General features: G+C 64.9%; 47 protein-coding genes (1 of these 47 running past the window's edge). 18 read left to right on the top strand and 29 right to left on the bottom strand.

Annotated elements, in window-relative coordinates; translation table 11 throughout:
• The 6 genes from FHS75_RS15470 to FHS75_RS15445 all read left to right on the top strand — a co-directional run.
• Positions 1 to 811, top strand: the 3' portion of a protein-coding gene (locus FHS75_RS15470; RefSeq protein ID WP_179408580.1) for a M24 family metallopeptidase. 494 nt of this gene lie to the left of the window's left edge; only the last 811 of its 1,305 coding nucleotides appear in the window; its start codon lies beyond the left edge, outside the window; it ends in the stop codon at positions 809 to 811.
• A gap of 12 nt (positions 812 to 823) precedes the next feature.
• Entirely contained in the window at positions 824 to 1,828 is a 1,005-nt protein-coding gene (locus FHS75_RS15465; protein WP_179408579.1) for a thiamine pyrophosphate-dependent dehydrogenase E1 component subunit alpha, read from the top strand.
• A gap of 14 nt (positions 1,829 to 1,842) precedes the next feature.
• Positions 1,843 to 2,829: an alpha-ketoacid dehydrogenase subunit beta gene (locus FHS75_RS15460; RefSeq protein WP_179408578.1), complete on the top strand. Its 987-nt coding sequence runs from the start codon at positions 1,843 to 1,845 to the stop codon at positions 2,827 to 2,829.
• A 12-nt stretch (positions 2,830 to 2,841) separates the two neighbouring features.
• Positions 2,842 to 3,081 (top strand): biotin/lipoyl-containing protein, encoded by a 240-nt coding sequence (locus FHS75_RS15455; RefSeq protein WP_179408577.1) that lies wholly within the window; start codon positions 2,842 to 2,844, stop codon positions 3,079 to 3,081.
• A 59-nt stretch (positions 3,082 to 3,140) separates the two neighbouring features.
• Positions 3,141 to 5,501 carry a membrane-bound PQQ-dependent dehydrogenase, glucose/quinate/shikimate family gene (locus FHS75_RS15450; RefSeq protein WP_179408576.1) on the top strand — a complete coding sequence of 787 codons (2,361 nt, stop codon included), beginning with the start codon at positions 3,141 to 3,143 and terminating at the stop codon, positions 5,499 to 5,501.
• Positions 5,502 to 5,615: 114 nt separating this feature from the next.
• Positions 5,616 to 8,246 carry a Mur ligase family protein gene (locus tag FHS75_RS15445; RefSeq protein ID WP_179408575.1) on the top strand — a complete coding sequence of 877 codons (2,631 nt, stop codon included), beginning with the start codon at positions 5,616 to 5,618 and terminating at the stop codon, positions 8,244 to 8,246.
• A gap of 12 nt (positions 8,247 to 8,258) precedes the next feature.
• On the opposite strand, the gene FHS75_RS15440 is transcribed toward FHS75_RS15445, so the two are convergent.
• From FHS75_RS15440 to FHS75_RS15390, 11 genes are all read right to left on the bottom strand, one after another.
• Entirely contained in the window at positions 8,259 to 9,020 is a 762-nt protein-coding gene (locus FHS75_RS15440; RefSeq protein ID WP_218845297.1) for an SDR family NAD(P)-dependent oxidoreductase, read from the bottom strand.
• A 6-nt stretch (positions 9,021 to 9,026) separates the two neighbouring features.
• A complete protein-coding gene (locus tag FHS75_RS15435) occupies positions 9,027 to 11,090 on the bottom strand; it encodes a PQQ-dependent dehydrogenase, methanol/ethanol family (RefSeq protein WP_179408574.1) in 2,064 nt (687 codons plus the stop codon).
• A gap of 4 nt (positions 11,091 to 11,094) precedes the next feature.
• A complete protein-coding gene (locus FHS75_RS15430; RefSeq protein WP_179408573.1) occupies positions 11,095 to 12,591 on the bottom strand; it encodes an aldehyde dehydrogenase family protein in 1,497 nt (498 codons plus the stop codon).
• A 306-nt stretch (positions 12,592 to 12,897) separates the two neighbouring features.
• Positions 12,898 to 13,434, bottom strand: a complete 537-nt coding sequence (locus tag FHS75_RS15425; RefSeq protein ID WP_179408572.1) for a nuclear transport factor 2 family protein — start codon at positions 13,432 to 13,434, stop codon at positions 12,898 to 12,900.
• 157 nt (positions 13,435 to 13,591) lie between these two features.
• Positions 13,592 to 14,617: a DUF7064 domain-containing protein gene (locus FHS75_RS15420; RefSeq protein WP_179408571.1), complete on the bottom strand. Its 1,026-nt coding sequence runs from the start codon at positions 14,615 to 14,617 to the stop codon at positions 13,592 to 13,594.
• Between the two features lie 45 nt (positions 14,618 to 14,662).
• Positions 14,663 to 15,043: a nuclear transport factor 2 family protein gene (locus tag FHS75_RS15415; protein WP_179408570.1), complete on the bottom strand. Its 381-nt coding sequence runs from the start codon at positions 15,041 to 15,043 to the stop codon at positions 14,663 to 14,665.
• On the bottom strand, positions 15,040 to 16,092 hold the full coding sequence (locus FHS75_RS15410; protein ID WP_179408569.1) for a zinc-binding dehydrogenase: 1,053 nt from the start codon (positions 16,090 to 16,092) through the stop codon (positions 15,040 to 15,042). Before FHS75_RS15410 ends, FHS75_RS15415 begins: the two co-directional genes overlap by 4 nt.
• Before the next feature lie 45 nt (positions 16,093 to 16,137).
• Positions 16,138 to 16,902: an SDR family NAD(P)-dependent oxidoreductase gene (locus FHS75_RS15405; protein WP_179408568.1), complete on the bottom strand. Its 765-nt coding sequence runs from the start codon at positions 16,900 to 16,902 to the stop codon at positions 16,138 to 16,140.
• Positions 16,903 to 17,025: 123 nt separating this feature from the next.
• Positions 17,026 to 18,516, bottom strand: a complete 1,491-nt coding sequence (locus FHS75_RS15400) for a class I adenylate-forming enzyme family protein (protein ID WP_179408567.1) — start codon at positions 18,514 to 18,516, stop codon at positions 17,026 to 17,028.
• Positions 18,513 to 18,893, bottom strand: coding sequence for a MaoC family dehydratase (locus tag FHS75_RS15395; RefSeq protein ID WP_179408566.1), 381 nt, complete (start codon positions 18,891 to 18,893; stop codon positions 18,513 to 18,515). Before FHS75_RS15395 ends, FHS75_RS15400 begins: the two co-directional genes overlap by 4 nt.
• Complete coding sequence (locus FHS75_RS15390; RefSeq protein ID WP_179408565.1) at positions 18,883 to 19,305, bottom strand: hypothetical protein; 423 nt, start codon at positions 19,303 to 19,305, stop codon at positions 18,883 to 18,885. Before FHS75_RS15390 ends, FHS75_RS15395 begins: the two co-directional genes overlap by 11 nt.
• Before the next feature lie 92 nt (positions 19,306 to 19,397).
• On the opposite strand from FHS75_RS15390, the gene FHS75_RS15385 reads away from it, so the two are divergent.
• Entirely contained in the window at positions 19,398 to 20,102 is a 705-nt protein-coding gene (locus FHS75_RS15385) for a TetR/AcrR family transcriptional regulator (RefSeq protein ID WP_179408564.1), read from the top strand.
• Positions 20,103 to 20,115: 13 nt separating this feature from the next.
• On the opposite strand, the gene FHS75_RS15380 is transcribed toward FHS75_RS15385, so the two are convergent.
• Positions 20,116 to 22,335 (bottom strand): TonB-dependent receptor, encoded by a 2,220-nt coding sequence (locus tag FHS75_RS15380; RefSeq protein ID WP_179408563.1) that lies wholly within the window; start codon positions 22,333 to 22,335, stop codon positions 20,116 to 20,118.
• Between the two features lie 358 nt (positions 22,336 to 22,693).
• A complete protein-coding gene (locus FHS75_RS15375) occupies positions 22,694 to 23,257 on the bottom strand; it encodes a nuclear transport factor 2 family protein (protein ID WP_179408562.1) in 564 nt (187 codons plus the stop codon).
• A gap of 159 nt (positions 23,258 to 23,416) precedes the next feature.
• On the opposite strand from FHS75_RS15375, the gene FHS75_RS15370 reads away from it, so the two are divergent.
• From FHS75_RS15370 to FHS75_RS15360, 3 genes are all read left to right on the top strand, one after another.
• Entirely contained in the window at positions 23,417 to 24,682 is a 1,266-nt protein-coding gene (locus tag FHS75_RS15370; protein WP_179408561.1) for a cytochrome P450, read from the top strand.
• Positions 24,679 to 25,368 carry a TetR/AcrR family transcriptional regulator gene (locus FHS75_RS15365; protein ID WP_179408560.1) on the top strand — a complete coding sequence of 230 codons (690 nt, stop codon included), beginning with the start codon at positions 24,679 to 24,681 and terminating at the stop codon, positions 25,366 to 25,368. The genes FHS75_RS15370 and FHS75_RS15365 overlap by 4 nt, the downstream gene beginning before the upstream one ends.
• Positions 25,369 to 25,465: 97 nt before the next feature.
• Positions 25,466 to 26,293 (top strand): SDR family NAD(P)-dependent oxidoreductase, encoded by an 828-nt coding sequence (locus FHS75_RS15360; RefSeq protein ID WP_179408559.1) that lies wholly within the window; start codon positions 25,466 to 25,468, stop codon positions 26,291 to 26,293.
• 79 nt (positions 26,294 to 26,372) lie between these two features.
• Here FHS75_RS15360 and FHS75_RS15355 read toward each other — a convergent pair whose 3' ends face one another.
• Genes FHS75_RS15355 through FHS75_RS15330 form a run of 6 tightly spaced genes read right to left on the bottom strand, consistent with a single transcriptional unit; the run spans position 26,373 to position 32,581 of the window.
• Positions 26,373 to 27,041, bottom strand: a complete 669-nt coding sequence (locus tag FHS75_RS15355) for a glutathione S-transferase family protein (protein ID WP_179408558.1) — start codon at positions 27,039 to 27,041, stop codon at positions 26,373 to 26,375.
• Positions 27,042 to 27,081: 40 nt separating this feature from the next.
• Complete coding sequence (locus tag FHS75_RS15350; RefSeq protein ID WP_179408557.1) at positions 27,082 to 27,615, bottom strand: VOC family protein; 534 nt, start codon at positions 27,613 to 27,615, stop codon at positions 27,082 to 27,084.
• 3 nt (positions 27,616 to 27,618) lie between these two features.
• Positions 27,619 to 28,251, bottom strand: a complete 633-nt coding sequence (locus FHS75_RS15345; RefSeq protein ID WP_179408556.1) for a glutathione S-transferase family protein — start codon at positions 28,249 to 28,251, stop codon at positions 27,619 to 27,621.
• Positions 28,248 to 29,030, bottom strand: coding sequence for a ThuA domain-containing protein (locus FHS75_RS15340; RefSeq protein ID WP_179408555.1), 783 nt, complete (start codon positions 29,028 to 29,030; stop codon positions 28,248 to 28,250). The genes FHS75_RS15345 and FHS75_RS15340 overlap by 4 nt, the downstream gene beginning before the upstream one ends.
• A gap of 7 nt (positions 29,031 to 29,037) precedes the next feature.
• Positions 29,038 to 30,405 carry an aromatic ring-hydroxylating oxygenase subunit alpha gene (locus FHS75_RS15335; protein ID WP_179408554.1) on the bottom strand — a complete coding sequence of 456 codons (1,368 nt, stop codon included), beginning with the start codon at positions 30,403 to 30,405 and terminating at the stop codon, positions 29,038 to 29,040.
• 25 nt (positions 30,406 to 30,430) lie between these two features.
• Positions 30,431 to 32,581: a TonB-dependent receptor gene (locus tag FHS75_RS15330; protein WP_179408553.1), complete on the bottom strand. Its 2,151-nt coding sequence runs from the start codon at positions 32,579 to 32,581 to the stop codon at positions 30,431 to 30,433.
• Between the two features lie 175 nt (positions 32,582 to 32,756).
• On the opposite strand from FHS75_RS15330, the gene FHS75_RS15325 reads away from it, so the two are divergent.
• Positions 32,757 to 33,437: a TetR/AcrR family transcriptional regulator gene (locus FHS75_RS15325; protein WP_179408552.1), complete on the top strand. Its 681-nt coding sequence runs from the start codon at positions 32,757 to 32,759 to the stop codon at positions 33,435 to 33,437.
• Positions 33,438 to 33,449: 12 nt separating this feature from the next.
• Here FHS75_RS15325 and FHS75_RS15320 read toward each other — a convergent pair whose 3' ends face one another.
• The 5 genes from FHS75_RS15320 to FHS75_RS15300 all read right to left on the bottom strand — a co-directional run bounded on the left by FHS75_RS15320 (position 33,450) and on the right by FHS75_RS15300 (position 38,305).
• A complete protein-coding gene (locus tag FHS75_RS15320) occupies positions 33,450 to 34,070 on the bottom strand; it encodes an isochorismatase family protein (protein ID WP_179408551.1) in 621 nt (206 codons plus the stop codon).
• Positions 34,071 to 34,089: 19 nt separating this feature from the next.
• Positions 34,090 to 36,609 (bottom strand): TonB-dependent receptor, encoded by a 2,520-nt coding sequence (locus tag FHS75_RS15315; RefSeq protein ID WP_179408550.1) that lies wholly within the window; start codon positions 36,607 to 36,609, stop codon positions 34,090 to 34,092.
• 99 nt (positions 36,610 to 36,708) lie between these two features.
• Positions 36,709 to 37,119, bottom strand: a complete 411-nt coding sequence (locus tag FHS75_RS15310; RefSeq protein ID WP_179408549.1) for a nuclear transport factor 2 family protein — start codon at positions 37,117 to 37,119, stop codon at positions 36,709 to 36,711.
• Entirely contained in the window at positions 37,119 to 37,550 is a 432-nt protein-coding gene (locus FHS75_RS15305) for a nuclear transport factor 2 family protein (RefSeq protein WP_179408548.1), read from the bottom strand. Before FHS75_RS15305 ends, FHS75_RS15310 begins: the two co-directional genes overlap by 1 nt.
• Entirely contained in the window at positions 37,547 to 38,305 is a 759-nt protein-coding gene (locus FHS75_RS15300) for an aspartate/glutamate racemase family protein (RefSeq protein ID WP_229735685.1), read from the bottom strand. The genes FHS75_RS15305 and FHS75_RS15300 overlap by 4 nt, the downstream gene beginning before the upstream one ends.
• A gap of 99 nt (positions 38,306 to 38,404) precedes the next feature.
• On the opposite strand from FHS75_RS15300, the gene FHS75_RS15295 reads away from it, so the two are divergent.
• Genes FHS75_RS15295 through FHS75_RS15275 form a run of 5 tightly spaced genes read left to right on the top strand, consistent with a single transcriptional unit; the run spans position 38,405 to position 45,161 of the window.
• Positions 38,405 to 39,073 carry a GntR family transcriptional regulator gene (locus FHS75_RS15295; RefSeq protein WP_179408547.1) on the top strand — a complete coding sequence of 223 codons (669 nt, stop codon included), beginning with the start codon at positions 38,405 to 38,407 and terminating at the stop codon, positions 39,071 to 39,073.
• A gap of 8 nt (positions 39,074 to 39,081) precedes the next feature.
• The gene (locus FHS75_RS15290) at positions 39,082 to 40,020 is read left to right on the top strand and encodes a hydroxymethylglutaryl-CoA lyase (protein ID WP_179408546.1); all 939 of its coding nucleotides are present in this window, start codon (positions 39,082 to 39,084) and stop codon (positions 40,018 to 40,020) included.
• Positions 40,020 to 42,068 carry a hydantoinase/oxoprolinase family protein gene (locus FHS75_RS15285; RefSeq protein WP_179408545.1) on the top strand — a complete coding sequence of 683 codons (2,049 nt, stop codon included), beginning with the start codon at positions 40,020 to 40,022 and terminating at the stop codon, positions 42,066 to 42,068. Before FHS75_RS15290 ends, FHS75_RS15285 begins: the two co-directional genes overlap by 1 nt.
• Before the next feature lie 13 nt (positions 42,069 to 42,081).
• The gene (locus FHS75_RS15280; RefSeq protein ID WP_179408544.1) at positions 42,082 to 43,980 is read left to right on the top strand and encodes a hydantoinase B/oxoprolinase family protein; all 1,899 of its coding nucleotides are present in this window, start codon (positions 42,082 to 42,084) and stop codon (positions 43,978 to 43,980) included.
• Positions 43,977 to 45,161 carry a CaiB/BaiF CoA transferase family protein gene (locus FHS75_RS15275; protein ID WP_179408543.1) on the top strand — a complete coding sequence of 395 codons (1,185 nt, stop codon included), beginning with the start codon at positions 43,977 to 43,979 and terminating at the stop codon, positions 45,159 to 45,161. The genes FHS75_RS15280 and FHS75_RS15275 overlap by 4 nt, the downstream gene beginning before the upstream one ends.
• Positions 45,162 to 45,203: 42 nt before the next feature.
• Here FHS75_RS15275 and FHS75_RS15270 read toward each other — a convergent pair whose 3' ends face one another.
• From FHS75_RS15270 to FHS75_RS15250, 5 genes are all read right to left on the bottom strand, one after another.
• Positions 45,204 to 47,084, bottom strand: a complete 1,881-nt coding sequence (locus FHS75_RS15270) for a ShlB/FhaC/HecB family hemolysin secretion/activation protein (RefSeq protein ID WP_179408542.1) — start codon at positions 47,082 to 47,084, stop codon at positions 45,204 to 45,206.
• Positions 47,085 to 47,086: 2 nt separating this feature from the next.
• The gene (locus FHS75_RS15265; protein WP_179408541.1) at positions 47,087 to 50,251 is read right to left on the bottom strand and encodes a two-partner secretion domain-containing protein; all 3,165 of its coding nucleotides are present in this window, start codon (positions 50,249 to 50,251) and stop codon (positions 47,087 to 47,089) included.
• A complete protein-coding gene (locus tag FHS75_RS15260) occupies positions 50,251 to 52,602 on the bottom strand; it encodes a CHAT domain-containing protein (protein WP_179408540.1) in 2,352 nt (783 codons plus the stop codon). The genes FHS75_RS15265 and FHS75_RS15260 overlap by 1 nt, the downstream gene beginning before the upstream one ends.
• Before the next feature lie 197 nt (positions 52,603 to 52,799).
• On the bottom strand, positions 52,800 to 53,285 hold the full coding sequence (locus tag FHS75_RS15255) for a nuclear transport factor 2 family protein (protein ID WP_179408539.1): 486 nt from the start codon (positions 53,283 to 53,285) through the stop codon (positions 52,800 to 52,802).
• Between the two features lie 61 nt (positions 53,286 to 53,346).
• Positions 53,347 to 54,630, bottom strand: coding sequence for a cytochrome P450 (locus tag FHS75_RS15250; protein WP_179408538.1), 1,284 nt, complete (start codon positions 54,628 to 54,630; stop codon positions 53,347 to 53,349).
• Positions 54,631 to 54,938: 308 nt separating this feature from the next.
• On the opposite strand from FHS75_RS15250, the gene FHS75_RS15245 reads away from it, so the two are divergent.
• Together FHS75_RS15245 and FHS75_RS15240 are read left to right on the top strand one after the other, a co-directional pair.
• The gene (locus FHS75_RS15245; RefSeq protein WP_179408537.1) at positions 54,939 to 56,726 is read left to right on the top strand and encodes a DUF885 domain-containing protein; all 1,788 of its coding nucleotides are present in this window, start codon (positions 54,939 to 54,941) and stop codon (positions 56,724 to 56,726) included.
• Between the two features lie 115 nt (positions 56,727 to 56,841).
• Entirely contained in the window at positions 56,842 to 57,579 is a 738-nt protein-coding gene (locus tag FHS75_RS15240; protein WP_179408536.1) for an FAD-dependent oxidoreductase, read from the top strand.
• The last annotated feature ends 92 nt before the right edge of the window (positions 57,580 to 57,671 follow it).

Here is a 57,671-nt window from a genome sequence, read left to right as displayed (position 1 = left end):
GCCGCGCGTGGCGCATAGCTACCGCGACGCGCTGGACTTCATGGTCCGCGTGCGCGTGGTCAAGACGCCCGACGAGCTGACCCGCTACCGCAAGCTGGGCAAGCTGGCCGACCGCGTCATCGCCCATGCAGGCTCCGTCCTGCACGAAGGCGCAGACTGGAACGACGTGCAGGCGCGCATCTGCGACTTCATGGTGCGCAACGACGTTATTCCCGTCGACGACGGCGCAATGCTGTTCGGTGGCGCGTACGAGGACGACGACTTCATTCCCGACCTCTTCCGCACGCAGGGCAACCGCAACCTTCGCCGCGGCGATATCGTGATCCTGGAGACGCAAGGCATCTACGACGGCTTCTGGATCGACATCAATCGCACGGCCGTGATCGGCAAGCCGAGCGACGAGTACCAGCGCCAGCACGACATCCTGCGCGATGCGTTCCTGATGATGGTGGACAAGCTGCGCCCCGGTGTTTCTACCGCGAGCCTTCCGGAGATCGGCTACGAGCACCTCAAGTCCAAGGGTGTGCCGACGCCCGAGAAACTGCTCGTCGTGGCACACGGGATCGGCATCATGCCGCTCGAAATCCCGCTTCCCTACCCTTCGGCAGGCCTGCACGGGGTGAAGGACGGATTCGTGTTGGAAGAAGGCATGCTGGTGTCGCTCGACAGCCTGTATTTCGGCGCGAAGCTCGGCCCGTGCCACATGGAAAACGTCTACGCGATCACCGGCGATGCGCCTGAATCGATGTACGCGGCGCCGCTCGAACTGATCGTCGCCGGCGAAACCGCCGAAGCCGAACCGGCGGAATAAGAAGGAAAATACATGTCTAAAATCGGCGACAACGATCCGAAGCTCGAGAAGTATCGCCGGATGCAGCGCATCCGGCAGTTCGAGGCGAAGGCAGAGGCGATTCACGCACAGGGCGAAATTCCCGGCGCGCTCCATACCTACGCCGGCATGGAAGCTTCGGGCGTCGGTGCCTGCATGGCGCTGCGCGACGACGACTACATGGTCGGCAACCACCGCAGCCATGGTCATCCCATTGCGAAAGGCGCCGAACTGCGCCCGCTGATGGCCGAACTGCTCGGCAAGAAGACCGGCGTCTGCCAGGGCAAGGGCGGCTCGATGCACCTGTCCGACTTCTCGATGGGCAGCCTGGGCGAGACGAGCATCGTCGGATCGGGCGGTCCGGTCGTCGCCGGTGCGGCGCTCGGCGCGAAGCTGCAGGGTTCGGACCGTGTCGCGTTGTGCTTTTTCGGTGACGGCGCGTCGAGCGAAGGCGCGATCCACGAGGGCATGAACCTCGCGGCTGTCTGGAAGCTGCCCGCGATCTTCGTGTGCGAAAACAACCGCTTCGGCATGTCGACGCCGACCAGCGATGCCGTAGCGGGCGAAAACGTCGCCGACCGTGCGCACGGCTACGGCATTCCGGGCGTCATCGTCGACGGACAGGACGTCGACGCGGTCGAGGAAGCCGTGCGCGAGGCGGTCGACCGTGCGCGGGCGGGCAAGGGTCCGACGCTGATCGAGACCAAGACCTATCGCTACGGCGACCACGCGGTGAACATGGGGCGCGAGCTTACGCCGCGCGGCCCCGAGCACGAGGACTGGCTGAAGCGAGACCCGATCGTGCTCTATCGCGAGCGCCTTGTGGAATCGGGTATCGACGAGGCCACTCTCGACGCCATCGAGAAGGAGGCCGGCGAAGCGGTAGAGGACGCGCTGAAGTTCGCGCGCGAGAGCGAATATCCCGAGTTCGCGGAAGCGTTCGACCACGTCTATTCGGAACGCCTGCCCATTCCCGAAGACGTCCAGGCCCACGCCTGAAGGAGAACAAGACCATGGCAAGAGCCACATTCCTGGACGCGATCCGCCAGGCACAGCAGGAAGAGATGGAGCGCGACGAGCGCGTCTTCCTCATGGGCGAGGACGTGCGCTGCAACGTCTTCGGCACGACCACGAATTTCGTCGACATGTTCGGCGACGAGCGCGTGCGCGATACACCGATTTCCGAGAACGGATTTGTCGGCGCGGCCGGCGGCGCGGCGATGGTCGGCATGCGCCCGATCGCCGACGTGACGATCTCCTCGTTTCTCTATCCCGCGATGGACCAGATCTGCTCGATCATCGCGAAATCGCGCTATATCTACGGCGGGCAGGCAAAGCTGCCGCTGGTGATCCGCTCGTGCCTTTTCTACGGCAACTCGAACGCGGCGCAGCACTCCGACCGGCCCTACTCGATGTTCATGAACATGCCGGGGCTGAAGATCATCGCGCCGTCGAACGCCTACGACATGAAGGGCCTGCTCAAGGCCGCGATCCGTGACGACGATCCGGTGCTGTCCTTCGAGGACTCGACCTGCTGGATGGCCAAGTCGGACATCCCCGAGGGCGAGGATCTGGTGATCCCGCTTGGCAAGGGCGACATCAAGCGCGAGGGCAGGGACGTCACGATCATCGCCATCGCCGGCGCGGTGAACACCGCGCTCAAGGCGGCGAAGGAGCTGGAGAGCGAGGGCATTTCGGCAGAGATCGTCGACCCCCGCACGCTGGTCCCGCTCGACAAGGAACTGATCCTGCAGTCAGTCCGCAAGACCGGTCGCGCGATCTGCGTCGACGTGGCGCACCAGACCTGCAGCGCGGCCAGCGAGATTTCGGCGATCATCGTGGAGAACGAGTTCGAATCGCTCAAAGGACCGGTCCTGCGAGTGACGACGCCCGACACCCACCTGCCGTTCAGCCCGCACATCGAAAAGCCGCTCTACCCCACGGTCGAGCGCATTGTCGCGGCGGCGAAGAAGGTCGTCGGCCAGCGGCAGCCCGCATAAGGAGTTCAGGAAATGGCAGACCACACAGTGGTCCTCCCGCAGTTCGGGATGGGCATGAAGGACGGCGAGATCGTCAAGTGGCTGAAAGCCGTGGGTGACAGCGTCACCGAAGGCGAACCGCTGGTCGAGGTCGAAGCGGCGAAGACCGAGGTCGAGGTACCCTCGCCGGTGACCGGTACCTTGAAGCAGATCGTCGCGGAAGAGGGATCGACCGTCGACGTGCGCGAAGCAATCGCAATCATCGAAGTCTGACAGGGCAAAGGACCTGACGGAGCGTCGGCGGGGCGACGCTCCATCGAGAGGAACGCAGGATGATGGGTGGGATCGGGCTCGGCGGGGTTTTCCGCTGGATCGTAGGACTTTTGCTGCTCGCGACGGGTGTCGTGCTGCTGATCGGGGGGGCGAGGCTGCTCTCTCTCGGCGGCTCGGCCTACTATGTGCTGGCGGGTGTTGCCTGCACCGCGTCGGCGGTGCTGCTGCTGAAGCGCAGCAGGCTTTCGTTCTGGATATTCGCGGCCTTTCTCGCCGCCACGGCGGTCTGGTCGGTGTGGGAAGTCGGCTTCGACTTCTGGCAGCTTCTCCCACGCCTGTGCGGCCCCGCCGTCGTCGGCGTCGTGCTTGCCCTCGTCCCTCTCGGCAAGCGGAAGGCCACGCATCCTGCCGACCGTCACGATCCCGGACGCACCGCGCGCTTTGCCGATCTCGGCGTATCGCTGGCAAGCTTCGTGCTTCTGATCGCGGCCGCGCTGGCGGGCGGAGACGAAGGGGAGGCCGCTGTCCGGGGTAGCGGGGCGACGGTCGCGAGCGCGCCGGGCGATACCGGCTGGACCGCCTACGGGGCGGATGCGGGCGGCCTGCGCCATTCGGGCGCGGCCCAGATCACTCCCGCCAACGTCACTTCGCTCGAACAGGCCTGGGCGTTCGAGACCGGCGTGAGCAATGCCAAGCGGCCCGACATCAAGGGGACCGTCTCCTTCATGGCGACCCCGATCATGGTCGAGGACCGCCTGGTCTTCTGCGAGCCGACCGGCGCCGTCGTCGCGCTCGATCCCGACACCGGCAAGCGGATCTGGCGGCGCGATCCGGGTATCGACCCGGGCGACGCACAGATGCTCAACTGCCGCGGCGTTTCCTATCACAAGGCCGCAGACGCCGCGGAAGGGACCTGCTCCTCGCGCATAATCAACGCTGCCATCGACGGCAGGCTGATGGCCACCGACGTGCGGACCGGCGCCCCCTGCCCCGGCTTCGGCGCCGAGGGCGAGATTTCGCTGCGCGAAGGGCTCGGCGACTTTACGCCATACCACAGCTACACGTCCTCGCCCCCGGCGATCGTCGGCGACACGGCCATCCTCGGCGGGTACGTGCTCGACAACGTTTCGAGCAAGGACGTCTCCGGCGTCGTTCGTGCCTACGACGTGAAAACCGGCGAACTCCTCTGGGCATGGGACAGCGGCCGCGCGCCCGACGACCAGGGCATCGAGGACGGAAAGGGCTGGACGCCAAGCTCGCCCAACGCATGGAGCGTTTTCAGCGCCGATCCGGAACTGGGCCTCGTCTTCCTGCCCATGGGCAATGCGACTCCCGACGCGGTCGGCACCCACCGCACGCCCGACCTGGAGCGCTATGCCAGCTCGATCGTCGCGCTCGATGTCGAAACCGGCCTTCCCCGCTGGCACTTCCAGACGGTCCACCACGACCTCTGGGATTTCGACGTTCCGGCACAACCCGTCCTGTTCGACATGCCGACAGGTTCGGGAACGACCCCGGCCGTCGCCGTACCTACCAAGCAGGGCCAGATCTTCGTCCTCGACCGCCGTACCGGCGAACCGCTGACGGGGATCGAGGAACGTCCGGTCCCCCAGGGCGACCTGCCGGGCGAGACCTACTCTCCGACACAGCCCTATGTCACCGGCTTCCCCTCTTTCGAACCGGCCGACCTTACCGAGAAAGGCATGTGGGGCACGACCCCGCTCGACCAGATGTGGTGCCGCATCCGCTTTCGTTCGATGGATTACGAAGGGCCGTACACGCCGCCCTCGCTGCGCGGTTCGATCCAGTGGCCGGGTATCTTCGGCATTCTCAACTGGGGAAGCGTCAGCATCGATCCGGCGCGCGGGATGATGATCGTGAACACTTCCGCCGTGCCGCAGCAAGTTCGCCTGTTCCCGCGCTCGGGCGAGGACGGGACGCGTGAGACCGGCACGCATGCCGCCGGCTACCTTCCGCAGGAAGGAACGGATTACGGGGTCAGCCTGCTACCGCTGATTTCGCCGCTCGGCCTCCCCTGCCATGCGCCGCCCTGGGGTCACATCTCGGCCATCGACCTGAAGACCCGTGAACTCGCCTGGCAGCGTCCACTCGGCACGACCGAGGATGTGGCTCCGCTCGGCATCTCGGTGCCCGGCGTGTTCAACCTCGGCGGCTCGGCCACGACTGCCAGCGGACTGGTCTTCATCGGCGCTGCCATCGACGACTACCTGCGCGCGTTCGACATCGAGAGCGGCCGCGAAGTCTGGCGCGGAAGGCTGCCAGCGGGAGGCCAGGCAACTCCGATGACCTACGTTTCCGAAAAGACAGGGAAGCAGTACGTTGTGATCGCCGCCGGGGGGCATGGCTTCCTCGGCTCGAAAGTCGGAGATTCGGTCGTCGCTTTCGCGCTGCCCGACTGAACCCGGCCACGTTCGACCCCGGCGGGAGCGGACCGGTCTTGCATCCGCGCAGGCGCTGGACCACGCTGCGGTCCTCCCAACGGCATGCAAACCATCGATACCGGTCCCGCCCGAATGCCTCTTGTAACCCTTCTGGACGGGCACTTCTTTAGCGGCCCGAACATCCATGCCGATCGTTCGTCGGTCCTGCTGCGGACGGAGTTGGGCGAGCATGCGGACAGCGCCTTCGCGCCGCCGTCGGTGGACCGCGATGCGCTCGATGCCATGGGGCGCGACCCTCGCCTTGCCGGCCTCGCCCGGCTGGTCGGTTCAGAGCTATCGGGCCGGAAGATCCCTGCACGAGCCGCCGATCTGATGCTCGCGCTCGCTGCGCGGTTGCAGGAGCGGTTCGTCCTTACCGCACAGCCGGGCAGGATAGCGAGCCGCAGCGGCTCCATCGTCTTGTCCGTTGTGCCGGCCGACAGCGAAGCAGTCGGCGCGAGAGCATGGCGTTTCGCCTGTTCCGCTGTCCTGTCCCTCACCGACCCGCAGCAATATTCCCGCGAGGCGGATGAACTGGCGAAACTGGCCGAGGATTTCGGCCGCGTGGCGAAGACATCTTCGCCCGACATCCTGACGCTGGCGCTGGCCCGTTCCGCCCGCAAGCTCGGACTGCCCGTCTACCCCGCCCCGCTCGGGGAGATGCGGATCGGACAGGGCGCGCGCGGGCGCTATGTGCGGCAGACGCTGATCGAGCCGGTCGGGCACTTTGCGGTGACCCACGCGGGGAACAAGTGGGCGACACTGCGGCTGATGAACCAAGCGGGCCTGCCGACATTGCCGTCCTTGCTGGCCGCAAGCGAAGAGCAGGCCGTGCAGATCGCGGCGAAACTGGCCGGTCCGGTCGCGGTCAAACCCGCATCGAGCGACAAGGGTGTCGGCGTCAGCGTCGATCTGCAGGGCGAGGACGCCGTTCGGGTGGCCTACCGCACCGCCGCACGGAACGGACCGCTGGTCCTGATCGAGAAATTCGCGAAAGCCCACGATCACCGGCTGCTGGTGGTGGACGGGAAATTGATCGCCGCCGCCCGGCGTATTCCCGCTCAGGTGACCGGAGACGGCAAGCGCACGGTCGCGCAACTTGTCGACGAGCTGAATTCCGATCCCCGGCGCGGGACGGGTTACAGCGACGTGCTCGAACGTATCGTCCCCGACCGGCGGATGGAGGCTCTGCTGGCACGCCAGTCGCTGGCGCTCGACGGCATCCCGGCCGAAGGTCGCACGGTCAGGCTCTCGAATGCCGGGAACATCTCCCAGGGCGGCACTGCGGTGCCGGTCGAGATGCACCCCGACAACGTGGCGGCGGCGGAGCGGGCTGCCCGCGTGCTGCGCCTCGATGTCGCAGGGGTGGATTTTCTGTCGCCCGATTCATCGCGGTCATGGCGCGAGGGCGAGGGCTGGATTCTCGAGGTCAACGCACCGCCCGGCCTGCGCCCGCACTGGGTCGCGGACCCCGAGCAGGACGTCGTCTCGCCAATCGTGCGGTCGAGTTTCCCCGATTCAGAAGCGGGCCGCATCCCGGTGGTCGGCGTTACCGGCAGCCTCGGCAAGACGACGACGTGCCAGGTCCTCGCACATATCGGACGCAAGGCGGGCAAGACCGTCGGACTCACGACCACGCAGGGTACCTGGTCGGGCACGTTCAGGATCAGAAACGAGGACAGTTCCGGCGGCGCGGCGGCGCTGCAACTGCTGGCCGATCCGACAGTCGAGATGGGCGTATTCGAGCTGGCGAGAGGCTCGCTGCTCAAATGGGGAATGGCGCTCGAAGAACTCGACGTGGCAATTGTCCTTAATGTCCACGACAACCACATCGGCCTCGACGGGATCGAAACGCAGACCCAGCTGGCGGCGATCAAGTCACTGCCGGCAAGACATGCAAGGAAGGCGGTCGTGCTCAATGCCGGCGATCCGCTTGTGCTCGCCATGCAGAAGCCTGCTTCCGCACCCGTTACCCTCTTCAGCTTCAGCGCAGACAATGACGCCGTCGCCCGCCACCGCGAAAACGGAGGGCTTGTCGCGACGCGGGTGGACACGGCGGAAGGCCCCGCGATCCGCTTGCAGCAAGCAACGCGCATCCTTTTCGAGATGCCGCTTTCGCAGGTGCCCGCAAGCCGATGCGGACGTTCGCGGTCGGTCACGGAAAATGTGCTGGCTGCGGTGTGCGCGGCCTATCATCTCGGCTTTTCGCAAGCCCGGATACGCGACGGGCTTTCGGATTTCACATCGGACATCGATCAGAACCCGGCCCGGCACAACTGGATCGAAGGGCTGCCGTTCGAACTGGTCATGAACGAGGTGGACGGACCGAAAGCGCTCGAAGACATCGCAGATACCTTCGCCGCGGAACCGGTCGATGGCACAGACCGGATCGTGCTTGTCGCCGCGGGCAACCGGCCGGATGAGTGGATCAGGGAAATCGGAAGGGCTGCCGGAAGGCGGTTCGACGTGTATCACTGCGCCGAAGCGCCAGCCTACCTTCGCGGTCGCCAGCCGGGTGCCGTACCCACCCTTCTCGCCGCAGGGCTGCGCGATGCAGGCGTGCCTGAGGACGCAATACAGATCCACCCGATCGACGAGGATTACCTGACGATCGTGCTCGAAACGGCGCGCGCAGGCGATCGCGTCCTGCTTACGACCGACACGCTCGAAGAATTGCGCAGGAAAATCGACGCGTTTCTCGGACGTCAGCAGGAATCGGCCTGACGACTCCCGCCGTCAGAGGTGCATGCCGCCGCTCGCCTCGATGATCTGACCCGTTACCCAGCCGCTCGCCGGACCCGCAAGGAACCCGACGACGCGGGCGATGTCCTCGGGCTCGCCGATGCGACCGAGCGCGGCAGCCTGGGCGAGCTGGGCGACTATGGTCTCGTCCTCGAAAAGCACGGGATTGAAATCGGTGCGGGTCGCGCCGGGGCAGACCGCGTTGACCGTGATGCCGCGCGCACCGAGTTCCTGTGCAAGCGAAACGGTGAAGTGGTTCACCGCCGCCTTGCTCATCGCGTAGGCGATGCACGAGCCGTAGGCAGTGCGGCTGACCATCGACGAGATGTTCACGATCCGCCCGCCGTCGTTCATCTGCGGAAGCACGGCGCGGGTCACGAGGAACGGGCCCTTGGCGTTGACGTCCATCATCGCGTCGAACAGCGCATCGTCGGTGTCTCCGACGCTGCCCATCTCACCGATGCCCGCATTGTTGACGAGAATGTCGATGGAACCCAGGCGATCCTTCGCCGTGGCGACCAGGCGTTCCACGTCGCTGCGATCGGAGACGTCGGCCTGTATGGCGTACGCCGTGCCCCCCTTGTCCACGATCGCCTTCACGACTTCGTCCGCAGCGGACTTGTCCGAACGGTAGTTGACGCAGACCGCCGCGCCCTCGCCACCCAATTGCAGCGCGATCGCGCGCCCTATTCCGCGCGAACCACCGGTCACGAGCGCGGTCCTGCCTGCCAGGCTACCCGATTGCGCCATCATCATGCCTCCTCATTTATCGGCCATCTGCCTTGCAGCTTCAAGGTGCGCGCGCGAAGCGACGTAGGCGCGGATGGCTTCGGCCTGCTGGGGCGTCATGTAGTCGCCGAACCCGGCCATACCACGGCTTGCGAGGACGCCATCGATGACGACCGCCTTCCAGGCTTCCTTGCTTGCGAGAACGCCAGAACGCTTGAGGTCGGGGACGATGCCGGCACTCATCGTGCCCATCGCGTGGCATGCGGCGCAGACCTGTCCGAACAGCGCCTTGCCTTCCTCGACCTGGGCGGGCGTGAAATCCTGCGAGACCTTGGTCAGGGCACGACGCACCTGCGGTGTATCGGGAAGCGTCTTGTCGCCGCCCAGCGCGAAGACCAGTATCCGCCCTTCCGGCCAGGTGCGCGGTCCCTCGAACGAGGGCAGCGAAAGCGCGAACCCACCGCCCGCGCCCGCCGCGATCGCGACGTACTGCTTGCCGTCGATCCGGTAGCTGACCGGTGCGGGCAGGATCGGCGACTTCGCATCGAAGCGCCACAGCACCTTGCCGGTCCCGGCGTGGTAGGCCTGGAACGTGCCATCGTTGAGGCCCTGGAACACGAGGTTTCCCGAGGTCGCGAGCACGCCGCCGTGCCAGGTTCCCTCGTGCTCGACTTTCCAGACCGGCTTCTGTGCGACCGGGTCCCAGGCGATAAGGCGGCCCTGGATAGCCTCCTTCATCGCGGCTCGCTCCTCGGGCGTCTCGGGAAGCGGCGTGCTCATCATGTCGACGCCCAGGTTCCAAAGGTCGGGCTCGAAGCGGAACTTCTCGTCTTTCGTGTAGAGGAACGGCACCTGCTGCGCCGGGATGTAGACGAGCCCGGTGCGCGGATCGAACGACATCGGCTGCCAGTTGTGCGCGCCCGAAGCGCCCGACGTCGCGAGGAAAGGCTTGTCGCGGAAGCGTGCACCCTCCGTTTCGACCGGACGACCGGTTTCGAGATCGATGCGCTCGGCCCAGTTGGCGGGGACGAACTTCTCGGCGGAGATCAGGCTGCCGTCGGTGCGGTCGATGACATAAAAGAACCCGTTCTTCGGCGCGTGCAGGATGACCTTGCGCTTCCGCCCGTCGATCTCGAGGTCGGCCAGCGTCATCTGCTGGGCTGCGGTGAAGTCCCAGGTTTCGCCCGGAACCTGCTGGTAATGCCAGATATATTCGCCGGTATCCGGATCGAGCGCGACGATCGAGCTGAGGAACAGGTTGTCGCCCTTGTCCTCCGAGCGGATCACCCGGTTCCACGGGCCGCCGTTGCCGGTACCGATGTAGAGCCGGTCGAGTTCCTCGTCGTAGACGATCGAGTCCCATACCGTTCCGCCGCCGCCGTAGCGCCAGTAATCGTCGCCGAACCAGGTTTCGCGCGCGAGCTTTTCGAGCACCTCGTCGGAGGCTGCGCCGTCGGGCTTGCCCGGTTCGCCGGGCACCACCCAGAACCGCCAGCGAAGCTCGCCGGTCTGCTGGTCGTATGCCGAAACATAGCCGCGCGCGCCATATTCGCCGCCGCCGTTGCCGATGAAGACCAGGCCCTTGGCGACACGCGGCGCGCCGGTGATCGTGTAGGGCTTCTCGCGGTCGGTGGTCTGCGTGTCCCACAGTTTCTCGCCGGTTTCGGCATCGAGCGCCACCAGTCGCCCGTCGATGGTGCCGACGAATACGCGGCCATTTTCGAACGCCGCGCCGCGATTGACCACGTCGCAGCAGGCGCTGAGTGCGAATTCGCCCGGAACCTCGGGGTCGAAGCGCCACTTCTCCTCACCGGTGACGGCATCGAGCGCGACCACCTTCGACCAGGGCAGCGTTGCATACATCGTGCGCCCGACCACCAGCGGCGTCGTCTCGAGCCCCCGGCTCGAACCGAGATCGGCGTACCACGCAAGGCCGAGGCCCGCGACGTTGCCGGTATCGATCGCATCGAGATCGGCGAAGCGCTGCTCGTCGCTGCCGCCGTTGTAGCTCTGCCATCCCACGTCGGGCGTATCGGTTGCCGCGACGACGGTGACGCCGAGCAGACCCGCCGCAAGTGCGGTAACTATCCTGCGCATGGGATCAGCCTTCGGGGTCGAGCTGGATGAAGACTGACTTCGTCTCGGTGAAGGCGTCCATCACCTCGGACCCCATCTCGCGACCCCAGCCGCTCTCCTTGAAGCCGCCGAAGGGCATCGAGGGATGGACCGTGCCGTAGCAGTTGATCCACACGTTGCCCGCATCGATCCGCCGCGCGATAAGGTGCGCCTTGTTGACGCTGCGCGTGAAGATGCCGGAGCCCAGACCGTAGCGGGTATCGTTGGCCAGCTTCACCACCTCGTCGATGTCGTCGAAGCGCGTCGCGACGAGGACCGGGCCGAAGATTTCCTCGCGCGAGATCGCCATGTCCTGGCTGATATCGGCAAAGATCGTCGGCTCGAGGAAGAAGCCCCGGTCGCCGACGCGACTGCCGCCGGTCACTACCGATGCGCCGGCCTGGCGTCCCTTTTCGAGGTAGCCGAGCACCTTCTCGTGCTGGGCCTGCGAGATCAGCGGGCCAAGCAGGTTATCGGGATCGAAGCCCGAGCCGACCTTGAGGTTCTTCGCGAACTCGGCAACGCCCTCGACCACCTGATCGTACACGCTCGAGTGGACGTAGAGGCGCGAGCCGGCGAAGCAGACCTGGCCGGTGTTGGCGAAGATCGCCATCGCGACCTGCGGGATCGACTTTTCGATATCGGCATCGGCGCACACGATCGCGGGCGACTTGCCGCCCAGTTCGAGAGTCACGCGCTTGAGGTTGCCGGCCGAGCTTTGCACGATCTTCTTGCCGGTCATGGTCGAGCCGGTGAAGCTGATCTTGTCGACATCCGGGTGATCGGCCAGTGCCTGCCCCGCGACGGGGCCGTAGCCGGGAATGACGTTGAGCACGCCGTCGGGAATTCCCGCCTCCAGCGCAAGCTTGCCCAGCAGCAACGCCGAAAGCGGCGTGTTCTCGGCAGGCTTGACGACCACCGAGTTGCCCGCCGCCAGCGCCGGGGCGACCTTGATGATGAATGTCCCGGCAGGCGCGTTCCACGGGATCACGAGTGCGACCACGCCGACCGGCTGGACGATGGTATAGGACTGCATGTCGACGCCCCCGCCCGACATCGCGGAGGATGCATCGCGACCGAAGATGCGCGTTGCCTCGCCCGCGAAGTGGCGTGTCCAGCTTTCGCACGAATTCGCTTCCCACTGCGCGAAGGCCAGCGGCATGCCGTTGTCGACGACTTCGAGATGGGCAAGCTTCTCGGCGTTTTCCTGGATCAGGTCGGCGAAGCGCCAGAGGATGCGACGGCGTTCGTCGGCGGGAAGCCCCCGCCAGCGGCCGTCCTCGAAGCTCTGGCGCGCCGCGGCGACGGCCCGGTTCACGTCGTCGGCCGAAGCGCTGCTGGTGCGCGCGACCTCGTCGCCCGTCGCAGGATCGATCACCGCGATCGGCTCTCCGCTGCCGCGAACGATCTTGCCGCCGATGATGAGGTCGTGCTCCTCGCTCAGGAAATCCTGCGTGGCGCGGATCGGTTGCTGTACACCCATCTGAAATCTCTCCAAAAACTGCCGCGTCGAGCGGTCTGATCAGGGCCGCGGACCGACAGGTCGTCGTCCGCTTGCTTTACCGTCTTACATAACCGACCCCGGGCGGTCATATCAACCAATTAAGCACGCCACAGTAATTGCGCGTGGTGATTTCGCCCGGATCGTGCGGACGATACCGCCGGTCGCCGTCGTATCCCGGCAAACTTTCCCGAACTACATGCGAAATCTTGCCGAAACCGGCACATGCAGGACTTGTGATAATTTAATGAGTTGTACTCATTTTTATGGCCGCGAAGTCGGTGTCGCTCAGCGATAGGGCAGCTTGTCGCGCTCGGGATGCGGTCCGCGAGTCTCGCCGATCCGGTTGAGTGCGTCCATGTCTCCCTCGAGCGGGATTTCCGGAATCTGCGATCCGCCGACAAGGATATGCTTGCGCGAGGAGATGCCCCAGCGCCCGTCGCGCTTTTCAAGCGTATCGAGGTAATAGCCCGCGAATACGCTGAGTCCATCGGGCACGGGCTTGTCGACTTCGGGCGATGCGATCGACAGGTGGTAGCCGCTGGCCTTCGCCGAATTGCCGGTTACCGACAGCCGGACGTTGGAAACCATGTGCATGCGCCGCCCCAGCGACTTTTCGACGTCCATCACCACCGGCTTGAAGTCCCTGCCAGACCCCTGGAAAAAGCCGTAGTCGATCTCAGCGTCGTCCCAGAAGACCTTGTCGAGCAACTCCATGTCGATCCAGTCGAGCGCCAGCGCGTAGTCCGCCAATACCTTCTCGATCGCGCGTTCGTCCTCGACGATTGCCAGCCGTTCTTCGACGGATTGCATTTCCTTGGTCATCTCGCATCTTCTCCTGTCGGTTCGCGGGGCCGCTGCCCCGCCTTGTCGTACCCATGTTGCCGGGTCGCCAGCGCTTGACGAGCCTAGCGCTTGCCCGGCGCGGAACCACCTGAACTAAATGGTACTAATGCCTCTGCCCCGCCCGGCGGCCCGATCATCATCGCGAGGCCGTGGACATTGCGCGGATATAGTCGGGCGATTGAAACTCCTGCAGGTCGCCCCATCCGGTTTCGCCGTCGAGTTCCCAGCGAGCCATGCATACCTGCGCGCTCATGTTCGGCCAGTTGCTCCACGGTACGGAGGCTTCGACCGTGCCGTCGATGCGATATTGGCGCCCGAGCGTGTCTACCAGAACAACCTGCGCGGTCAGCGGCGCCAGCGTATCGGGATCGCGCCGCGTGACCTGGGAGGCGCTCCGCAGCCGGAATGCCTCGCCATCGCGATAAAGCCAGCCCTCGCGGAAGATTTTTTCGGGTGTTTCCATCCTGCCCAGCCAATCCGGCTTCAATTGCGGATCGTCATAGGCGCAAAGATGCCAGGAGATGCCCGCCCGCGCGAACGTGCCCGTCATCCAGGTGAAGGGCGGGATCGGATAGCGATGTTCGGGCCGCGCTTCTCCCCACGACCTGTCGCGCAGCCCGTGTCCGCTCACTGCGTATTCGCGCCCGTCAAGGACCATGTGTCCTTCGGTGCGGAGAACCTGGTCGAAATGGTGATCGTTCGCCCTGACGATCGGCGGCGAGGCGGGGACGAAATTCACGTCCACGAAGTTGGACCGATCCGGATCGGCATATGTCAGGTGCACCGATCCCGGTTCGTCCGTCGCCCGCAGGCGTAGACTGTTCGGAAAGCGGACGTCCTTGCCCCCGTCGGTCCCTTCGCGAACGATGGAGGCCGGGAGAAATGCGCGAAAATCCATCAGTTCGGCGTCGAGGTGCGTCCGCTTGCGACCGCGATAGACGGTGATCCCGCTTGTCAGCACGTCGAGGTTGGGGTGAACCCAGACGTAGGCCCACGCGCCGATCTTCGCCTCGGGCACGTACCACATGTACAGCCAGGTCTCGCTTACCGTCGGGTCGCTGCTTTCGGGCTTGCCGTGGAGGAACTCGTCCTCGCTTCGGTAGGAGCCGAAATCCCTGCCGCTACCTCCGGTGGACCAGTCGATATGGGGCTTCTCGCTCATCTTTTCCGATTGTCCTTCCGAACCCACATGGCACCGACGCGCGGACTAAAGCGGACGCAGCGCATAGCGTTTCACCAGATCGTCCGCGATCTCGAACCAGACCATGAAGCTGCGATCCGGTCCGGGGCCCTCGACCGCGCCGATGAAGGCGCCCTTGTTGCCCTCCATCACCATCTCTCGAACATGGTGGGTGATCCCCGCATCCTTCAGTTGCGGGATGCGCGCGCTGAGCAGCGCATGCACGGCATCGCGTCCATGGAGGTGGCTCGGCTCGCCCCGGGCGAATTCGTGATGAGCCCAGACCTGCGCGTGGCTCCAGTCGACATCGGGATGGAACGCCGTGACCGCCGTATCCATGTCGCCCTTGTCGACATGGCCGTAGTAGATGTCCTGGAAGAGGTGGTGGGCGAGCGCCTTTTCGGTCATGTCGTCTCCGTGGCTTGCGAAATCCTGATTTGCGCGGGGTTGATAAGGCCGTGCCGCGACTTGTTCAGCGTCAGATCGAACGCTTCGGGCAGGCGTTCCAGACCGTCGAGCGTGCAGCCGATCAGCGGATCGACCCTGACCCGCCCGTCGCTCGCCAGCGCCACGGTGCGTTCGAACAGCGCTCTTGTCAGGACCGACGGGAAGGCAAAGCGGATCGAGCGAAAGCGGAAGTCGGCATAGGGCAGGACGGCGGCGTCGCCATCGAAAGCGAGGCCGATAACCCGAGCCTCGTCCCGCGCCATGCGGGCCGCCTGGATCATGGTCGTGTTGCCGGCAAGGCCGCGCGACACCGGGCCGCCCGCGCATTCGAACACCACATCCGCGCCGTTTCCGCCGGTAAGCTTCCTGACGGCCTCGACCGGATCTTCGCTGCTTGCATCCACCACGTCGTCGGCACCGAGCGCGAGCGCGAGGTCGAGCGCTTCGCGCCTGCGGCCGACCGCGACGACGCGGCCTGCCCCGGCTGCCCGCGCCGCCTGAAGGCAACCGAAACCCATCGCCCCCAGCCCGATCACGACTGCCGTCTCGTCCAGCCGCGGCGCGGCGGCATGGGCGGCGGCGACGCAATCGGTCAGCGCCTGTATCGCCGCACCGGCGCTGTCGCTCACGGACGGTGGCAGAGGGGCAAGCAGGCTTTCGGGAAACACGCCGAACTCGGCGAATGCACCGGGGTAATCGAAACCGACGATGCCTTCGGGATGCGACCCCCTCGCCGCGACGCGATCGCCTGCCTTCAGGGTGGTGACGCCCTCACCCAGAGCCACGACCTGCGCGGAAAATTCATGTCCGAACAGGGCGCCGGGACCTTCGCGCAGGCGGCGCGCGATGATCTCGTGGCCATAGGTCCGTTCGCCCTCGAAAAGCAGGATTTCGGTGATGCTGGGCTGTGCGACCAGCACCTTTACCTTCACCCAGCCGGGCTTCGGATCGGGTGGGTCCCGCTCCTCCAGCCGCATGTCGCCATAGCCGTGCGTTATCCAGGCTTTCATCGCCTGCAAGCTAGCCCCGCGGGCCGGCAAGGACGGTCAAGGCGATCACCTCGGAGCCATGCGGATCGCACCGTCGAGGCGGATCGTCTCGCCGTTGAGCATCGGGTTGGCGACGATCTGTTCGACCATCAGCGCGTATTCCTCGGGCTTGCCGAGGCGGTTTGGGAACGGGACCTGCTTGCCGAGCGAGTCCTGCGCTTCCTGCGGAAGCCCCGCCAGCATCGGCGTCCAGAAGATGCCCGGAGCGATGGTCATGACACGGATTCCGTAGCGGGCGAATTCGCGCGCGATTGGCAGGCACATGCCCGCGACCCCGCCCTTGGAAGCGGAATAGGCCGCCTGCCCGATCTGACCCTCGAACGCGGCGACGCTGGCCGTGTTGACGATGACGCCGCGCTCTTCGTCGCCGACCGTTTCGGCATCGTGAAGACGTGCGGCGAACTTCGAGAGCACGTTGAACGTGCCGATGAGGTTGATGTTCACCAGCTTCGCGAAATCGGCCAGAGGCATCGCCGAGCCATCGCGGGCGATGACCTTGGCTGGGGGCGCGATGCCCGCGCAACTGACGAGGATACGCGCCTTGCCGTTGGCGGCTTCGGCTTCTGCGAGCGCAGCATCGACTTCCGCCTCGCTGGTCACGTCGACGCGGTGGAATCGGCCGCCGATCCTGCCTGCATGGGCCTGCCCCGCTTCCTCGTTGAGATCGAAGATCGTGACCTTCGCGCCTGCCGCCGCCAGCCGCTCGGCCGTTGCTCCGCCAAGGCCCGATGCGCCTCCGGTTACGATTGCTGCAAGTCCCTCGATCTTCATTCCTGCCTCCTGCTGATCGGAACGCGGCTTCTGATCCGGCCGATTTCCTGGCGAATATCGAACGGTTCGGTACCGTTTACAACCTGGGCGACACCAGGCTTCCGACCGCGCCGCCTGCGCGATTTAATTGTCCGACGGGCATCGTGCCAATGCCAGCTTCTCGATGGCCGCGCGATCCGGCTTGCCGCTGACGTTGAGGTCGAATTCGTCGCCGGTCGCGAAAAGGAAGGCGCGGGGCATCTTGAAGCTCGCGACCTTGCCTTCGACGAGAGCGCGGGCGTCGCGTTCATCCATCGGCTCCCGGGCAACGATGACCGCCACCGGCACCTCGCCCCACCGTTCGTCCGGACGGCGTACGACGACCGCCTGCTCGATGCGCGGATCGGCGAGCAGATGCCGCTCGATTTCGGCGGGATAGATGTTCTCGCCGCCTGACTTGATGAGGTACTTCGACCGGCCCGCGTATTCGTAACGCCCGTCCGCGCGCTGCGAAAACAGGTCGCCCATCCGGTACCAGCCGTCGCGGAAGGCATCGGCGTTCGCCTCGTCCGCGTTCCAGTAGCCGGAGAACAACCCGGGTCCGCGAACCAGCATCTCGCCGACTTCCCCGCGCGCGACCGGATTGCCGTCGGCATCGCAAAGCTTCATTTCCGAAAGCGAGCTGGCCGTCTTCGCAAGATCGCCGAGATCGCTCCCTTCGCCCAGCAGGTTGCCCGAAAGCGGTCCCATACCGGTCTCAGTGCTGCCGAACGTGTTCAGGAACGGTGCCTCGAAGACCCGCACGGCCTCGGCGATTTCGCTTTGCGGGACGAGGTCGGCCATGCAGCCCACCGCCTTCAGGCCACTTGGCACGATCGAACGCGCGCGCATCGCCTCGATCACCGGCAGGATGGTCGCCGGCACGAGCAGCAGCCAGCCGATGCGGTTGTCCGCAAGGATCGCAGCGATGCGATCGGGCTGGAAACCGTCGACTATATGGACGGTGCCGCCCGACATCAGCGTCGCCATCATGTGCTCGCTGCCGCCCATGTGGAACATCGGCGTCCACGAAACGAAACCGTCGTCCTCAGCCAGCCCCAGGTCGAGGCGAAGCGTGCACATCCGCGCGATTTCCGCCTGCTGCGAGATGAGCGCGGCTTTCGGGAGTCCGGTCGTGCCGCTCGTGTAGATGATGATCCAGTCGTCGTCCGGCGATGCGAAACCGGTCGGCGCACGTTCGGCCCGCACGGATCCGAGCGGAAACACAGGCTTGTCCGTGTCTATCGCTCCGGCAGCTTCGGAGTAGCGCTCGGAATGGAGCAGGCAGCGCGGGTCGACCAGTTCCACGCAATACGAGAGTTCGGCGGCGGCAAGGCGCCAGTTCAGGCACGCCGCGATCGCCCCGATCGCCGAACACCCGAGTTCGCACAGCGCGTATTCGATCGAATTCTCGGAAAGGATCGCGACCCGGTCACCGCGTACGACGCCCCTTTCCTCGAGGCCTGCGGCCACGCGTCGCGCTTCATGCAGCAGCTCGCCATAGCTGAGCTTTCGCGTGCCGTCGTCGAGCGCGATCGCGTCCGGTCGCTCGCTCGCGCGCGCCTCGATCAGCCCGAGGATCGTCGCCCCGCTCACCTTTCGGTCTTCGGCATCGCGAATGTCGCCTCCAGGACCGTCTCCCCCAAAGGCAGGCGCCGCAACTCGACCTGACCTTCCCGGCCTTCGAGACGCGAAAAGCCGGCCTCGACCGTGTCGCCCGCCAATACGTTGCCGGAAAATCGCGCTTCCAGCTCGCTCGGGGTCCCGCTATCGAATTCGTCCGCGATCAGGTTCAGGACGTAGGCGAGGTTCGTCGGGCCGGGATTGACCGTCGCGTCCCCGAAGCCGAGTTCGCGCGCCGCGGATGCATCGATGTGGATGGGATTGGGATCGCCGAGCATCTCTGCCCAGAAATGCATGTCGAGGCCCGGCACCGCCTCGAGCCGCCAGGTCCTGCGGCTGTCATCGCTCATCGTCGCTCTCCCGTTCGGGCAATATCATGTGGATATCCACTTCGGCGCATTCGGTCTCGCCATGCAGCACGGTGAACCGGATCCTCGCATGGATCGCCTTCCCGAACCGGCGGCTTTGCTTCGCGACGGTATCGACGATCCGTGCTTCCACTCCATATTCGCTATCGACGGTCATGGGAGCCAGCCACCTGATGCGGGTGCTTGCCAGGACGGGTCCGGCCTCGATCGACGACCCGCACAACTCGCACAGCGCCGCGATCGATGTTCCCATGCCACCGAGCGCGGCGATGAACGCGAAGATCGGGTGCGCGTTGCCGTCCGCTCTCGGAAGCGCCTTGCAACTTGCCCGGGCACGGTCGTCCATGCCGGACGTTATGAGGAACGTTCCCGGCTCGAGCTCAGGTGTGGTCACCTCACGAGTCATGAATGCCTGCCCCGGCCAGAGCGTCCCCCGTTTCCACGCGTCGACTTGCGACAGCGACCGAATGGTGGTTGATCTGCGTCATGAGCACAACCGGATCCGACATCGCGGAAGACAATGGCCCCGCCTGGCGCAGGCGCAAGAGCGATCGCCCCGGCGAAATCAAGGCGGCGGCGAAGCGGCTTCTGGAAGCCCGCGGCATGGCGGGCGTTTCGGTAGCCCGCATCGCGACCGAGGCGAACGTTTCCGAAGCGCTCGTCTACCGCTACTTCGACAGCAAGCAGGCGCTGGTGAACCAGGTCCTTACCGACTGGGCGACGCCGTTCATCGTGCGCCTTCTGGACGAACTCGAAAGCGTCAAAGGCGCACGCGCACGGCTTACGCGGATCGCGATCTCGTTCCTGCGCAACATGGAAGAAACGCCGAGGCTTCATAAGGTCTACTATCAGGAACTGCGCTGGGCCGACTATCAGGGCTCGCCGCTTCACCGGCTGAACCGGCGCTTCACCAACACGGTCGTCGAAACCGTCGAGGATGGCATCGCCAGTGGAGAACTGCGTGCCGACCTCGACAGCGCAATGGTCCGCGACATGCTTTTCGGCGGGCTCGAGCATGTCGCGATGCGCACCTCGCTGGCGGGACGGCAGGCCGATGCCGACCTTCTCGCCCGTTCCTACGTCGACATGATGCTCGACGGTCTCCGGGCCGAGAAACAGCCGGCGGATATCAGCAGCATCGCGGCGGCGGTAAGCCGCCTTGAAGCCAAGATCGACGGCCTGTCCGGCTAGACCGCCCCGCCCGTCAGAACTCATACTGCAGACGGACGCCGACCTGCCGGGGAGGCGAATAGACGGGAGCGTCGGCCTGGTTTCCGAGCAGCGCGCTCGTGAAATAGGCCTTGTTGGTGATGTTCTTGCCGAAAACGGACACGCGCAATCCTCCGTCGCCGGGCCGATAGCCGAGCTGCGCATTGAGAATGGCGTAGGGACCCGTCCTGACCCTGTCGAGCAAGTCGAAACTGTAGGCGCTCGAATACGAAAGCGTGACATTGCCGTCGAGCGTTCCCGAACCGACATAGTCCTCGTAGCGAACCGAGGCGCTGCCGGTCAGCCTGGCTGCCTTGAGCAGACGCTGCCCGCTCGCATCCACGACGACCTGCGACATCCCCGCCGCCGAATTCGGAAGGGCGAAGGCAACGCCGTTCTCGAAGACATCGTACTTCGCCTCGGGCAGCCAGGAGCCGAGCAGGCGGAATTCGAAGGCCTCGCCCAGCCCGATCGTCAGGTCGCCGTCCAGTCCGTAGATGGTGGCGTCCGCCGCATTGGCGAGGATGGTGTTCGTGCCGTCGAAGAACTGGACCTGGAGATCGGTGTAATCGTAGTAGAACGCCGCCAGCGAAACCGAAAAGCCGGGTTGGGCGGCCTTGAAGCCGACTTCGTAGCTGGTCAGTTTCTCGGGGTTGGCGAAATTGTTGGACTGGCCGGTCGTATCGAGCACCGCGCTTTTGAACCCGCGCGAGAATGTCGCGTAGATGTTCATGTCGGGAGTGATGTCGTAACGCACCGACACGCGAGGGGTCCATGCGTCGGATACGACCGCCCCCGTCGTCGGGAAGCGCGGCACCGCGTCGCCCAGGCCATAGCGACGTTCGCGGCTGTAACGCAGCCCGCCGATCAGGTGCAGGCTGTCCGAAACGTCGACGCTGACCTCGCCGAAAGCGGCCCAGGCGCGGGTCTTGATCGTCGAGTTGAATTCGACGGCGTAGGTCCGGCTCGGGTCCACCCTGCCCGTGGGCGTCAGCAGCGGCTGGATGCCGTTGCCCATGTAGTGGCTGTCGCGGTAGTAGAATGCGCCGGCCACGAAACTGACCGCGCCGAACTTCTCGGAGGCGAAAGACAATTCCTGCTGGAAGGTCTCCTCGGGATAGTCCTCGTCGTAGAGAATGCAGGCGAACGCGGCCGAGCACTGCGGCGAATAGGCCGCATCGATGTCGACCGTTATCCGGGCCTCGATATCCTGGTACGCGGTGATCGAGGTGATCGTGCCGATGCCGTCGAGATCGAGCTTGCCGGTCAGCGAGATCGCCTTGGTCTCTACGCGCGTCGGGTTCGATCCGCGCTCCAGTTCGGTCGCCACGTGCCAGGGCTCGTCGGGCACCACCGAGTCCGGGTAGAACTGCGAAGCCGAGTTGCCGCGCAGCGGCTGTGTCGCCATCGCGGCGAAATCGGTGCGCTTGCCGATCGATCCCGAGGCCAGGAACTCGAGATTGTCCGTTGGCGTGAACAGCAGCTTCAGCCCGACGTTGTACTTGCGGACCATGCCGGTCTGCCCGCCGGTGCGCAGGTTCGTGAGATACCCGTCGATATACTCGTAATATCCCGAAACGCTCGCAGCGAGCAGATCGGGCACGACCGGCCCCGAGACGTACCCCTTGATCGTGGTGTCGGTAGAGGTTCGCGCGCCGCCACCGAAGAAGATGCCCTCGCTTACCTCGATCGATCCGGCGACGTCGAATGTCGGCTTGCGCGTGTGGATGACGATCGCTCCGGCAGTGGCGTTACGGCCGAACAGGGTGCCCTGCGGACCCTTGAGCACTTCGAGCCGCTCGATGTCCGCAAGTTCGAAGACATTGGCGAGCTGGTTCGGCTGGTAAACGCCGTCGACGTAGATGGCGACGGGCGAATCGGCCCCTGCCAGCGCCACGGTCGACTGGACCCCGCGGATGGTCGGCGCGGCGAAGGCGCCCTGGGTGGTGAAGGTCAGGCCCGGAACGACGTTGCCGAGATCGCGGATGTCGTCGACTCCCGCCTGGGCGAGCTGGTCGCCGCTTTGCGCGGTGATCGAAAGAGGAACGTCCTGCAGCCGTTCTTCGCGACGTTGCGCGGTGACGACGATGACACCCTCCCGCGCATCGACCTCGTCCTGAGCCTGCTGGGCATAACCGGGCGTGCTTGCCAGCAGGCCGGCAGTCACTCCACCCAGGCACAGCGCGACGCCCGATTTCATCGATTGCTTCGACATCCTTCCCTCCGCTTTATGTGAGTCGCACTGATAAGGATGGCTCATCAAAGTGTAAAGCGGGTTATGGAGGGCCGCGGTATCTAACGGATTTCAGACTGCAAGTGGCCATTATTCCTGGTTCCGAGCGAGATTCGGCGCGGTTCGACCTCCTTTGCCCAGTCACATCCGTAATGGGGATTGCTTATTTTTCTGCTTGCCAGAGATTTGACAGGCCTTCGTGACAGGCTGGCAACGCAGGGTACGACAGCCGCGATCCCGCGAAGAGAACAGTCCTGCCGCAGCCCCGCACATGGCATGGAAAGCCCGCCCCTGGACGGTGCCTGCCTTCGCCCGAACGACCGGACCGGCTCCGGACCGGTCAGGGGCGAAGGTACGAAGGGTCGCCCCTGTCCTGCCTGCCCATGCCGGGGATGGGGTAGCGATCGGCGGCGGGGGACCAGCGCTCCCATTCGCGGAAGCCGACATGGTGGAAGACGCGCCATTCGCCATCGCGGCGCTCGAACCACTTGATGTACCGGCCGCCGACGAAATGGTCCTCGTCGATCGCGTCGTCGTGATGCGGGATCAGCACCTCGGCGATCGAGCCACTCGATTTCAGGTTGGCGGGCAGCCGGTGATAGCCGGTGAAATAGGATTCGGTGTAGGCGCGATCGCCGTCGAGCTCGATGCCGATATTGCTCACCGTGTGCATGGCGACATCGCACAGCGACACGAATTCCAGTGCCGCGGCGCAGAATTCCTCCGCGTGCCCCTTGTAGGGCGGATGATCGATGGTCGCCCCCGGCCAGAAGACGGTGGCCAGCAGGTCGGCATCGCGCCGATCCACCGCCCTGCAGTAGCGTTCGACGACTTGCGCGATCTGCATTCGCGAACGCAAGTCGTCGAGCGTCTCCTCGGCACCCACGGCGAATCCTGACGACATCCGGCATCCTCCTCGTTTTCGCGCACCGTACCGGCGCATCATTCAAATGCAAACTGCGATTCGCTAATTGCATAAAACCGCTGTCTGGGCGAAACAGGCGCGGAAAAGGGGGCGGCCCGACGCGGGCGAGCCCTCGGATGCGGGAGATCGAGAAGCGCCATGACCGAAAAGCAGATCCGTTTCGACGATCCCGAACTGCTCAGGTGCCCCTACGAGGCATATGCCAGGCTGAGAGACGGGGAGCCTGTCTTTCGCGACAACGCGACCGGAAGCTGGGTCATCACCCGGTACGAGGACGTGCGCGACATCCTGATGGATCCGGTCCGCTTCGGGAGCGCGGGCTATCTCGATCAGGTGCAGGACGCCGTCCTTGCCGAACGGGCAGCGAAGATTCGCGCGCTCTACGAGGAAAAGGGATGGCTGCCCGCCCCTGCGCTGGGCTTCATCGACGAGCCGCGCCACGGCGATGTGCGGGCGATTTTCGAGAAGGCGTTCCGGGCCGGTCGCATCAAGCAGATGGATCCGAAGATCCGCGACAGCGCCTACGAGGTCGTGCGCGCGATCTCCGGCAAGGGCACATGCGATTTCGTCGATACAGTCGCCATCCCGCTGCCGCTGAAAGTGACCGGCCTGATCACATCGGTGCCCGAAGCAGACTTGCCTAAAATCCGCAAATGGACCGATGCGTTCATCCGGCGCTTCGGCCTGATGATTTCGGAAGAAGAGGAACGCGAATGCGTCCTCCTCGAGATCGAGGCTCAGCATTACCTGATGGACATCATCGAACGGCTGCGTCGCCAGCCCGAGGACAACCTGCTGAGCGACATCGTCAACACGCCGATGAGCGACGGCTCGAAGCTCAACGACAACGAACTGCTCTCGCACCTCATGGCAGACACCTTCGTCGGCGGCAGCGAGACGACGACCAGCGCGCTTTCGTCCGGGATGCGGATGCTGGCAGAGGACCGCGCGCTCTGGGACGACATCGCCATCGATCCGGACAATCGGCTCCGTCCGTTCGTCGAGGAAGTCCTTCGTCTCGAAAGTCCCGTGCAGGGCCTCTACCGGGTCGCCAGAGAGCCCGTCACGCTTCACGGCGTCGATATCCCGCGCGGTGCGGTACTAAACTTGCGATATGCAGCAGCCAACCGGGACGAGGAAAAATTCCCGCACCCCGCACGGCTCGATATCGGGCGCAAGGCACCGGGAGCGCACCTCGCTTTCGGATCGGGCATCCACCACTGCGTTGGCGCCACTCTCGCCCGGCGCGAACTGTTCTGGGGTTTCAGGGCGGTCTTCGACTGTCTCGACGGTGTCGAGCTCGATTCCGCGAACGGCTTCGAATATGCGCCCAGCCTGATGCTGCGGCGGCTCGCGTCCCTGAGGATCAGGTACCGGGCACGACAGGCAGGCGGGGGCAGTTGAGCCGCGACGACGACATCCGCCCGGGCCTGCTCGGTAGTATGCCGATTTCATGGCTGGACCAATCCGAATGGATCATCGAGGCGCGCCAGGCCCGCAGCCGGGAGACGTTTCGCAAGATCCTCGATGCCGCGGTGAAACTCTTCGTCGAGAAGGGTTTCGATGGCACCACCATGGCGCAGATCGCAGCGGCGGCAGGCATCGCTCCCGGCTCGATCTACCGCCGGTTCGCCGACAAGGAGGGCCTGCTGAACTCGGTGATCGACAGCTATTACCGAACGCGGATCGACGAATTCGACCGGCTGGTTGAGGAGCGCTTCCGCTCACTCGATACCGCAGAGCAAATACTCGAACTCTACAACCGCATGATCTTCAGCGCCTACCGCAAGGATCGCGGGCTCATCCGCCTTGTCGAGCGCCGGTCGCACACGGACGCCGGCGTTCGGGAGAAGCAGCGGCGATCCTTCGTGCACGTAAGCAGCGCGATCGCGGACGTCCTTGCCGCCGCCATGCCGGCCACCACCGTCGAGGAACTTCGCAAGCAGGTGCTGGAATGGCATCTGGTGCAGCGCGGCATCCTCGTCTCGCTCATCCTGCCCGACGGCACCATCGAGGACGCCGTGCTTTCGCTGGACGACCCGACGTTCGAGGCGAGGGTCCTTTCGCTTTCGAAGGCCTGGATTCTCTGATCCCGCCAGCAACGCGCCTATTGAAACCGGTCCTGTTTGCAGCCACGAACTGGTACGCCTGCATATCAGCGCCATGAAGTGAAACAGGGAGGACAGGATGCCGATCGAGCTTACATTTCCCAAGGGCGGCGCCCTCATGGCCGGAGGGACCGGAACGATCGGTCGCGGCGTCGTCGAGGGACTGTGCCGGGCGGGCGTGCCGGTACTGTTCACCTACCGCGGAGCCGGACGCCATGACAGCGAGGCGATCGCCAACGATCTCGTCGAGCGGCTTTCCGCGCAAGGGTGCCGCATCCGCGCGCGCAAGATGGATATGCGCGATACCCGGCAGGTCGAGGAAGCGATGGACGAGGTCGTCGAATGGACCGGGCGGCTCCACTCGGTGATGACCACGGCTGGCGCCATCCCGATTTTCGCGAAAACCGGCGACTACGAAGTCGAGAAGCTCGCCGCCTTCATCGATGGCGATTTCATGGCCTATTTCCGCCTGTTTCGCTCGGCGATCCAGCGAATGCGCGCGAGCGGCGGCGGATCGCTGACCTGCACGACCACCATCGACGTGGGGAAGCTGGCGCTCTACAACGGCGCTTCGGGAATGTCGAAAGGCGCGGTCGAGGCGATGATGCGCCATATCGCGTCCGAAGAAGCGCAGGCCGGCATCCGCGCCAACTACGTGCGCATCGGCTGGGTGGGCGACGACAGCTTCGACGATCATCCAGAATGGCGCGAACCGCCCGAAGGCCCGGAACCGGTCACACAGGCCGAAATGCTTGCCCACATCGCCCGAAGCCACATGGACGCGATGCCGATGCAGCGGCCCGGAAACCTGCGGGAAGTTGGCGATGTCTTCGCCTTCCTGGCATCCGAGCAGGCATCGTACCTGACGGGACAGTGCATCAAGATGGACGGAGCGGAGGACCGCTGAGCGGTCGCCGGACGAGGCCTGATCGCCAGCGGACAACAGAGGAGCGTTCAGCCCGCGTCCGACTGCGACGGCGAAGTCCTCATTCGAGGCTTCCCGGCTCCCCGTGCCATGCGGTCGGGCGGCTTTTCATCCGCCTGAAGAAGTCCTGCAGCCACGGTGCTCCTGCCGGAATTGGCTGGCCATGGTTCTCGCCGAACTGGAGGAAGCAATGGAGATAGATGTCGGCGAGCGAGAAGCGGTCGCCGCAAACCCATTCGCGGTCCTTCAGCATACCGTCGATCCAGAGCATCTTCTCGTTCGCCTTGTGCTTCAGCACGGGTCCGGCTTCGCGAGGCAGGACGATCTTGGTCAGCAGGTCGCCCGCCTTGCGGTCCGCCTCGAAGAATTCGGCCCCATCCTCGGCGATGAAGCCTTCGCCCATCGGCATCGCGATGTTCTGGTCGATACGCCGCACCCACATCCGCGTTTCCGCGCGTTCGAGCGGCGTTGCCCCGATCAGCGGCGGTTCGGGATGAGTGTCCTCGATATATTCGCAGATCGCCACGATCTCGCAGATGGCGGTACCGTCTTCGAGCACGATGGCGGGCAATTCGCCCAGGGGATTGACGTTGCGCACGAAATCCTCGCGGCGGTTGTCGCGCGAAAGAAGGGCGATCTCGCGCCGTTCGGGCTCCAGACCCTTTTCGCGAATGAACATCCACGCGATCCAGGGGCTGGGTGCGAAAACGTCGAAATCGTAGAAGATCATTCGGTGCCTTTCCTCGTCGTTGGCATGCCAGGTCCGTCCGTCAGGGCGCGGGCATGTCCCGGATCGGCGCGGTGTGGCCGTCCCATTCCTTCCGTGCCGCTTCGGACAGGTCGAAGAATGCCCGGCTCTCCCCGGAATCGGTGATGAGCTCGACGAACAGGCCCAGGTCGTGCCGGCAATCGAAATAGCGCAGTTCCGTACTCTCCGACAGCCGCGCGGAAGTGACCATTTCGGCGCCCAGCTGCGGGGCCGCGCCGTCGATGTCGGCGCACAGGATGCCGTGATGGTGCGCCCTGATCTCGTCTCTGGCAGGCGGTTCGGAGCCGTAGACACTGGGCCACTCGCCGCGCGGGACGATCAGTTCGACCATCAGCGGCCCTGCCTGCCCGAAGGCGATATCCAGCGTCATTTCCTGCGGGCGGCCCATGTAGCTCCACCCGTCGAAACGCATGTCGGGCAGGACGTGGAAGGGACCTGCGCCGAACCGTTCGATCCAGCGGGTAGCGGCAAGCTCGAGGTCGCCGACGACATAGCCGAGCTGGCGAACCGTGAGCGGGTGGCTTGCCTGCTTCACCGGTCAGGCCTTCGAACTCGGGCGAGTCTTCATCGCGCTGTACCAGCGCGCGATGTTGTCGCCGTGGTTCGCCGGGTCGAGGCCGATCCACTTGGCAAAGCCGCAACTGACGAAGCCGGTGATGTCGGCCACGGTAAACCGGTCTCCTCCGACGTACTCGCTTTCACCGAGCCTCGCATCGAGCATCGTAAGGAAATCCTCCGACAGCACTTTCCCGCGCTCGGCCAGCGCCTCTATCTGCGCGAATTCGCGCGGGCTCCCCGGCACTGCGCGATTGCGGAAAACGGGCGTCGTCTCGCGGAATGCATAGGCGATCGAGAGGATGCCCTCGCGCTCCATCCGGCGCTCCCAGCTTTCGACAACGGCGGCTTCCTTCGGCGTCTTGCCGAACAGATTGGGTTCGGGGTGCAGGGCCTCAAAGAAGCGGCAGATCGCGATCGATTCCCCGATCACCTGCCCGTCGTCCAGCCGGAGGCAGGGGATCAGGCCCGCCGGATTGACCTGGCGGTAGGCGTCGGAAAGGTTCTCGCCCCCGCCGATGTCGATTTCCTCGCGCGGGACATCGACGTCCTTTTCGGCGAGGAACATGCGAACGCGACGACCGTTCACCGCGTCCTTGCAATCGTAGAGCTTCATGCGCGCGCCTCGCACAGCCAGGCGATGCCGCGGCGCAGGACTTCGAGGTAGTTTGGATCGTCCCACGGCCCGCGCACCGGCGGAGCTTCGTCCATCAGCGGGCGCATGTCGTACTTGCCGCAAGCGTGGCCGAGCGGGGAATAGAGGACAGCGCCCTCGCCGTGGTCCTTGACGTAAAGCTGCGGGCGGGGCGGGTCGTCGGTGATCTCGCCGGTGACGTAGCCCGGCGTCGGCCCCTTGTAGCGCGCCGATAGCAGCGTCCGGAGATCGCCCAGCGGCGTCGCGACATAAGGCTCGTCGGTGACGGTAAAGTCCTTGAGCCCCCGCGTGACCGGGTGCTCTCCATCCTCGACGTGAATGTGGATTTCCTGCGCGGCGAGATGCGTGACGAAGCGGCTTCCGATCAGGTTCATGAACAGCGGCGAGACGTCCTCGGCTGTCGGTTTGACCAGGCCGGGAATGCGCACTCCGCTGGTGACGATCTCCGGCCCGTCGGTGAATTCGAGGTGCGCATTGACGGCGTGGAGCGCCATCAGTCGGCCGCCGCCGCGCACGAACGCGTTCATCGCCTCGGCCTCGGCACCGCCCGGCATCATGTCGCATGTGTAGAGCACCAGCCCGCAGCACTCGTCGAGCGTTTCGAGCCCGTCGAAATCCATCGCGCAAGTCGCCCTGATCCGTTCGTCCTCGGCGAACAGTTCGAGCAACTTCAGGCGAGCCAGATCGAAATCGTGGTACTTGCCGCCTGTTACGACGTGAATCCTGCGAACGTCGCTCATCCTGCCCTCACCTGTCGCCGTGCATCGGGAAATCGCCCATCAGGTAGCGATCGATCGTCTGGTGAAAATGCCGCAAGCGCACTTCCTGCTCGCCCAGGATCATGCCCCTGAAGCCGAGCGAGGCGGTGCCCTGCTGCATCGTCGGCATGTTGGTGCCGTCCTGCTGCAGGACGTTGGCGAGGACGGGATCGAAGGTGCCTTCGAACGCGGCTCCGTAGTCGGGAAGTTCGTCATGCCGGAAGAGCTTGTATTCGACTTCGGGACGGGGCGCGTCGGGTGGATCGTGACGCGTGATCAGGAAGTCGTAATAGCAATAGTTCGGATCGCTCTCGTGCGGTCGGTACCGGAACACGATCGACATCTCTGGCGTCGAGGTGAACGTCGTGCTCGGGAAGAACGTATAGTGGTATTGATGGACGAGTTGCTCGTCGTTCATCTGTTCGTACGGAATGTGCGTCTTGCCTTCCAGCGAGCGCTTGTGCGCGACCATCGTCAGGTGAACGTCCTTCGCCGCGCCATCGTATCCCTCCGGCGCGCCCAGCATCTTCTCCCGGATCGGCGTCATCGAATCGCGGTCCGGCATGAGTTCGCTGACCGTCTGGTTGAAATTGAGCATCCGGCTGTGAATGCCGAGCAGCTCGATCGGCACGTCGAACCCTTCGGCGAAATTGAGGAATTCGGGATGCAGCGCCTCGAAGTGATAGCTTTCGTTGAAGGCGTCGTGCGCGTGCTTCCAGTTGCCCTGCCATTCGAACGACTTGTGATCGACGAGACTATAGCGTTCCAGCGCATAGCTTTCGAGATGGCGACCCGCTTCACCGAGGAAATCGCGCAATGCCGCGGCTTCGCGGTCCATGTTGAACCAGACCCAGCCGCCCCAGGTATCGACCTGCAGCGGCGGCAGCGCGAGCTCGTCCGAGGGAACGCCGTTGGCGAATTGCGGGAACAGCTGCGGGTGCATGACTTGCCGCAGGCTGCCGTCGAGGTTCCATTCCCACCCGTGGAAAGGGCACTTGAATTTCTCGGCCAGGCCCTCGCGCGTCTGGCACAGGACGTTGCCGCGATGCTGGCAGACGTTGAAGAACCCGCGAATCTTCCCGTCCTCGCCCTTCACGAAGAGCAGCGATTCGCGGCCGAGCGAATGGACGCGGAAGTCGCCCGGCTCCTCCAGTTCGGAAACATGGCAGCCAACGTGCCACGTCTTCGTCCAGATCATGTCCCATTCGCGCTTCATGAACTCGCGCGAGTGGAAGCGTTCGCCGTCGATCCGCTGAAGTCCGATATCGGGAATCGGCTTGCGCGGAAGGAAGGGGGCGGCCTTGTAGTCCCCCTCCTGCTTCCGGCCGTCCACGAATTCCTTTTCTACCTTCGCCATTTTTTCGGTTCCAAAGAGGTGTACGTCAGAACTTCTTCTCCAGCGCGATGCCGATGGTACGCGGGTAGGGCACCTGATTCTGACCGCCGGGGCGCGATATCGGCCTTCCCGAATTGCCGACGTTATCCGAGAACAGCGAAACCTCGAAATCGTCGCGCGCAAAGCCGACGCGAACCGATCCGATACCGTTCCACGGCGCGTAGACACCGTTGAACACGCTCTGCTGCCGCGAGCGATACGAATAGCGACCGGAAATCCTGAGGTCCCAGTCGTTGCCGACCGGCGCCACATAGTTTGCCGCGATCGATGCGGTTCGTTTCGCCGTGCCGGGAAGCTGGCGCCCTTCCGAAAGCCAGGGCAGTGCCGCCGAAACCTCGGGGATCACGCTCTTGATCTCCGTCTTGTTGATATTGCCCGCAGCCTGGATCGAGAGGCCGGAAAACGGCGTGCGCCACGAAATCTGCGCGTCGATGCCCTTGCCCTCGATATCGCCCACCGGGACGACAATCGATTGCAACGTCGGCGAAAGCTCGATCTGCGCGTCCTTCCAGTCGAAGTAGTAGCCCGAAAGCGCGACATCGACACCGCCGAAGCTCCACTTGATGCCCGCTTCGTAGTTCCACAGCGTGTCGGGCGGAGAGCTGTTGTCGAAATTGGTGCCCAGGGCTCCGTTCGCGCCCGCGATGATCGACGAAGACGTGATGGCGCCCGAACGAAAGCCCTTGGCGACCTCGCCGTAGATCATGCCGTTCTCGGCAGGATGGATCGACACGTTGAAGCGCGGGTTGAACGTGTTGTTCTTCGCCCGGTCCACGCCGACAGTCGGGACGGTGACGCCCGCCTCGGTCAGGGTGATCGAGCTGTTCTCGTCGAAACGGCGCTTTTCCTCGTAGTAGCGACCACCGACGGTCACGTCGACGAGGCCATCGGCGAAGCCGTAGGTCGCATCGCCGTAGACCGCCCACGACTTGCTCTCGAGCCGGTTGTCGTTGAACGTCGCGAGGCCCAGCTGGCCGCCGACCGGGAAGTCGGGAAGGTCCACGCTCTGCCCGCCTTCGGTACTGCCGTCTTGGTAGAAGAAGCCGACGATCCACGTCAGCGGCCCGGTGCCGTTCGAGGCGAGGCGCAGGTCCTCGTTGAAGTTCTTGGTGACCAGCGGCCAGAAGCTGGCGAAATCGCCGATGCCCGGAATGAACCCGCCGTTGTTCACGACGACGCGGTTCTTGATGTAGCCTGTCGTCGACATCAGCGTCGCGAAGCCGAGGTCGTACTCGATATCGCCGGTGATCAGCGTGAAGCGCGAATTGGCGATGCCGAAGGTCTGGTCGAGGATCGGCGGGTCGAACAGCGTGATGCGGTTGGAGAAGTCCTGGTTCGAGCGGTTGTGCCAGACCGCCAGCTGGATCATCAGGTTGTCGGTCGGCTCGGCGCGCAGCTTCAGGCGGCCGTTGAACGCGTTGGCGTCGTTCGAATCTTCCTTGCCCGTCGCGATGTTGTCCGCGAACCCGCCGACGGTCTTGTAAGAAGCGACGCCGCGCAGCGCGACCGTGCCCTCGGCCAGCGGCACGTTGATCATGACGTCGGCGCTTCCGCCCGGCTCGCCGCCGTCGGTGATGTTGGCGGTCATGCGGGCGGACATGGCCGTGTCGTAGAGGTCCGGATTGTTGCTCAGCACCTTGATCGTGCCGCCCAGCGAGCCGAGCCCGTAGAGCGTTCCGGACGGGCCGCGAAGCACTTCGACGCGGTCGAGATCGTAGAAATCGACTGCCGGCGCGTAGGGCCTGCCCGGAAGCGAGAATGCGAAGTTGTCGAGATAGAAGCCGATCGTCGGATCGCCGTCGGTTTCCGCTGCGGCCACGCCGCGAATCTGGAAGACGTTAGAGCCAACGGAGATCGTCGAGCCGATGGTCGCACTGGGAACCAGCGAGATCACGTCCTCGATCTGGTCGACGCCGAGATCCTGGAGTTCCTCCCCGCCAAGCGCCTGTACCGCTTGCGGGACTTCGGTGAGCACCTGTTCGCGGCGCTGCGCGGTCACGACGATCGGGGCTGGCCCGGCGGTATCGCGGACGGCGACACCCTCCTGCGCCGAAGCGCCGGCCGACCACGCGAACATGCTGGACATAAGTGCCGTTGCGAGCCCGAGGCGCAGTTTCCCCGGCAATGTACTAGCCATTAGCAATCCCCTCTCCCGCGGACCGCTCTTTTTCGGCAGCCCCGCTTTATTAATTTCCGCCGGAACCAGATAATTGTCAATCAGCACTGCTTATTTTTTTGTCGGGCGAAACAAGGATGATTGTCATTCTTGGGAAATGCTGCTTGTGATCTGCGGGGAGAGGAAGCGAACAGGCTTGAAACCGGAACGCAATTCGAGGTCCGACCTGCGCATCGGCGATGTCCGTGAAGAACGGGCCGCGAGGGCGAAGCGGGGCAGCAGCGAGCGGCAGGCTGCGAAGGGCGATGCGCTGCGCACGCAGGTTCTGGACGCGGCGATCGATTGCCTGGCCGAATTTCCCTACTCGGAAGTCTCGGCCAGCGTCATTGCGCGGCGGGCCGGCGTCTCGCGCGGCGGAATGCAGTACTATTTCCCCACGAGGCTAGAGCTTCTGCGTCAGACCGTTGCACACCTGCACAGGGTGCGGCTCGACATATTCCGAACGGATCTGTCGGCCCTTCGCGAAGGCGCCGACGCGGTCGACCACGTTATCGACTCGCATTGGCGGCACCTCAACGAACGGGAGTTCCTCGCCTATCAGGAACTGGTTCTGGCGGGCCGGTCCGAGCCGGAACTGGCCGACCTGCTGGCCTCAAGCTACCGCGCGTTCCTCGACGAATGGCACGACATAGCGCGCGATACCATCGGATGGCATGCCGAGGATCCCGAAGTGGCCAGGATGGGAAACATCGCCCACTACCTGCTCGAGGGAATGGCCTACGGGCAGCTGGGCGGGCAATTGCGCAAGGAGGAGGTCTCCGACCTGCTCAGCTACGCAAAGTCGATCATGCGTTCGGCAATGACCCGCGACGACTGACGCCGTCGTACTTCATCGGTCGATCCAGGCGGTCACCTCGCCAAGGGGCACGACGTCGCCGTATTTCGCATGCATGTCGAAGAGGTTGGCCTTGTGCGGAGCCTCGTGACGGTCGCCCACGGCCTCTTCGACGACGATCGGGATGAAGCCGTGCGAACACGCGTCGACGCAGGTCGCGCGAATGCAGCCACTGGTGGTCAGCCCGGCGATCAGCAGGGTATCGTGGCCCGACGCCGTAAGCGTGGAGGCGAGCGAGGTTCCGAAGAATGCGCTCGGATACTGCTTGGAAATTACTAGTTCGTCGCTCGCCGGTGCGAGCCCGTCGGGCCACGCGCCCAGCGGGTGCCCCTGCGCGAAATTCGCCAGCGGGGCGATCTTCTGCGCAAAGCGCCCGCCATCGATCAGCGAGGGGTGGTAGGCCACGTTGGTGTAGATGACCAGAAGTCCGGCCTTCCGCGCCGCGGCACGCAATTCCAGCGCGGCTTCGAGCGTTTCGCCCACGTCGGCGAAAAGCGGGCTCGTCGGCTCGAAGTAGGCCTGCACGAAGTCGACGAGGATCAGCGCCGGCTTCCTGCCGAAGCCGATCCTGTCACCGAATACGCCGGCGTAGTTGCTGTCGGCATCCCCGGTCATCAAAAAGGGGCCCCTCCGGTCAGAACTTGTACCCTACCTCGACCCCGAGGCGACGCAATCCGCCGGGCGAGATGAAGGACCCGCCGAACTCCGCCGCAGTGATGACTTCGTTCAGGTACTTCCGGTTGAACAGGTTTTCGGCAAACGCCGTCACGTTCCAGTTCTCCCCTTCGAAACCGAAGCGCAGGTTCATGACGCCGAACGCTTCGCGGCGCGTGATCGAATAGTCCGCATCGCCCACGAACGCGGGAAGTGCCAGAGCGGAACCCGGCAGCAGGCCGCTGAACAGTGTCGGGTTCATGTCGTCCTGCAGCGTGTGGAACCAGGTCGGGCCGGTGATGCGATAATCGGCGCGCAGCACCATGTCGAAGGTAGCGGCGATCGGCGCGACGACCTGCGTGCCGAGGTTGATCGTGTAGTCCGCCGTATACGGCGACTTGTTGCCCACGGTCTGCGGACGGGAGGCGTTGGCCTTGATCTCGCTTTCGGTGACGTTGATCGCGCCGTAGAGGTCCCAGCCCTCGACAATTTCGGCATTGATGTTGAACTCGCCGCCGTAGACTTCGACCTCGTCGATGTTGGAGACCACGCGCAGCAGTCCGAAGGCACCCACGAAGAATTCGAAGAACTGCATGTCGTCGATCTTGGTGTAGTAGCCTGCAAGGTCGAACGTGAGAGAACCGTTCAGCGCCGATCCCTTTATGCCCGCCTCGAACGCGCTCGATTTCTCCTTGCGGTAGAGGTCATTGATCAGGACGTTCGTGCCGATGAACTGGTTGAAGGCCTGGTCGACGATCGCTGCCGACCCCTGGTTGTTGAACCCGCCCGATTTGAAGCCGATGCCCCAGTTCGCATAGAAATTGACGTCGTCCGTGATGGCGTAGCGCAGCGAAACCTTGGGCTGAATCTGCTTGAAGGTCTGCGACTGGTCGGGGATCGGGCCGAAGGCCTGGCCGGGATTGATCGGACCTCCGGTGAACGGGTCGGTCGCAACCGGCACGAGGCTCGACACAGAGCGATCCTCGATATCGTAGCGCAGCGCCAGTCCGAGGTCGAAACGCGGCGTCACTTCGAAATCGACAGAGCCGAACGCGGCGTAAACGTCGGTGCTGAAATCGTCGTAGTACAGCTGCGTCGTCGGGTTGCTGGTGCCCGGTGCGTTGTAAAGCTCGCGAATGATCCCCTGTCCAAGGTCAGCCCCCAGGCTGACGCCGACCTTGCGGTCGATATGCAGGTAGTAGAGGCCGAGCTGCCAGTCGAAAACCTCGTCGCCGTTGCTGGCGATGCGGATTTCGCCGCTGATGTCGGACTGTTCGCGGATCTGGTACTGCGTGCCGTCGCAGGTGGTGGGGCTGTAGGGTCCGAATGTCGAGCCGTTCGCCGGGTCGAAAATGAACGGAACCGGCGTCGCGCCGATGAACGTCGGCGGGTTCAGCGGATACCCGGTCAGCGCCGCGGTGCTGGCGAAGCAGGCATTCGAGGCCGCGACCGACGCGTCGGTTCCGGCGGGAAACGTGAACCGTGCGAAGTCTGCCGAAGTCCCGTCGGCGGTCAGCGACTGGTCGACGTCGCTGTAAAGCGCCCAGGCCGTGAGCGTCACGGCTTCGAATTCATGGGTGATCTTCGCGGAGGCCTCGAACGTCTTCTGGTCGTTGGTCGGGCGGATGTTCGAATAGAAATTGAACGGGTGGTCGTTCACGTCCTCGAAGAAGGCGGGGTTGGCGCCTGCGAAGTTGGGCAGGTGGAATGCGGCGTTGAAGGCGATCGAAGCGCCCGAAAGGTCGGCATAGCGCGCCTTGACGTCGAGCTCGGTCGCAGGCCCGATATCGGCGACGACCCGGCCGTCTATCGACCAGATCTCCTGGTCGTCCACGGTCTTGCTGCCGAGGAAGTCGTTCCGGTAGAACCCGTCTGTCGTGTAGTAGCTGCCCGAAAGAACGAGGCCGATCCCCTCGCCGAGCGGCGTCGAAACATACGCCGAGGCACGATAGGTGCTGTCCTCTGCTGCGCTGACCTCGATCCCGCCCTCGAGCACGTCGCCGGGCTTCAGGGTCTGCAGGACTATCGCGCCGGCGGCGGCATTGCGCCCGTAAAGCGCGCCCTGCGGCCCTTTCAGCACTTCGATCTGCCGCAGCGTGCCCTGGTCCTGATTGAGCTGCGCGGTGTTCGTCTTGAGAATGCCGTCGACCACGAGCGCGACCGAGCTTTCGGCGTCGCGCGCGCCGTTGATGCCGCGGATGTTGATCTGGGTATCGCCTGCCTCGGCGGTGCCGGTGACGATGGTGACACCGGGCGTCAGCTGGACGAATTCGTCCGCCGTATTGACGCCGGTGCGCTCGAGGGTTTCGGCGGAAAGCACCGTGATCGAGGCGGGCACGTCGGAAAGCACTTCGTTCTGGCGGCGCGCGGTCACGATGATGACGTCTTCGGCCATGTTCCCCGTTGCCGCGCCCGAGGTCTGGGCAAGTGCCGTCTGGTGGGCGGCGGCCAGGGCCACGGCGGCTGCGCCGGTTGCAAGGAAGGTCTTGGTATGTGCCATCGATCAAAACTCCCTGGTGTGGTTTCGCGCCTTCCCAAAACCTCTTCGCTTTTTTCTCGTGCCTTTCGGCATTCTTGCGACCGGAAGAGCTCCGGATAGTCAGACGAGGACGTTGGCCCCGCTCATGTAGACGTAGACTTCCTGGAACTTCGCCCCGTCGCCCGCAGGCCGCAGGCGCCAGAAATTTGTGTTGTTGAGGAGAGTGACTTCGCCCGCCGCATCATGGAGCTCGGCCACGAAGCTCGCGGCGATCCGGCCGTGGGCCTCGTCCACCGTACACGTGAAATCGCGGTGGACGATCGTTTCGTAGGCGCCGAAGAAATCCTCGAACATCCGGCGGATCTCTGCCTTGCCGCTATGCCGGGTGAAGGCCGTCTGGACGCAGAAGAGCGCCTCGTCATGGAAGCAGTCGAGCACCGCATCCATGTTCTTGGAATCGACATTGCCGAAATACTGCATCGTCGCGAAATCGATGAGTTGCTCGCGGTTGAGGACCGGCGCGTACTGCATCAGGCGTCTCCTTCCTTCAGCAGGTTTTCGCCGCTCATGTACACGAACACGCGGTGGAACAGCCGGTCCTTGAGGTAGAAGCGATTGCAGTTCTCGTAGCGAAGCTGCTCGCCGCCGTTCGGCGTGATCAGGACGGTGAACTGCGAACAAACCGCGTTGGTCAGCGGGTCGGCCGTGTGGACGAAGTTGCCGTGCCAGATCTGTTCGAAATCGGCGAAGAGCTTGACGAACATCGCGCGGATTCCTTCGCGCCCCTTGTGCACCGTCGCGGACGTAACCTCCGTCAGGACCGCGTCTGGCGTGAAGGTATTTAGCACCTGCTCCATGTTCTTGTTATCGACGCCGTCGAAGTAACGCTTCGTGACGATATCGACGTAGTGCGGGTATGGCAGCGCGACCTGCCCTGCCCCGCCGGCGCTCCACTCGCTCATTCGTACCAGCCTTTCCGGACATCGGCGTCCTTGGGAACTTCGGGAGCCGGAAACGCCTTCTTGCTGTGCGCAAGACCGAGCTCGATCTGCGTTTCCAGCATCTTGTAGGCGACGGGTCCCGGATTGATCACGGGGATCGGCAGCCGCCCGGCGAGATGCGCGGCGGACTGGTGCATCGTGGTCGAGCCCAGGACGATCACGTCGGCGCCGTCCTCGTCCATGGCCTTGCGCGCCTCGGCCTCCAGCTTGCCGAAGATCACCTCTTCCTTGCCAGCGAGCAGTTCGGTCACGTCGGGCCGCGTGTCGATCGAGCGGATCGAGGCGACCCTGCTCCACCACCCGTATTCGGTCAGCGTCTTTTCGTAGAGAGGGAACCACTGCGGCCACATCGTCAGGACCGAGAACTTCTTGCCCATCATCATCGCCATCGCGAACGCCGCTTCGCCGGGGCCGACCACCGGGATGGACAGGCGAGAGCGCAGGGCGCGCAGTCCGCTGTCGCTTACCGTATCGATCAGGACGCCCGCGTAGCCTTCTTCCCCGGCGGTGACGCCGGCCTGGAAAACGGTCCAGTCCATCAACAGCATGTCGTGGTAGGAATCGCCGAGAGCAGCACCCCAGCGTACTGCATGAAATTCGGGTCGAAAACCGGGGCGGACGAAATCGGCGGGCAATTGCTGCGCGCGGTTGGCGACGCCTGCCTCATCCATCGGGATGGGCACGATGACCTTGATGCGCCGCTCTTCATTCGCCACGAGATGCAATCTCCCCGAGGGACCTGTTCGGTCGTGAGCCTTGAACGACAAAAGAGTTATTGTATACAACGTGAGCGAGTCAAGACCCGGCGAGGTGTGATGGCGAAGGCTTCGGACAAGGCATACGACACGATCAGGGCGATGATCCTGTCCGGTGAACTTGCCGCAGGAGACCAGTTGGCCGAGGAGACGCTTGCCGAACGGTGCGGCGTGTCCCGGACCCCGGTACGCGATGCGCTTCGGCGGCTCGAGGCGGAACTGCTCGTGCGGCGGTCCGACTCGCAGCGAACCTTCGTTTCAGACTGGTCGCTCGACGATGTCGAGGACGCCTTCGAACTTCGCGCGATGCTGGAAGGCATGGCGGCGCGGCGCGCTGCCGAGCGCATGGATCAGGCCACGATCGAGCGCCTCAGGCTTTGCAATGCCCGCCTCGGAGCGGCAATCCGGGGCGCCAGGGCCGACGTCGCCTCCTTCCTCGAGGAAAACCGCCTTTTCCACGAGATCATCCTGAAGGCCGCCGACTCGCGCCGCCTTGCAAGCCTGCTCGGCTCGCTGATCGAACAGCCGGTGGTCTGGCGAACGGCGCAACACTACGGACCCGGCGCATTCGCCCGCTCGCACAGCGAGCATGAGGACTTGCTGGCCGCATTCGCGCGGGGTGACGGCGCCTGGGCCGAAGCGGTGATGGCCGGGCACATCCGCCGCGCGTTCCACGTCTACGCAGATGCGCACCGCGGCATGACGGCAATCGACCGGGGGGCGGCTTGAGTCTTCAAATGTATACAGAAATGCCCGAGCGCATCGAGATGGTCGAAGTCAGCCCGCGTGACGGGCTGCAGAACGAGAAGCGCAGGATCGCAACCGCGGACAAGCTGGCGCTGATCGAGCGGGCCGTCGCTTTCGGAGCGCGCCGCATCGAGGCGACGAGCTTCGTCAATCCCAGGGCGGTTCCGCAGATGGCCGATGCCGAAGCAGTGTGCGAAGGCCTTCCCGAGCGCGAGGACGTAACCTGGATCGGCCTTGTCATGAACCGGCGCGGAGCCGAACGGGCGCTCGCCACCGGACGGATCGACCAGCTCGGCGCGGTGAGCGTCGCGACCGACAGCTTCGCGATGGCCAACCAGGGCCAGACCTGCGACGGCTCGGTCGAAGCCGCCTGCGAGATCGTCGCGCTTGCAGCCGAAAACGGACGCAGCGCGCAAGCGACAATCGCCGCGAGTTTCGGCTGCCCCTTCGAAGGCGAGGTGCCCGAGGATCGCGTGATCGCAATGGCGAGCGCGATCGCGGCGGCGGGACCGGTCGAGATCGCGCTGGCGGACACGATCGGCGTCGGCAATCCCGCCCACGTGTCCCGGCTCGTCGCGCGGGTCGCGGAAGCGATCGCGCCGATCCCGGTGCGCGTCCACTTCCACAACACCCGCGGCACGGGCCTTGCCAACGTCTGGGCAGCGATCGGTTCGGGCGCGCGCATCGTCGACGCTTCGGTTGGCGGCCTTGGCGGCTGCCCGTTCGCCCCCGGAGCCGCCGGCAACATCGCGACCGAGGACGTGGCCTACATGCTCGAGCGCGCCGGGATCGCGACGGGCCTCGACCTTGCTGCGCTGATCGACACCAACCACTGGCTTGCGAAAGTGATGGACAAGGACCTGCCCTCGATGGTCGGCAAGTCGGGCGGCTTTCCCGCGCCGCGCGAAGAAGAAAGGACAACTGCCTGATGCGCTATCGCCTTGGAGTCGACGTGGGCGGCACGTTTACCGACCTCCTTCTGTTCGACGACGAGACCGGCGCATTCTGGCGTCACAAGACCCCCTCGACGCCGCACGACAGCTCGGAAGGCATTCTCACCGGTGTCAATGCGATCACCGACGAAGCCGGAGTCGATCCCGCCGACGTGGAATTCTTCCTCCATGGCACGACGGTGGCGACGAACGCGGTGCTGGAAGGCAAGGGCGCGCGCGTCGGCCTCGTCGTGACCGAAGGCTATCGCGACATCATGCAGATCGCGCGCAGTTTCGTGCCGGGTGGGCTGGCCGCGTGGATCGTCTGGCCAAAGCCGCAGCCGCTCGCGGCGCTGGAGGACACTGTCGAGGTTCCGGGCAGGCTCGGCGCCGATGGCACCGAGGTTCGCCCGCTCGAGGAGGAAGCGACGAGGCTGGCCCTGCGCCGGCTCAGGGAGCAGGGAGTCGAGGCCCTCACCGTCAGCCTGATCAATGCCTACGTCGACGGAACCCACGAGCGCCGCATCGGCGAGATCGCCGCCGAGGAGCTGCCCGGGATCCCGATTTCGCTGAGCCACGAGGTCCTGCCAGAGATGCAGGAGTACGAACGCACGCTCTCGACCGTCGCCAACGCTGCGGTCCGCCCCGTAGTATCGAACTATATCGCCAGCCTTCGCTCGCGGCTCGAGGACGCGGGTGTCCGCGCCAAGGTTTCGCTGCTGCGCTCGGACGGCGGCCTGATGAGTTCGCACAAGGCGCAGGAGCATCCGGTCAATATCCTGATGTCGGGCCCTGCAGGCGGAGTTACCGGGGCGGTCTGGGTTGCGCGAAATGCCGGTCTCGACGACATCCTGACGCTCGACGTCGGCGGAACCTCGACCGACGTCGCGCTGATCGAGAACCTCGAGCCGCGCCGGGTTCGCACGACCGAGGTCGGCCACCTGTCGGTGCGCGCATCGTCGCTCGACGTGAAGACGGTGGGCGCGGGCGGCGGGTCGATAGCCTACGTTCCCGAACTGACTGGCGCGCTTCGTGTCGGACCGCAAAGCGCGGGCGCGGTGCCCGGCCCCGTCGCCTATGCCAAGGGCGGCACGCAGCCGACCGTCACCGATGCCAACGTCGTGCTCGGCTACCTTCCCGAGGATCTCCTGGGCGGCGCGTTCCGCCTCGATCGCGATGCCGCCAAGGAAGCTGTCGGAACGATCGCCGACGCGCTCGGCGTGGGCCTGATGGAAGCGGCGCGCGGCATCATCGACATCGTCAACGAGAACATGTTCGGTGCGCTGCGGATGATCTCGGTCCAGCAGGGCTACGATCCCCGGCACTTCGCGCTGATGGGCTTCGGAGGCGCGGGGCCGCTCCACGTCAATGCCGTCGCGCGCCTCATGGGAAGCTGGCCGGCGGTCAGCCCGGTCTCCCCCGGCGTGCTGTGCGCCCTGGGCGATGCGACCACGCGCATGCGCACCGAAACCGCGCGAAGCTTCAGCCGCATGGCGCGCGAAACCGATGTCGGGGAGATGACCGCGCTTCTCGACCAGATGGCCGTGCAGACCCGCTCCGAGCTCGAAGCCGACGGCGTTCCGTCCGACACGATCCTGAGCGAGTTCGAGGTCGACGTGCGCTATGCGGGCCAGGCGTTCGAAGTACCGCTCACCATCGACCAGGAGACGTTGCGGCGCGAGGGCATAGAAGGCATCGTCGCCCGCTTCGACGAGGAGCATCGACGGCTGTTCACCTTCAACATGGACACTCCTCACGAGATCGTGAACCTGCGTGCGGTCGCGCTCGGCGAGCCCCCCGAGCTGGCGGCGCCCCGCCTCGAGAAGGGAGACGGCAATCCGGCACGCGCGAAGATCCGCGACCATGCCCTGTGGATGGACGGGAAGGAGCAGGCCGCGGTCATCTACGATCGCTCGCGGTTGCTCCAGGGAGACACGATCGCAGGTCCCGCCATCGTGACCGAGATGGATTCCACGACGCTTGTCGAGGCAGGCTGCGTCGCCACCATCGATGCCGTCGGCAACATCCTGATCAATCCGGCCTGAGGAGGCGCGACCCATGCCCGCACAGATCATCGAGACCAACCCCGTGCCATTCGACCGGGTCGATATCGATCCGGTGACGCTCGACATCATCGAAAACGCGCTGCGCAATGCCCGGATCGAAATGGACGCCACGCTCGTGCGCACCGCCATGAGCCCGGGCATCCGCGAACAGGGAGACGCCTTTCCGCTTATCGCCGATCCCGCCGGCAGGATGATCGTCGGCCAGTTCGGCAGCTTCATCGACGGCTTCCTGCAGGGTTTCGACGGCACCATCGAGGACGGGGACATGATCTTCCTGTCCGATCCCTACAGTTGCGACGGCGCGATCAGCCACTCGAACGACTGGCTGGTGCTCGTCCCCGTCTACAAGGGCGGGCGGCTGCTCGCGTGGACCGCGATGTTCGGCCACCAGAGCGACATCGGCGGCAGCGTCGTCGGTTCGATGCCGATCCGCGCCAAGTCGATATTCGAGGAAGGCGTGCGCATTCCTCCGGTCAAGATCTGGCGCAAGGGAGAGTACAACGAGGACCTGATGAAGCTCGTCATGCACCAGACGCGCAAGCCCGACTGGTGCCAGGCAGACCTCAACGCGCTCGTCGCCAGCTGCCGTGTCGCGGCCAACCGCGTGATCGAGATGGCCGAGCGCTTCGGCGAGAATGTCTACTTTTCGGCGACACAGGAACTGCTGGCGCGCAATCACCGCGCGATGAAGGCGCTGATCGCGCAGGCCGTTGCCGAGGAGCCGGTGAGCTTCGAGGATTACCTGTGCGACGACGGCATGGGATACGGCCCGTACCGGATCAAGTGTACGATGTGGCGCGAAGGCGACAAGGTCGTGCTCGACTTCGAGGGGACCGACCCGCAAAGCGTCGCGTCGATCAACTTCTATCTCAACAAGAACATGTTCAAGATGTTCTTCGGCATCTACATGATCATGGTCTTCGATCCGCAGATCCTGTTCAACGACGGGTTCTACGACCTGATCGAGGTGCGCATTCCCGAAGGATCGCTGCTTCGTCCGAAATTCCCCGCAGCGCTTTCCGGGCGTACGCATGCTCTGGGCCGCATCTTCGATATCCTCGGCGGCCTTCTCGGCCAGAAGACGCCCGAATTCCTCAACGCCGCCGGCTTCAGTTCGAGCCCCCACCTGTTCTATTCGGGCTGGGACGAAAGACCGGGCGGGAACGGCGAATGGTTCCAGCTTTTCCAGATCGCGTTCGGTGGCATTCCGGGCCGCCCTCTTGGCGACGGACCCGACGGCCACTCGCTCTGGCCCGGGTTCACCAACGTGCCGAACGAATTCCTCGAACGGTATTTTCCTCTCAGGATCGAGCGCTACTCGACCGAGCCCGACAGCGGCGGCGCGGGACTGCACCGCGGCGGCAACGGCATCCGGATGACATACCGCTTCCTGGCCGACGGCGCGATCGCGATCCACGACGACCGCTGGTTCGTACCGCCCTGGGGGGTCAACGGAGGGCACCCCGGAAAGCGCGCTCGCAAGGTGCTGGAAAGTTCGGACGGCACGAGCCGGGTCATCGGCAACAAGGTGGAAGACGTCGCAGTCGAGGCAGGCGACCTCCTTCACTTCATAACCTGGGGCGGCGGCGGCTGGGGCGACCCTCTCGAACGCGATCCCGAGCTTGTCGCACTGGAAGTGCGTCAGGGGCTGGTCAGCGGGAAGGGCGCACGCGACTACGGCGTGGTCCTCGCTGGCGACGGCAGCGTCGACGCCGACGCAACCAGGGACCTGCGCGCCGACCTTGCCGGATCGCGCGGCGAACTCCCGCTGTTCGACTTCGGACCCGGCCTAGACGAACTGCGCGCCTCTTGCGAAAGGGAGACGGGCCTCCCCGCGCCTGTCCGCCCGCAGTGGCACGAGAAAACCGTACCGGCGGAGGCCGCCGAATGACGGGCGCGCTGGCCGACATCCGCGTCGTGGAGATGGGCCAGCTCCTCGCCGGCCCGTTCTGCGGCCAGCTCCTTGGCGACATGGGCGCCGACGTCATCAAGATCGAGCCGCCGGGCGCGGGCGATCCGATGCGGCTATGGGGCCAGGGCGACGACAAGGTCCAGTGGGAGGTCATCGGGCGCAACAAGCGTTCGGTCACCTGCAACCTGCGGGTAGCGGAAGGCCAGGACCTCGCCCGCCGCCTGATCGGCAAGGCCGACGTCCTCGTCGAGAACTTCAAGCCCGGCACCCTGGAGAAGTGGGACCTCTCCCCCGCCGAACTCCACCGCGAGAATCCCGGCCTCATAATCGCGCGCATGTCGGGCTATGGACAGGACGGTCCCTACTCCGACCGTGCCGGATTCGGCGGCATCGGCGAGGCGATGGGCGGCTGGCGCTATATCGTCGGCGAACCCGACCGCCCGCCTTCGCGGATGGGCCTTTCGATCGGCGACACGCTTTGCGCCACGTACGGTTGCATGGGCATCCTTGCGGCGCTCCACCACCGCGAAAGCACCGGCGAGGGCCAGATCATCGACACCGCGCTTTACGAAGCGGTGCTGCAGGTCATGGAAGGGCTGATCCCCGAATACGATCACAACGGGATCATCCGCGAGCGTTCGGGATCGATCCTGCCCGGAATCGCGCCCTCGAACGTCTACCAGTGCAAGGACGGACCGTTCATGATCGGGGCCAACAAGGACGAGATCTTCGCCCGCCTCGCCAGGGCCATGGGACAGCCCGAACTGGCAACAGACGAGCGTTACGCAACGCATCTTGCGCGCGGGCGCAACCAGACGGAACTCGATGCCCTGGTCAACGACTGGACGTCCCAGCACACGATCGAGGAAGTCGATGCCGCCATGATCGCCCACTCGATCCCGGCGGGCCGCGTCTATCGGGCGCCCGACATGCTCGCCGATCCCCACTTCAGGGCACGCGACGCCATCGTCGAGGTCGAGACCGAAAGGCACGGCAAGGTGAAGATGCAGAACGCCTTTCCCAAGCTGTCGAAGACGCCCTCGGGCATTTTCCGTCCTGCGCCGGCGGAACCGGGTCAGCACAACGCGGAGGTCTACGGCGAACTGCTCGGGATCGACGGTGCGGAGCGGGGCCGGCTGGCCGACAGCGGGATTATCTGACGCGCGTTCCTGCTTCGCCTTGCCGGCACCGGCTGCCCGGACCTAGAACTCGAGCGGACGCAAGGTGATGCGGAACTGGACGCCGCGATCCTGCAAGTATCGCTTTCCGGCGAGCTGCGGATCGCGCAGGGCTTCGCCATAGGAAATCCGGGCGAATATCGCTCTCGACGGCACCCATGCAAGCGATGCTCCGACCGATGCGACGTCGTCGGGAAACGGTTCGGGTTGCTCGGAGTTGTCGGCGATAGCCCCGTCCGCGAATATCGCCAGGCGAAAGGCTCCCCAGTCGAACGCGGGCGCTCCGGCGGTCATTCCCGTCAGGCTCAGCGAATACGCAAGCTCGGCGCTGGCGAAGAGCGCGCGGTCCGCCAGCAGCAGGTTCTCGCGGTATCCGCGCACGCTGTTCTCGCCGCCGATGGAGAACCGCTCCCCCGAATAGAGGGTGCCGCTGGAATACTGCCCGGCAAGGCGCAGGTTGAGCTCGAGCCGGTTCGTGAGCCTTTGCGCGAAACTGGCCTGGCCGAGGACCGCCACGAAATTCCGGTTCGGCTTGAGCACTCCGGGCGCGGTAGGACGCGTGCCGTCCAGGCCGACCGTCTCGGTGAGCGAAATCGCCAGCACGTGGCGCGTGCCCTGCTCGACATAGTCCTGGGTGAAGCGCAGCGCCGTATATTCGGCCCTGCCGTTGACCGCACCGGGGCTGAACGAGAACGGCTCGCCCAGAAGGTAGGTCTTCGTGCGGCGATGGGCGAGCAGGACTCCGATGTCGAGCGAGCGTGCCGGAGACCAGCCGCCGCTTTCCGGGATCAGGGGGCTGTCTACCAGCCTGCGGGAAATGCCGCCTTCGACCGACCATTCGCGCGATTCGATATCGAGATCGGCAAGCCGCTGCTCGACCACCGCGACATCGTTGAAGGCGGCGCGCAATATAAGGAAAGTATGAGGGTCGAAAACCGGCGCCTCGTAGCTGGCGATGCCATCGGTCAGGCCGTCGGTGAACCCGATTTCTGCGCTCAGCAAGTCGCCTGCCAGCAGCGGGTTGCGCATCGATCCGCCCGCCGCGAGACGCAGACCGCCGACCGACGGTGCACGATTGTTCGCCGCCCCGAAATAGAGATCGAACCTGTCCTTCGGACGGACCAGCATCGAAAGGTTCGCGGCGCCGGGCCGCTCCCCCGGACGCAGACCGGCATCGACGCTGTCTATCGCCCGGTCATGCGCGAGCAGGCGGAAATCGCGCTCGAAAGCGAAAACGTTGAAAGGCCGGGACAACGCCGATGGCAGGCGTTCGATCACGTACCGTTCGTTGAGACCGGCGCTGTCGTCGCCCACCCAGCCGATTGCGATACCCTCGGACATCTCGCCGAGGCTACCGAGGACAAGTCGCAGGACCAGCGCCTGGCCGTTGCGCGTGCTGCCGTCGATCAGCACGCCCGAATTGGCATAGCCGTTGTTCACAAACGCCCGGTTCACGAGCTGTGTCAGCGCAACCACCCGGCCCATGTCGACGCTTGAGCCGACAAGTCCGTTCGTGACGAACTGGCGTTCCACCCACACTGCATCGAACGGGTCGCTGCCCGTGTGCGACAATCGCAGTCCGGCCGGATCCGCCGCGTCCGGCTGCCAGGCGGGCACGGGACGCGCGATGCCCTCGCCCTCCGTCTCCACCCTGACATCCGTGAAGAATGCGCCTTCGTACCGCATCGTCTGCACCGGGCGGACCTGTTCGGCGACGCCACCGTCGAGTGCGGTCGGCTCGGCATAGTCGGGCAGTGCCGGCGGTTGCGCCATCGGCCCCGTGCGCTCCGAAGGCATGCCCTGCGCCTGCTGTCCGACCGCTATCGCCGGGAAACCGGCTGTCGCGAGAAGCGCCGCGCCAAGCGCCGCTCCGCTTCTCCCGAACCTTTTGCCCCCCTTGCGCATGGCTAGCCGCATCCTCCCGGTTTCGTCCGGGCCACGAGGATTTCGGAGGTGTCGCTTTCGATCGCGGAGAACGGTCCGGTCTCGATGACGTCCAGCCTGCTGTCCCGCCCGTTTTCGCCCCGGTTGCGACACCGGCGGGCGAGCACTTCCGAAGCATCGAGATAGGGCACGTCGAGCACGAACGTATCGCGGCTGACGTCCTGTTCCGGCGCTACGATGTTGTAACCGTCGACATTCACGAGATTGAGGCTGTCGCTGGCATTGATGCGGACGGCATCGTCGTTGATGAGGACGACCGCGTTGCTGACATCGCCGCTGGCGCTAATCTCGCTTCCGTCGGAAATGACGGCCGCGGCGTTCTCGATTATAACGATGCCGCCGCTGGCCTGCGATCCTGCGGCGGAGTCGGTCCTGATCTGAGCGGGCAGCCGGTCTCCGCGCAACCTTAGGATGCCGCCCTCATCGCCCGCGAAACCGAGGTCCACGGCGATCAGCCCGGCAGTTCCCGTCGCCGAACTTGTCTCGATCCGCCCGCCTTCCAGAACGCTCAGTTCCGCGGCGGATACCTGCACAAAACCGGCGCTGCCCTCACCGAGAGCTTCGGCTGAAATCCTCGCCTCTTCGGAAACGGTAACGTCCAGCGCCTCGACCAGCACGTTGCCTGCGCGCCCCGGTCCGGTCGATCTCGCGGTCACTTCGGCTCCGTTCGTGACGGTCAGTTCGCTTGCCGGTACGCCTTCGGAGATATTTCCGCCGAGGTAGACGAGCCCGGCGCTTCCGGATCCGCTCGTCTCGCTGGTAACAAGCGTGTCGCCGGCAAGGATCGCCGTATCGAATTCGAGGAGGACGCCGGTGGCATCGCCTGCGGCCACGGTGCGGGACGCGATTTCGGAATCGGAGACGAGAAGCGCGCCGGTGATCAGGTTGACGATCCCCGCATCGCCAGATCCCAGGGCACCTGCCGTGATCGAGGAGGCTCCGGTGACGTCGATCGCTTCGCCCGCCGTGATCCTGACGTCTCCGCCCCGTCCGCTGCCGAGGATGTTCGTCGCAATGCCCGCGTTGTCGAGCGAAATGCTGCCCGGTGCATCCAGCGATATCAGGCCGCCGTCGCCCGTGGCTTCGGCACGCGCGCTACCTGCAGAGATCAAGCCGCCCGAGACCAAGATGTCGGTCCCGGCGTCGATATCGATGAAGCCGCCCCATCCGGCGCCATAAGTGTCGGCGGTCACGGTCGTCGCGGAGATTTCGGTCACTCCGTCCGCGAAGATACGGATGGAGCCGCCGTCGCCCTCATCGCCGTAAGTGCTCGACGCGACCGTGCTGCCGGAAAGTTCCAGGTCCCCGGCGGTGCCGATAAGGATGCTGCCGCCGTTCGCCGCGCCCGTTGTCTCGGTCGAGAAGTGCGATCCGTCGACGGCAAGACCTGTGCCCCCGCGCAGATCGACCGATCCTCCACCCGTCGCGGCCCCCTCGGAAAGGACGCGAGAAACCACGAGCGCGCCGATGACCTCAAGACGGTTCTGTGCATCGATCCGGACGTTCCCGCCACGCCCCGTGCCGTAACTGTCGGCCAGAATCTCGGTATCAGAAAGGGCAATGTCGCCTTCCGAAAGGACGGCTATCGAGCCGGCGTCGCCGCCTTCCTCGGCAAAGCTCGTGCCGGAAATTCCCCCGCCGGCGATCGTTACCGACTCCGTGCCCGAAACGAGGGCGTTTCCGGCGTCTCCCGCTGCGCTGGTCGTAACGAGGACAACCGTGTCCTCAAGTGAAACCGAACCTTGCGAGCCGATGGTCAGCAATCCGCCGTCACCGGCGCCCTGCGTCGTTGTCGCTATCACCGACTGGGTCGCGTCTATCGGTCCTAGCGCGGCGATCGAGAGGGTGCCGCCGTCTCCGTCTCCGAACGCGACGGCAAGCAGACCGGAACCGGAAATCGCCACCCCGCCTGCGGAACTTACGAGGAGGTCGCCACCATCGCCGCCGGCCGCGCTGGCGGAGAGGAACTCGCTGCCGGAAAGGAAGATCGCGCTCCCCGCCGTCAGGGAAATTTGCCCGCCGTCCCCGGCCCCAAGCGCCTCGGACGTCACCACGCTGCCGGTCACTTGCAATGACCGGTTGCTCAGCAGCGCGATCTCGCCACCCTGACCCGAGCCTTCGGAAGACGAGAGCAGCTGGCTGTCCTCAAGCACCGAAAGCGCCTCGCCCGCAGCGATCAGGATGCTGCCGCCGGCGGCGCTCCCGCCCGTTAAGGCCGTCAGCGTGCTTGCGAAGACAGTAACGTCGGTTCCGGCGATCTCGATGTTCGGACCGGCCTCCTCCGGCGCCGCGCTCGACAGGTCGGATCGAGAAACCAGCACCGTCTCGCCCGCGAACCTCAGGGCGCGGTCGCCCCGGTCGCCCGGGGCCGCCGAGATCGTCGATGTCTCGATCTCGAGATTTCCGGTCAGCGGCTCGGCAAAGGGATCGCCGATGCGCAGCTCCTGCGCCTCTCCCGCTGCCACGATTTGGAGGCCCTGAGCGCGCAGCGTGCTGTTACTGACGGTCACGTCGCTGCCGACAATAGAAAGTCCGGAGACCGTTCCGCCATCGGCGCTGCCTATCTCGGCGCCGTCGATCAGCAGCGCGGCTTCCCCGCCGAGGAAGCCGAAGCTTTCGGGGCTGGACATCGAGAACGTCGAGCCATCGGGCGTCCTTGCAGAGAAGACGTCGCCATTCGCGAAGCCTATGTGCGACGCGGTCGAGAAGTGGCTTGCGCCGCCGACGTCCAGGCGAACGCCCTCGCCCAGGATCACGCCGGCCGGGTTGATGAAGTAGAAGTCCGCCTGCGGCATCGCCGTGGTGTCGATCGTTCCCGCGATGCGCGATGCCGAACCTCCGGTCACGCGGTTGATGATGTTGGCGATGGTCCCCTGCGCAGGCGCATTCCAGCTAGCGGTGTCGCCGGCGGCCAGGTCGAATGCGCTGAAGCTGTGGAACACGTTTGACTCGACGACCGTGCCGCCGCCAATCTCGAAGCGTGTCCCGTCTCCCGCCACGCGCGTGCCGGTCGCCATTGCATTGTCCGTGTCTGCAACGATCGTGGTCTGTGCCTGGGCAGCCGCCACTGCCGGGATCGCCGCGCATCCGAGCAGGGGCAGGAGCGCCGTGAGCCTGCGGCGGACCATCAGCGCCACCCTCCGACAAGCGTGAATGCGGCCCATTTCCAGGGATCGGCATTGCCGGCGCCGCTTTCGATCATCGCAAGCTGCGCCAGCCGCAGCGCATCGGCGCGGGACTTCCCGGCGCGCAACTCGCGGTAGAAGTACTCCATCAGCTGCAGGGTGCCCTTGTCGTCGACCTGCCAGAGGGTGGCGAGCGCGCTGTCCGCACCCGCCTGTATCGCTGCTCCGGCAAGGCCCATCACGGCCTGATCGTCCCCCAGCGCCGTCTCGCACGCGCTGAGCACGAGGAGGTCGAGATCGTCGCCGAACCTGCGATTGGTTTCGATGAGATCGCGCAATTCGGACAGGAGGATTGTGTCGCCGTCGGCAACGATGAAGGACCGGTCGGATCTGCCGTTGAAGGCGGCATGCGTGGCCAGATGAAGGACATCCACGTTGCGGGACCGGATCGCGCGTTCAAGGTCGTTTGTGCTGAAATCCTCGAGCACCTTGCCCCGGCGCGCACCCGGCGTGTCCACCGCCGCCGCGATCTGTGCCTCTTCGCTTGTGCTGCCAAGCCTTGGGAAGAAGCCCATCGGAAGCGCGACGTCCTTTTCCAGCGAGGCGGACAGGACGGAAAGGCGGTTGCCCTCCAGCTTGTCGCCCGCCTCGAGAAAATCGAGCGCAGGGGCCACGGACAGCGCGACATCCTCGATCAGGAAGCGCCCGTCGGAGCGCTGCATCGCCGCGAAAGGCACGCCGCGAAACGAGGAATCGGACACGATGACAAGGCTGGTCTGCGCCGTCACCTTGTCGCCGAGCGGCGCGACGAGAAGATCGTACACGCCTCGGGCCGCGGCTTGCCATTCGGCTCCGTGCTCGCGATTACCAAGGGTGCGAAGATCGCGAACCATGGCCTGGACATCGCGGCGGGCTACGTCGCGGCGCGGCGCGAGCCGGCGATACCGGGGGCCGCCCGGTTCCGAACCCCATGCATAGATGAGCTCCAGCCGGTCGGGCAGGACGACCGGATAGAGTACGAGTTCGCCCTCGCGAAGATCCGACACGTGGAAGGGCGTTTCGGGCGGTATGCACTCGCTTCCGAACAGGTTCTGGATTTCGGCCTGGCGATAGGCCTCGATGACGCGTTGCACTCCCGCGACGGACCCGGTCCCGGCGGAACCGAGGGCTGCGAACTCGGCCTCGACCGCAGCTTCGTAGACGTCCCGCATCATCAGCGTGAACATGGCTTCGCCGGTGAGGCCGTCATCGACGGGGAGGAGCGGACGGATGTCCTCGAGGGCCCTGAACGCCGCAGCCGTCAACGCCCGGCGACGGTCGGGATCGACCTGTGCCCTGAGCAGCAGCCAGTCGGGCATGCGCATGGGAAGCGACCTTTGCGCCTCGAGCAGGATAGCTTCCTGTAGCAGAGCGTCGGCGCGCCCTGCATCGCCCTGCAAAAGCGCGATCCGCGCCTCCATCGCGGCGGCGAATGCGGCGATGCCCGGGTCGCGCGCGCCACCCGACCGCAGCCGGGCGATGGCGGCGCTCAATTCCGGATGGGCAGCGCTACCACCATCCAGCGCAGCCTCGATCAGGCGTGCGGTGACCAGAGTTTCACGGTCGCGATCCATGATGCGGGCGGACAGCGGCAGCGCGGCGAGAGCGGATTGCCCGGCATCGACCGACGCGATCGGATCGCCCTGCTCCCGCGCCACGATCGCGAGCCTTGCCAGCCGCAGGCTGGCGAGCGAGGAGAGCGAGAAATCCGATACCGACCGCGCCTTGCGCACGGCGCACTGAAGCGCCGCCACGGAAACGGACCTGCCTTGCGATTCGAAGCCCACTTCGTCCAGCAGGACCTGGCAGGGTCCACCAGGCGATGTTCCGGACGTGAAGGCGGTGCCGACCCCGGCGATCCTGCTGCCCGATTGCGACGGTGCGGTCGCGTTGCGGGCGTGGACCAGCCCGAGCTCGTAAGCGGACCGCGCGCCCATTGCCATATCCCCCGCCGCCTCGGCACGGCGGAACGCCGATAGCAGGTAGGCATGCGCTTCCATCGGGCTCGATTCGCTGGACGCACGCGCCGCCTGCCCGGCCGCGAGGCAATAGCGCGCTATCGATGAGTCGGAAGGCGCTGCGGACGACGTCGTACCCACCGTCATGGCGGACCGGAAATCGGAGGTTACCGCACCGCGGGTAACCATCGTTTCCGCCCGCTCGGCGGCCTGCGAGAGGCTTTCCTCGGAAGGATAGGCAGCGAGGCCGGACCCGTCGTCCATGAGGCAGAGCGTATCGGGCGCAGCTGCCCGAGCTTGCGGGTGAACGGCTGCCGAAATAGCGAAAGCGATCAGGGCAAGGAGCGCGAAAGACATGCTCCGAATTTTCTTGCCGGACCGGAAGCCGTCGCCAAAAGTTCTGCCGTCGTCGGCAATATTCACGATCCACCGGCTTGTCATATCGGCAGAAGAACACATTTTTTCGCTTGTGTTAAGCTGCCGAATTAATCGTTTGGCATCATCGCATCCGCACGGGTGCATCGCGATGCGGGTCCGTCCCGGTCGGGAACCCGTTACTGCGCCAGCATCTCCTCCACGTCCTCCGGCGTCAGGTAGATGCGCTTTTCCTCGCTCAAGCCGTCGTACGGCTCGCGGCAGGGGGTCATGTAGTTCACCTGATCGTATCGCCGGGTGAACTTCCATTCGCCGTCGATCCTCGCGAACTCGTCGAAGTAGGTGCACGATGCCGACCATGCGGTTCCCCTGCGATCGGCACCCGTGACCAGCACGAAGCTGGTGGACGAAGCGCGATCACCGTGTGGGCCGTCGATCACGATGTTCATGGTGTGGTGGTAATTGTAGGGAAACAGCACCTGGAAGGTATCCCAGGCCTTTCCGATGGCTTCGATCCCCACCGTCTCTCCAAACGGCTCGTCGACCTTGTAGACTGCATCCGGCGCCCAGACGCCAAGGAATACGTCGCGGTCGGGAAGGTCCAGTCCGTGGGCATATCGAGCAATCAGTTCGCGGATCGCCTCGCGGTCCTCGGCCCTGGCCATTCGTTCTTCCATCGAGCTCACTGCGGCATACTCCTCAACCATATCGCCTCGTCACGCCCCCTCACGCCTCAACCGGATCGAATTCCACCGGCAGTTTCCTGAGCGCGCGCAGCATCAGGCCGGGCCAGTGCGAAGGCTCCGGCTCCCCTTTTGCCAGTCGCAGGTTGCGCACGCCGGACAGCAACGCCTCGAACGCCCAATGCATTTCCCGCCGCGCGAGCGGAGCCCCGACGCAATGGTGGATGCCCGAACCGAAAGCGATGTGCGACCCGGCATTGCCGCGCTCGAGATCGAGGTGCGCAGGGCAGGCGAATTGCGCATCGTCCCGGTTCGCGGCCGCGAAACGCAGATTGAGAAGCGACCCGGCGCGAATGCCCTGCCCGCCTATCTCGACGTCGCGCGTCGTCACACGATAGAGGCCCTGGACCGGCGATTGCAGCCGCAGGACTTCCTCGATGAAAGTCGGCAGGTAACGGTCGAGGTCGCCCTGCAGCGTGGCGCAGGCCCGCTCGTCCCGACATAGCAGCAGCACGCCTTCCGCGATGGCGTTGGTCGACGTTTCGCTTCCGCCCACGAACAGGTCGGCGAGCAGATGCGACACGATCTGTGCGTAGCTCAACCGGCTGCCGTCCGGCTTGCGAATGTTGACGAGGTCTGAAAGCAGGCTTCCGTCGGGCCGATCCTGCAGGCGCTCCACGATCGGCCGGAAGTAATGCTGGAATTCGATTTCCTGCTCGATGCTGTCGCGCTCCTCTTCGAGCGACTGCATCATGCTAAAGCGCTTGACCCAGGCATCGGTCCAGCCCTTGATCTTCCAGATATCCTCGATCGGCACCCCGACCTGGCTGCAGATCGCGATGAGCGGAAGCGGCACTGCCAGCTCCTCGACTATGTCGCACGCGCCCGCGGCCCTGAACTTGTCGACGAGATCGAAGGCGGTCTGCCGAATGAACGGATCGAGTTCGCGAACCTTCCCCGCCCTCAGCGCCGATGTGAAGAGCGCGCGGTTCTGCCTGTGCTCCGGGTCGTCCTGGAGCGAGAGCGTCGGGGCTGGCTCCCAGCCTTTCGATCGATAGAGTTCCCGTGCCATCGCCGCCCGCTCCGGATCGACCGCATCCCGCGCCAGCTCGACCGTGGCCGAGCTGCTGAAGGTTTGCGGATCGGTAACGATCCTGCGGATGTCATCATACCGGCTGATGACCCAGAACCCGGCGTCGGGATCGCGATATGCCGGAGCCTGCTCGCGGATCGCGTCGTAGAATTCGAAAGGGCTTTCCTGGATTTCCGGTTCGAGCAGCGAGCGGCCCGGCAACTGCTGGGCTTCCGCCCCTGTATTATCGGTCATGTTCCCCGCCCGCTCCGGCGCAAAACCGAGCCAACCGTCCGGCAGCTTGCGCACAGGTGTTGTTCCGGTTTTGCGCCCGGTCTTCCGGGAGGCCGCAACCTGCAACCGCCCATCCGGCTCACCGTGCATCAGCGCCGACGATGCAGTGCCAACCCGCCTTTGGCAATCGCGATCCGGAAATCGCCGACGCTTCTTGCCTTCTGTTCGATCATGCCGTTCACTCGCCAAGAGATGATCTGCCAGACCGCGCGGAAGCCGATGCCACCCGCAGCCGGTGCCCGGATCACGCTACAGAGAGGGAAAGACTCATGAAAAGGTTCGTCGCCGCCATCGCGCTTGCAACAGCTTCCACCTTCGCTCTGTCCCCCGCACCGCTGTTTGCGCAGGAGTCCGCCGCCGAAGCACCTGAGGCTCCCGACTGGGTCGAGACCAGCAACGCCTATACCGAGAAGGTCATAAGGATGCAGGCCGAGTTCTTCCCGACCGGCGCGTCCTTTGCAGGGTACGAGGAATACGACGGACTCGTCGACGACATGTCGCTCGACCGCGACGAGCGTTACGTTGCCGCCGCGAAATCGCTGATCGAGGAGTTCAGGGTCGCGAGGGAGCAAGAGACCAACGCATTCGTCCAGCAGGACCTCCAGATCCTGATCGACTCGCTCGAAATGGGTATTGCCGAGTTCGAGCTCGAAAACCGCCTGACACTCGAATTCGCGCAGATACCGCAAAGCATGTTCGGCAACATCGGCCAGCTCCTGTCGGACCAGACCGCCCAGAATCGTCGCGGCAAGGCGCTCGAGTTGCTGCAGCGCTATACCGGCACGTGGCCCGATACCGAACCGATGACCGAACTGGCCAAGGCGCGTTTCGAAGCCAGCCGCGGCGAAGGAAAGATCGGCCCGTACCGGGTCGAGGTCGAGGAATCGATCCAGAAGATCCCGACCTTCGTCTCCGGCATCCGCGACCTTTTCGCCAAGTACGAGATCGAGGGCGCGGACAATGCGCTCGACGCCATGGAGCGGCAACTGACCGATTACGGCAAGTGGACCCGGACCACCGTCCTTCCGCTCAGCCGCGATAGCGCGCGCCTGCCGGAAGAGCTCTATGCGCTCAACCTGAAGCGCGTCGGCATAGACCAGGACCCGCGACAGTTGATGCGGGAGGCGCGCCGCGGCCTCTACGAACTGCGCGCGCAGATGGAGGCGCTCGCTCCGCAGATCGCCGAAAAGTATGGCTGGCCCGAAACCGACATGGCCTCCGTCATGCTCCGCCTCAAGCAGATGACCGTGCCCGATGACGAGATCGAGGACTTTTATCGCGAGGTGAACCGCAAGCTGGAGGCGGAAATCCGCCGCAACGATATCGTGTCCCTGCCCGATTCCGAGCTGCAGATGCGGGTGGCCTCGCAGGCGGAAAGCGCTGCGCAGCCGGCACCGCACATGCGTCCGCCGCGCCTGATCGGCAACACCGGCGAGCAGGGCACTTTCGTGCTGACCGTCGGCAATCCCACCGCCGGGCCCGAGGATCGCTACGACGATTTCAATTTCCCGGCGGCAAGCTGGACGTTGAGCGCGCACGAGGCGCGGCCGGGCCACGAGATGCAGTTCGCCGCGCTCGTCGAGCAGGGCGTCAGCCTTGCGCGGATGCTCTATGCGTTCAACAGCGTGAACGTGGAAGGCTGGGCCCTCTACGCCGAGGCCGAAATGCTTCCGCACGAACCGATCGAAGGCCAGTTCATCGCCTTGCAATTCCGGCTGCTTCGCGCTGCCCGCGCATTCCTCGATCCGAGCCTCAACCTGGGCATGATGAACCGGGACGAAGCGGAGCGGGTGCTGCGCGAGGAAGCCCTGTTCTCTCCGGGGATGACCAAGCAGGAACTCGACCGCTATCAGTTCCGCATGCCGGGGCAGGCGGGCTCGTATTACTACGGGTATCGCAAGCTGATCGATCTCCGGGTCGAAACCGAGCTGGCACTGGGCGAACGGTTCGACGAGATGGCGTTCAACGATTTCCTGCTGAGCCAGGGCATCATCCCGCTCGACCTGATCGCCAAGGCGGTTCGCGAGGAATTCATCCCCGCCCAGCTCGCGCGGTAAGCCCGGCCAGACCGGGGACGGGCCTTCCCGCGCCCGAAGCGCAAGCGCTGCAAAAGGTAGCGTAGGCCGTCCGCGATCCAAGGAGACACCTATTGAAGCGGCATTTCAGTGCGACATGGCCAGCGCCAATCGCGCGGGCTGGCAATCCGGGATGCGCGCGATGATGTCGACGCTCAGCCGGCGCAACCTGATTGCATCGGGGCTGGGAGCAGCGCTCGCCGGCTGCGCAAGCCCTCGCTTCTCCGGCGGTCCCTCTATCGTTTCGGGCGCGGCGTACGGGTTCGGAGAGCTCAAACCGCTCGATCTTTCAGTGGAGAACCTCGTCAGGATCACCGTTTGCACTCGCCCCTTCCGCCCGGCGGGGCCCCGGTTGGATGCGGTCAACGTCGGCGACAGGCTCATGGTCCACAATTACGGACACGGCGGTTCGGGCTGGTCGCTATCATGGGGTTACGCCGAGGCCGTACACGACCTCCTCGCCGTCGAAAGGCCGAGGTCGGTTGCAGTTCTCGGTGCCGGGTGCATCGGGCTGACGACGGCGATCGCGCTTGCCGAAACGGGCGCGAAGGTGACGATCTTCGCGCGCGAGTTTCCGATGGAGAGCCCCTCCGCCCGGGCGACGGGCGTATGGTCGCCGTCGAGCCGGATCGGTCTGGAAGCCGCGGTTTCGCCCGGTTTCGCCGCGCGCTGGGAAGTGCTGGCCCGCAACTCCTATGCCCGGCACCTCAGATATGTCGGGCGTATCGGCGCCCCGGTGGAATTCACGCCGCGCTTCTACGTCCGCTCGGCACGAAGCGACCCGCCGCTCGTCGCCCCTCCGCGCGATGGGGACGATTTCCTGGCGCTGGACTGAGCTTCCCCCTTCTGGGTGGTCCAGATTCTGTTTTAGGATTTGGACTGAAGGAGGAATGGAATGGCACGGAAGCACAAGCCGGAAGAGATTAT

It is taken from the genome of Novosphingobium marinum, from assembly GCF_013408095.1.
Classification (GTDB): domain Bacteria; phylum Pseudomonadota; class Alphaproteobacteria; order Sphingomonadales; family Sphingomonadaceae; genus Novosphingobium; species Novosphingobium marinum.
The sequence above is the reverse complement of the archived record's forward strand: the minus strand, read 5'-3'. Positions and strand labels throughout refer to the sequence as shown.

Bases quoted from the DNA above. Each gene is read 5' to 3' on its own strand.
- FHS75_RS15465 (WP_179408579.1), top strand. From the start codon at position 824: ATGTCTAAAATCGGCGACAACGATCCGAAGCTCGAGAAGTATCGCCGG.
- FHS75_RS15460 (WP_179408578.1), top strand. From the start codon at position 1,843: ATGGCAAGAGCCACATTCCTGGACGCGATCCGCCAGGCACAGCAGGAA.
- FHS75_RS15455 (WP_179408577.1), top strand. From the start codon at position 2,842: ATGGCAGACCACACAGTGGTCCTCCCGCAGTTCGGGATGGGCATGAAG.
- FHS75_RS15450 (WP_179408576.1), top strand. From the start codon at position 3,141: ATGATGGGTGGGATCGGGCTCGGCGGGGTTTTCCGCTGGATCGTAGGA.
- FHS75_RS15445 (WP_179408575.1), top strand. From the start codon at position 5,616: ATGCCTCTTGTAACCCTTCTGGACGGGCACTTCTTTAGCGGCCCGAAC.
- FHS75_RS15440 (WP_218845297.1), bottom strand. From the start codon at position 9,020: ATGATGATGGCGCAATCGGGTAGCCTGGCAGGCAGGACCGCGCTCGTG.
- FHS75_RS15435 (WP_179408574.1), bottom strand. From the start codon at position 11,090: ATGCGCAGGATAGTTACCGCACTTGCGGCGGGTCTGCTCGGCGTCACC.
- FHS75_RS15430 (WP_179408573.1), bottom strand. From the start codon at position 12,591: ATGGGTGTACAGCAACCGATCCGCGCCACGCAGGATTTCCTGAGCGAG.
- FHS75_RS15425 (WP_179408572.1), bottom strand. From the start codon at position 13,434: ATGACCAAGGAAATGCAATCCGTCGAAGAACGGCTGGCAATCGTCGAG.
- FHS75_RS15420 (WP_179408571.1), bottom strand. From the start codon at position 14,617: ATGAGCGAGAAGCCCCATATCGACTGGTCCACCGGAGGTAGCGGCAGG.
- FHS75_RS15415 (WP_179408570.1), bottom strand. From the start codon at position 15,043: ATGACCGAAAAGGCGCTCGCCCACCACCTCTTCCAGGACATCTACTAC.
- FHS75_RS15410 (WP_179408569.1), bottom strand. From the start codon at position 16,092: ATGAAAGCCTGGATAACGCACGGCTATGGCGACATGCGGCTGGAGGAG.
- FHS75_RS15405 (WP_179408568.1), bottom strand. From the start codon at position 16,902: ATGAAGATCGAGGGACTTGCAGCAATCGTAACCGGAGGCGCATCGGGC.
- FHS75_RS15395 (WP_179408566.1), bottom strand. From the start codon at position 18,893: ATGAGCGATGACAGCCGCAGGACCTGGCGGCTCGAGGCGGTGCCGGGC.
- FHS75_RS15385 (WP_179408564.1), top strand. From the start codon at position 19,398: ATGAGCACAACCGGATCCGACATCGCGGAAGACAATGGCCCCGCCTGG.
- FHS75_RS15380 (WP_179408563.1), bottom strand. From the start codon at position 22,335: ATGTCGAAGCAATCGATGAAATCGGGCGTCGCGCTGTGCCTGGGTGGA.
- FHS75_RS15375 (WP_179408562.1), bottom strand. From the start codon at position 23,257: ATGTCGTCAGGATTCGCCGTGGGTGCCGAGGAGACGCTCGACGACTTG.
- FHS75_RS15370 (WP_179408561.1), top strand. From the start codon at position 23,417: ATGACCGAAAAGCAGATCCGTTTCGACGATCCCGAACTGCTCAGGTGC.
- FHS75_RS15360 (WP_179408559.1), top strand. From the start codon at position 25,466: ATGCCGATCGAGCTTACATTTCCCAAGGGCGGCGCCCTCATGGCCGGA.
- FHS75_RS15355 (WP_179408558.1), bottom strand. From the start codon at position 27,041: ATGATCTTCTACGATTTCGACGTTTTCGCACCCAGCCCCTGGATCGCG.
- FHS75_RS15345 (WP_179408556.1), bottom strand. From the start codon at position 28,251: ATGAAGCTCTACGATTGCAAGGACGCGGTGAACGGTCGTCGCGTTCGC.
- FHS75_RS15340 (WP_179408555.1), bottom strand. From the start codon at position 29,030: ATGAGCGACGTTCGCAGGATTCACGTCGTAACAGGCGGCAAGTACCAC.
- FHS75_RS15335 (WP_179408554.1), bottom strand. From the start codon at position 30,405: ATGGCGAAGGTAGAAAAGGAATTCGTGGACGGCCGGAAGCAGGAGGGG.
- FHS75_RS15330 (WP_179408553.1), bottom strand. From the start codon at position 32,581: ATGGCTAGTACATTGCCGGGGAAACTGCGCCTCGGGCTCGCAACGGCA.
- FHS75_RS15320 (WP_179408551.1), bottom strand. From the start codon at position 34,070: ATGACCGGGGATGCCGACAGCAACTACGCCGGCGTATTCGGTGACAGG.
- FHS75_RS15315 (WP_179408550.1), bottom strand. From the start codon at position 36,609: ATGGCACATACCAAGACCTTCCTTGCAACCGGCGCAGCCGCCGTGGCC.
- FHS75_RS15310 (WP_179408549.1), bottom strand. From the start codon at position 37,119: ATGCAGTACGCGCCGGTCCTCAACCGCGAGCAACTCATCGATTTCGCG.
- FHS75_RS15305 (WP_179408548.1), bottom strand. From the start codon at position 37,550: ATGAGCGAGTGGAGCGCCGGCGGGGCAGGGCAGGTCGCGCTGCCATAC.
- FHS75_RS15295 (WP_179408547.1), top strand. From the start codon at position 38,405: ATGGCGAAGGCTTCGGACAAGGCATACGACACGATCAGGGCGATGATC.
- FHS75_RS15290 (WP_179408546.1), top strand. From the start codon at position 39,082: ATGTATACAGAAATGCCCGAGCGCATCGAGATGGTCGAAGTCAGCCCG.
- FHS75_RS15285 (WP_179408545.1), top strand. From the start codon at position 40,020: ATGCGCTATCGCCTTGGAGTCGACGTGGGCGGCACGTTTACCGACCTC.
- FHS75_RS15280 (WP_179408544.1), top strand. From the start codon at position 42,082: ATGCCCGCACAGATCATCGAGACCAACCCCGTGCCATTCGACCGGGTC.
- FHS75_RS15275 (WP_179408543.1), top strand. From the start codon at position 43,977: ATGACGGGCGCGCTGGCCGACATCCGCGTCGTGGAGATGGGCCAGCTC.
- FHS75_RS15270 (WP_179408542.1), bottom strand. From the start codon at position 47,084: ATGCGCAAGGGGGGCAAAAGGTTCGGGAGAAGCGGAGCGGCGCTTGGC.
- FHS75_RS15265 (WP_179408541.1), bottom strand. From the start codon at position 50,251: ATGGTCCGCCGCAGGCTCACGGCGCTCCTGCCCCTGCTCGGATGCGCG.
- FHS75_RS15260 (WP_179408540.1), bottom strand. From the start codon at position 52,602: ATGTCTTTCGCGCTCCTTGCCCTGATCGCTTTCGCTATTTCGGCAGCC.
- FHS75_RS15255 (WP_179408539.1), bottom strand. From the start codon at position 53,285: ATGGCCAGGGCCGAGGACCGCGAGGCGATCCGCGAACTGATTGCTCGA.
- FHS75_RS15250 (WP_179408538.1), bottom strand. From the start codon at position 54,630: ATGACCGATAATACAGGGGCGGAAGCCCAGCAGTTGCCGGGCCGCTCG.
- FHS75_RS15245 (WP_179408537.1), top strand. From the start codon at position 54,939: ATGAAAAGGTTCGTCGCCGCCATCGCGCTTGCAACAGCTTCCACCTTC.
- FHS75_RS15240 (WP_179408536.1), top strand. From the start codon at position 56,842: ATGGCCAGCGCCAATCGCGCGGGCTGGCAATCCGGGATGCGCGCGATG.